Source organism: Brevundimonas phoenicis, assembly GCF_047237745.1.
Classification (GTDB): Bacteria; Pseudomonadota; Alphaproteobacteria; order Caulobacterales; family Caulobacteraceae; genus Brevundimonas.
On sequence record NZ_JBDFLN010000001.1, the window covers coordinates 2355858 to 2408375 of the forward strand.

Annotated in this window: 71 protein-coding genes and 3 tRNA genes (1 of these 74 cut by a window edge); 51 read left to right on the plus strand and 23 right to left on the minus strand. The window is 66.0% G+C overall.

The features are described 5' to 3' along the window. Nucleotides 1–216: 216 nt before the first annotated feature. From ABC419_RS11700 to ABC419_RS11715, 4 genes are read left to right on the plus strand one after another with little or no spacing between them, the layout of a single operon-like run. Complete coding sequence (locus ABC419_RS11700; protein ID WP_412877389.1) at nt 217–1647, plus strand: exopolysaccharide biosynthesis polyprenyl glycosylphosphotransferase; 1431 nt, start codon at nt 217–219, stop codon at nt 1645–1647. Beyond that, the gene (locus ABC419_RS11705; protein ID WP_412877388.1) at nt 1647–3098 is read left to right on the plus strand and encodes a lipopolysaccharide biosynthesis protein; all 1452 of its coding nucleotides are present in this window, start codon (nt 1647–1649) and stop codon (nt 3096–3098) included. Before ABC419_RS11700 ends, ABC419_RS11705 begins: the two co-directional genes overlap by 1 nt. Then, complete coding sequence (locus ABC419_RS11710; RefSeq protein ID WP_412878781.1) at nt 3095–4027, plus strand: glycosyltransferase family 2 protein; 933 nt, start codon at nt 3095–3097, stop codon at nt 4025–4027. The genes ABC419_RS11705 and ABC419_RS11710 overlap by 4 nt, the downstream gene beginning before the upstream one ends. Continuing rightward, nucleotides 4024–4977 carry a glycosyltransferase family 2 protein gene (locus ABC419_RS11715; protein ID WP_412877386.1) on the plus strand — a complete coding sequence of 318 codons (954 nt, stop codon included), beginning with the start codon at nt 4024–4026 and terminating at the stop codon, nt 4975–4977. Before ABC419_RS11710 ends, ABC419_RS11715 begins: the two co-directional genes overlap by 4 nt. Here the strand turns inward: ABC419_RS11715 and ABC419_RS11720 are convergent. Further along, the gene (locus ABC419_RS11720) at nt 4970–5671 is read right to left on the minus strand and encodes a P-loop NTPase family protein (protein ID WP_412877385.1); all 702 of its coding nucleotides are present in this window, start codon (nt 5669–5671) and stop codon (nt 4970–4972) included. The genes ABC419_RS11715 and ABC419_RS11720 overlap by 8 nt on opposite strands. Before the next feature lie 86 nt (nt 5672–5757). Next, the gene (locus tag ABC419_RS11725) at nt 5758–7203 is read right to left on the minus strand and encodes a GumC family protein (protein ID WP_412877384.1); all 1446 of its coding nucleotides are present in this window, start codon (nt 7201–7203) and stop codon (nt 5758–5760) included. 124 nt (nt 7204–7327) lie between these two features. Between ABC419_RS11725 and ABC419_RS11730 the strand changes: the two genes are divergently transcribed. From ABC419_RS11730 to ABC419_RS11740, 3 genes are all read left to right on the plus strand, one after another. After that, nucleotides 7328–8056 carry a polysaccharide biosynthesis/export family protein gene (locus tag ABC419_RS11730; RefSeq protein WP_412877383.1) on the plus strand — a complete coding sequence of 243 codons (729 nt, stop codon included), beginning with the start codon at nt 7328–7330 and terminating at the stop codon, nt 8054–8056. Nucleotides 8057–9047: 991 nt separating this feature from the next. After that, nucleotides 9048–9287: a hypothetical protein gene (locus ABC419_RS11735; protein WP_412877382.1), complete on the plus strand. Its 240-nt coding sequence runs from the start codon at nt 9048–9050 to the stop codon at nt 9285–9287. A gap of 16 nt (nt 9288–9303) precedes the next feature. Further along, a complete protein-coding gene (locus ABC419_RS11740; protein WP_412877381.1) occupies nt 9304–10197 on the plus strand; it encodes a DUF4238 domain-containing protein in 894 nt (297 codons plus the stop codon). A 194-nt stretch (nt 10198–10391) separates the two neighbouring features. On the opposite strand, the gene ABC419_RS11745 is transcribed toward ABC419_RS11740, so the two are convergent. From ABC419_RS11745 to ABC419_RS11755, 3 genes are read right to left on the minus strand one after another with little or no spacing between them, the layout of a single operon-like run. Next, nucleotides 10392–10958, minus strand: coding sequence for an SOS response-associated peptidase (locus ABC419_RS11745; RefSeq protein WP_412877380.1), 567 nt, complete (start codon nt 10956–10958; stop codon nt 10392–10394). 6 nt (nt 10959–10964) lie between these two features. After that, the gene (locus ABC419_RS11750; protein ID WP_412877379.1) at nt 10965–11387 is read right to left on the minus strand and encodes a hypothetical protein; all 423 of its coding nucleotides are present in this window, start codon (nt 11385–11387) and stop codon (nt 10965–10967) included. A gap of 1 nt (nt 11388) precedes the next feature. Continuing rightward, nucleotides 11389–11613 carry a hypothetical protein gene (locus ABC419_RS11755; protein WP_346486816.1) on the minus strand — a complete coding sequence of 75 codons (225 nt, stop codon included), beginning with the start codon at nt 11611–11613 and terminating at the stop codon, nt 11389–11391. Nucleotides 11614–11889: 276 nt separating this feature from the next. Between ABC419_RS11755 and ABC419_RS11760 the strand changes: the two genes are divergently transcribed. Further along, entirely contained in the window at nt 11890–13296 is a 1407-nt protein-coding gene (locus ABC419_RS11760) for a hypothetical protein (protein WP_412877378.1), read from the plus strand. On the opposite strand, the gene ABC419_RS11765 is transcribed toward ABC419_RS11760, so the two are convergent. Together ABC419_RS11765 and ABC419_RS11770 are read right to left on the minus strand one after the other, a co-directional pair. Next, a complete protein-coding gene (locus tag ABC419_RS11765; protein ID WP_412877377.1) occupies nt 13235–14275 on the minus strand; it encodes a phage portal protein in 1041 nt (346 codons plus the stop codon). The two genes, ABC419_RS11760 and ABC419_RS11765, sit on opposite strands and share 62 nt — an antisense overlap. Next, nucleotides 14268–16178 (minus strand): terminase large subunit domain-containing protein, encoded by a 1911-nt coding sequence (locus ABC419_RS11770; protein WP_412877376.1) that lies wholly within the window; start codon nt 16176–16178, stop codon nt 14268–14270. Before ABC419_RS11770 ends, ABC419_RS11765 begins: the two co-directional genes overlap by 8 nt. A gap of 162 nt (nt 16179–16340) precedes the next feature. Between ABC419_RS11770 and ABC419_RS11775 the strand changes: the two genes are divergently transcribed. The 27 genes from ABC419_RS11775 to ABC419_RS11905 all read left to right on the plus strand — a co-directional run bounded on the left by ABC419_RS11775 (nt 16341) and on the right by ABC419_RS11905 (nt 35615). Further along, the gene (locus ABC419_RS11775) at nt 16341–17240 is read left to right on the plus strand and encodes a GPO family capsid scaffolding protein (RefSeq protein WP_412877375.1); all 900 of its coding nucleotides are present in this window, start codon (nt 16341–16343) and stop codon (nt 17238–17240) included. A 58-nt stretch (nt 17241–17298) separates the two neighbouring features. Next, the gene (locus tag ABC419_RS11780; protein WP_412877374.1) at nt 17299–18330 is read left to right on the plus strand and encodes a phage major capsid protein, P2 family; all 1032 of its coding nucleotides are present in this window, start codon (nt 17299–17301) and stop codon (nt 18328–18330) included. A 35-nt stretch (nt 18331–18365) separates the two neighbouring features. Next, nucleotides 18366–19319: a phage terminase small subunit gene (gene gpM, locus ABC419_RS11785; protein ID WP_412877373.1), complete on the plus strand. Its 954-nt coding sequence runs from the start codon at nt 18366–18368 to the stop codon at nt 19317–19319. A gap of 153 nt (nt 19320–19472) precedes the next feature. Then, nucleotides 19473–19961 (plus strand): head completion/stabilization protein, encoded by a 489-nt coding sequence (locus ABC419_RS11790; protein WP_269298046.1) that lies wholly within the window; start codon nt 19473–19475, stop codon nt 19959–19961. After that, nucleotides 19961–20182: a tail protein X gene (locus ABC419_RS11795; RefSeq protein WP_269298044.1), complete on the plus strand. Its 222-nt coding sequence runs from the start codon at nt 19961–19963 to the stop codon at nt 20180–20182. The genes ABC419_RS11790 and ABC419_RS11795 overlap by 1 nt, the downstream gene beginning before the upstream one ends. 4 nt (nt 20183–20186) lie before the next feature. Further along, nucleotides 20187–20426, plus strand: a complete 240-nt coding sequence (locus ABC419_RS11800; protein WP_303702997.1) for a hypothetical protein — start codon at nt 20187–20189, stop codon at nt 20424–20426. After that, the gene (locus ABC419_RS11805; RefSeq protein WP_412877372.1) at nt 20423–20665 is read left to right on the plus strand and encodes a hypothetical protein; all 243 of its coding nucleotides are present in this window, start codon (nt 20423–20425) and stop codon (nt 20663–20665) included. The genes ABC419_RS11800 and ABC419_RS11805 overlap by 4 nt, the downstream gene beginning before the upstream one ends. Further along, a complete protein-coding gene (locus ABC419_RS11810; RefSeq protein WP_412877371.1) occupies nt 20662–21045 on the plus strand; it encodes a M15 family metallopeptidase in 384 nt (127 codons plus the stop codon). The genes ABC419_RS11805 and ABC419_RS11810 overlap by 4 nt, the downstream gene beginning before the upstream one ends. After that, nucleotides 21045–21515, plus strand: coding sequence for a hypothetical protein (locus ABC419_RS11815; RefSeq protein ID WP_412877370.1), 471 nt, complete (start codon nt 21045–21047; stop codon nt 21513–21515). Before ABC419_RS11810 ends, ABC419_RS11815 begins: the two co-directional genes overlap by 1 nt. Further along, a complete protein-coding gene (locus tag ABC419_RS11820; RefSeq protein ID WP_412877369.1) occupies nt 21469–21696 on the plus strand; it encodes a hypothetical protein in 228 nt (75 codons plus the stop codon). Before ABC419_RS11815 ends, ABC419_RS11820 begins: the two co-directional genes overlap by 47 nt. After that, nucleotides 21696–22187, plus strand: coding sequence for a phage tail protein (locus tag ABC419_RS11825; protein ID WP_412877368.1), 492 nt, complete (start codon nt 21696–21698; stop codon nt 22185–22187). Before ABC419_RS11820 ends, ABC419_RS11825 begins: the two co-directional genes overlap by 1 nt. A 1-nt stretch (nt 22188) precedes the next feature. Continuing rightward, entirely contained in the window at nt 22189–22875 is a 687-nt protein-coding gene (locus ABC419_RS11830) for a phage virion morphogenesis protein (RefSeq protein ID WP_412877367.1), read from the plus strand. A 78-nt stretch (nt 22876–22953) separates the two neighbouring features. Continuing rightward, a complete protein-coding gene (locus ABC419_RS11835) occupies nt 22954–23868 on the plus strand; it encodes a baseplate assembly protein (protein ID WP_412877366.1) in 915 nt (304 codons plus the stop codon). Next, a complete protein-coding gene (locus ABC419_RS11840; RefSeq protein WP_412877365.1) occupies nt 23865–24443 on the plus strand; it encodes a phage tail protein I in 579 nt (192 codons plus the stop codon). Before ABC419_RS11835 ends, ABC419_RS11840 begins: the two co-directional genes overlap by 4 nt. A gap of 2 nt (nt 24444–24445) precedes the next feature. After that, a complete protein-coding gene (locus ABC419_RS11845) occupies nt 24446–26839 on the plus strand; it encodes a gp53-like domain-containing protein (RefSeq protein ID WP_412877364.1) in 2394 nt (797 codons plus the stop codon). Between the two features lie 2 nt (nt 26840–26841). Beyond that, nucleotides 26842–27276 carry a phage tail assembly chaperone gene (locus ABC419_RS11850; protein WP_412877363.1) on the plus strand — a complete coding sequence of 145 codons (435 nt, stop codon included), beginning with the start codon at nt 26842–26844 and terminating at the stop codon, nt 27274–27276. An 82-nt stretch (nt 27277–27358) separates the two neighbouring features. After that, on the plus strand, nt 27359–27937 hold the full coding sequence (locus ABC419_RS11855; RefSeq protein WP_412877362.1) for a phage baseplate assembly protein V: 579 nt from the start codon (nt 27359–27361) through the stop codon (nt 27935–27937). Beyond that, a complete protein-coding gene (locus ABC419_RS11860) occupies nt 27934–28305 on the plus strand; it encodes a GPW/gp25 family protein (protein ID WP_412877361.1) in 372 nt (123 codons plus the stop codon). Before ABC419_RS11855 ends, ABC419_RS11860 begins: the two co-directional genes overlap by 4 nt. Nucleotides 28306–28324: 19 nt before the next feature. Beyond that, nucleotides 28325–29509, plus strand: coding sequence for a phage tail sheath subtilisin-like domain-containing protein (locus ABC419_RS11865; protein ID WP_412877360.1), 1185 nt, complete (start codon nt 28325–28327; stop codon nt 29507–29509). Nucleotides 29510–29564: 55 nt separating this feature from the next. Further along, nucleotides 29565–30077 carry a phage major tail tube protein gene (locus ABC419_RS11870; protein WP_412877359.1) on the plus strand — a complete coding sequence of 171 codons (513 nt, stop codon included), beginning with the start codon at nt 29565–29567 and terminating at the stop codon, nt 30075–30077. A 160-nt stretch (nt 30078–30237) separates the two neighbouring features. Next, on the plus strand, nt 30238–30567 hold the full coding sequence (locus ABC419_RS11875) for a phage tail assembly protein (RefSeq protein ID WP_412877358.1): 330 nt from the start codon (nt 30238–30240) through the stop codon (nt 30565–30567). A gap of 17 nt (nt 30568–30584) precedes the next feature. Continuing rightward, complete coding sequence (locus tag ABC419_RS11880; RefSeq protein WP_412878286.1) at nt 30585–30725, plus strand: GpE family phage tail protein; 141 nt, start codon at nt 30585–30587, stop codon at nt 30723–30725. Between the two features lie 15 nt (nt 30726–30740). Further along, on the plus strand, nt 30741–33293 hold the full coding sequence (locus ABC419_RS11885; protein ID WP_412877357.1) for a phage tail tape measure protein: 2553 nt from the start codon (nt 30741–30743) through the stop codon (nt 33291–33293). Continuing rightward, nucleotides 33293–33700, plus strand: a complete 408-nt coding sequence (locus tag ABC419_RS11890) for a phage tail protein (RefSeq protein ID WP_412877356.1) — start codon at nt 33293–33295, stop codon at nt 33698–33700. The genes ABC419_RS11885 and ABC419_RS11890 overlap by 1 nt, the downstream gene beginning before the upstream one ends. Further along, nucleotides 33697–34734 (plus strand): contractile injection system protein, VgrG/Pvc8 family, encoded by a 1038-nt coding sequence (locus ABC419_RS11895; RefSeq protein WP_412877355.1) that lies wholly within the window; start codon nt 33697–33699, stop codon nt 34732–34734. Before ABC419_RS11890 ends, ABC419_RS11895 begins: the two co-directional genes overlap by 4 nt. 93 nt (nt 34735–34827) lie before the next feature. After that, on the plus strand, nt 34828–35184 hold the full coding sequence (locus ABC419_RS11900) for an ogr/Delta-like zinc finger family protein (RefSeq protein WP_412877354.1): 357 nt from the start codon (nt 34828–34830) through the stop codon (nt 35182–35184). Between the two features lie 65 nt (nt 35185–35249). After that, a complete protein-coding gene (locus ABC419_RS11905) occupies nt 35250–35615 on the plus strand; it encodes a DUF7668 domain-containing protein (RefSeq protein ID WP_412877353.1) in 366 nt (121 codons plus the stop codon). Between the two features lie 108 nt (nt 35616–35723). Here ABC419_RS11905 and ABC419_RS11910 read toward each other — a convergent pair whose 3' ends face one another. The 3 genes from ABC419_RS11910 to ABC419_RS11920 all read right to left on the minus strand — a co-directional run bounded on the left by ABC419_RS11910 (nt 35724) and on the right by ABC419_RS11920 (nt 37665). Then, the gene (locus tag ABC419_RS11910) at nt 35724–36110 is read right to left on the minus strand and encodes a hypothetical protein (protein WP_412877352.1); all 387 of its coding nucleotides are present in this window, start codon (nt 36108–36110) and stop codon (nt 35724–35726) included. A gap of 100 nt (nt 36111–36210) precedes the next feature. Beyond that, nucleotides 36211–36843: a hypothetical protein gene (locus ABC419_RS11915; protein ID WP_412877351.1), complete on the minus strand. Its 633-nt coding sequence runs from the start codon at nt 36841–36843 to the stop codon at nt 36211–36213. A 78-nt stretch (nt 36844–36921) separates the two neighbouring features. Beyond that, nucleotides 36922–37665, minus strand: coding sequence for a hypothetical protein (locus tag ABC419_RS11920; protein WP_412877350.1), 744 nt, complete (start codon nt 37663–37665; stop codon nt 36922–36924). A gap of 143 nt (nt 37666–37808) precedes the next feature. On the opposite strand from ABC419_RS11920, the gene ABC419_RS11925 reads away from it, so the two are divergent. Next, entirely contained in the window at nt 37809–38477 is a 669-nt protein-coding gene (locus ABC419_RS11925) for a hypothetical protein (protein ID WP_412877349.1), read from the plus strand. A 169-nt stretch (nt 38478–38646) separates the two neighbouring features. Next, entirely contained in the window at nt 38647–39054 is a 408-nt protein-coding gene (locus tag ABC419_RS11930) for a hypothetical protein (RefSeq protein WP_412877348.1), read from the plus strand. A 40-nt stretch (nt 39055–39094) separates the two neighbouring features. Here the strand turns inward: ABC419_RS11930 and ABC419_RS11935 are convergent, their stop codons facing one another. The 6 genes from ABC419_RS11935 to ABC419_RS11960 all read right to left on the minus strand — a co-directional run bounded on the left by ABC419_RS11935 (nt 39095) and on the right by ABC419_RS11960 (nt 43022). Beyond that, entirely contained in the window at nt 39095–39499 is a 405-nt protein-coding gene (locus tag ABC419_RS11935) for a helix-turn-helix domain-containing protein (RefSeq protein ID WP_412877347.1), read from the minus strand. 1 nt (nt 39500) lies between these two features. Beyond that, nucleotides 39501–39752: a type II toxin-antitoxin system RelE family toxin gene (locus tag ABC419_RS11940; protein ID WP_269300810.1), complete on the minus strand. Its 252-nt coding sequence runs from the start codon at nt 39750–39752 to the stop codon at nt 39501–39503. Nucleotides 39753–39824: 72 nt separating this feature from the next. Next, on the minus strand, nt 39825–40424 hold the full coding sequence (locus ABC419_RS11945; RefSeq protein ID WP_412877346.1) for an Ltp family lipoprotein: 600 nt from the start codon (nt 40422–40424) through the stop codon (nt 39825–39827). A 531-nt stretch (nt 40425–40955) separates the two neighbouring features. After that, nucleotides 40956–41627 carry a hypothetical protein gene (locus tag ABC419_RS11950; RefSeq protein ID WP_412877345.1) on the minus strand — a complete coding sequence of 224 codons (672 nt, stop codon included), beginning with the start codon at nt 41625–41627 and terminating at the stop codon, nt 40956–40958. Further along, complete coding sequence (locus ABC419_RS11955; RefSeq protein ID WP_412877344.1) at nt 41624–42052, minus strand: hypothetical protein; 429 nt, start codon at nt 42050–42052, stop codon at nt 41624–41626. Before ABC419_RS11955 ends, ABC419_RS11950 begins: the two co-directional genes overlap by 4 nt. A 727-nt stretch (nt 42053–42779) precedes the next feature. Then, entirely contained in the window at nt 42780–43022 is a 243-nt protein-coding gene (locus ABC419_RS11960; protein ID WP_412877343.1) for a hypothetical protein, read from the minus strand. 134 nt (nt 43023–43156) lie between these two features. Here ABC419_RS11960 and ABC419_RS11965 point away from each other — a divergent pair, with 134 nt between their 5' ends. Then, on the plus strand, nt 43157–43438 hold the full coding sequence (locus ABC419_RS11965; RefSeq protein ID WP_412878782.1) for a hypothetical protein: 282 nt from the start codon (nt 43157–43159) through the stop codon (nt 43436–43438). On the opposite strand, the gene ABC419_RS11970 is transcribed toward ABC419_RS11965, so the two are convergent. Continuing rightward, entirely contained in the window at nt 43416–43805 is a 390-nt protein-coding gene (locus ABC419_RS11970; protein WP_412877341.1) for a hypothetical protein, read from the minus strand. The two genes, ABC419_RS11965 and ABC419_RS11970, sit on opposite strands and share 23 nt — an antisense overlap. A gap of 112 nt (nt 43806–43917) precedes the next feature. Between ABC419_RS11970 and ABC419_RS11975 the strand changes: the two genes are divergently transcribed. The 13 genes from ABC419_RS11975 (at nt 43918) to ABC419_RS12035 (ending at nt 49616) form a co-directional block, all read left to right on the plus strand. Further along, a complete protein-coding gene (locus ABC419_RS11975) occupies nt 43918–44421 on the plus strand; it encodes a hypothetical protein (protein ID WP_412877340.1) in 504 nt (167 codons plus the stop codon). A 260-nt stretch (nt 44422–44681) separates the two neighbouring features. Next, entirely contained in the window at nt 44682–45104 is a 423-nt protein-coding gene (locus ABC419_RS11980; RefSeq protein ID WP_412877339.1) for a hypothetical protein, read from the plus strand. A 181-nt stretch (nt 45105–45285) separates the two neighbouring features. Then, nucleotides 45286–45546 (plus strand): hypothetical protein, encoded by a 261-nt coding sequence (locus ABC419_RS11985; protein ID WP_412877338.1) that lies wholly within the window; start codon nt 45286–45288, stop codon nt 45544–45546. Then, nucleotides 45543–45836: a nucleoid-associated protein GapR gene (gene gapR, locus ABC419_RS11990; protein ID WP_412877337.1), complete on the plus strand. Its 294-nt coding sequence runs from the start codon at nt 45543–45545 to the stop codon at nt 45834–45836. The genes ABC419_RS11985 and gapR overlap by 4 nt, the downstream gene beginning before the upstream one ends. Further along, nucleotides 45836–46462, plus strand: coding sequence for a hypothetical protein (locus ABC419_RS11995; protein WP_412877336.1), 627 nt, complete (start codon nt 45836–45838; stop codon nt 46460–46462). The genes gapR and ABC419_RS11995 overlap by 1 nt, the downstream gene beginning before the upstream one ends. Next, complete coding sequence (locus ABC419_RS12000; protein WP_412877335.1) at nt 46459–46686, plus strand: hypothetical protein; 228 nt, start codon at nt 46459–46461, stop codon at nt 46684–46686. The genes ABC419_RS11995 and ABC419_RS12000 overlap by 4 nt, the downstream gene beginning before the upstream one ends. A gap of 88 nt (nt 46687–46774) precedes the next feature. Continuing rightward, nucleotides 46775–47161: a helix-turn-helix domain-containing protein gene (locus ABC419_RS12005; protein WP_412877334.1), complete on the plus strand. Its 387-nt coding sequence runs from the start codon at nt 46775–46777 to the stop codon at nt 47159–47161. Nucleotides 47162–47172: 11 nt separating this feature from the next. Next, complete coding sequence (locus ABC419_RS12010; protein WP_412877333.1) at nt 47173–47640, plus strand: TetR family transcriptional regulator; 468 nt, start codon at nt 47173–47175, stop codon at nt 47638–47640. Then, nucleotides 47637–47786 (plus strand): hypothetical protein, encoded by a 150-nt coding sequence (locus ABC419_RS12015; RefSeq protein WP_312203898.1) that lies wholly within the window; start codon nt 47637–47639, stop codon nt 47784–47786. The genes ABC419_RS12010 and ABC419_RS12015 overlap by 4 nt, the downstream gene beginning before the upstream one ends. A gap of 58 nt (nt 47787–47844) precedes the next feature. Next, a complete protein-coding gene (locus ABC419_RS12020) occupies nt 47845–48060 on the plus strand; it encodes a hypothetical protein (protein WP_412877332.1) in 216 nt (71 codons plus the stop codon). Next, nucleotides 48057–48398, plus strand: coding sequence for a hypothetical protein (locus tag ABC419_RS12025; protein ID WP_412877331.1), 342 nt, complete (start codon nt 48057–48059; stop codon nt 48396–48398). Before ABC419_RS12020 ends, ABC419_RS12025 begins: the two co-directional genes overlap by 4 nt. Further along, on the plus strand, nt 48395–48595 hold the full coding sequence (locus ABC419_RS12030) for a hypothetical protein (protein ID WP_312203903.1): 201 nt from the start codon (nt 48395–48397) through the stop codon (nt 48593–48595). Before ABC419_RS12025 ends, ABC419_RS12030 begins: the two co-directional genes overlap by 4 nt. Nucleotides 48596–48689: 94 nt before the next feature. Then, a complete protein-coding gene (locus tag ABC419_RS12035; RefSeq protein ID WP_412877330.1) occupies nt 48690–49616 on the plus strand; it encodes a tyrosine-type recombinase/integrase in 927 nt (308 codons plus the stop codon). Between the two features lie 18 nt (nt 49617–49634). Here the strand turns inward: ABC419_RS12035 and ABC419_RS12040 are convergent. The 6 genes from ABC419_RS12040 to recJ all read right to left on the minus strand — a co-directional run. After that, a tRNA-Pro gene (locus ABC419_RS12040) sits at nt 49635–49711 on the minus strand. 67 nt (nt 49712–49778) lie between these two features. Then, nucleotides 49779–50270 carry a DUF192 domain-containing protein gene (locus tag ABC419_RS12045; RefSeq protein ID WP_412877329.1) on the minus strand — a complete coding sequence of 164 codons (492 nt, stop codon included), beginning with the start codon at nt 50268–50270 and terminating at the stop codon, nt 49779–49781. Between the two features lie 21 nt (nt 50271–50291). Next, nucleotides 50292–50831: a cold-shock protein gene (locus ABC419_RS12050; protein WP_125900941.1), complete on the minus strand. Its 540-nt coding sequence runs from the start codon at nt 50829–50831 to the stop codon at nt 50292–50294. Nucleotides 50832–51014: 183 nt separating this feature from the next. Beyond that, nucleotides 51015–51089, minus strand: a tRNA-Glu gene (locus ABC419_RS12055). Between the two features lie 183 nt (nt 51090–51272). Next, nucleotides 51273–51347 (minus strand) — tRNA-Glu (locus ABC419_RS12060). Between the two features lie 115 nt (nt 51348–51462). Then, nucleotides 51463–52518 carry the 3' portion of a single-stranded-DNA-specific exonuclease RecJ gene (gene recJ, locus ABC419_RS12065; RefSeq protein WP_412877328.1) on the minus strand. It continues 747 nt past the right edge of the window, so the window shows 1056 of its 1803 coding nt (coding positions 748–1803); its start codon lies off the right edge, out of view — the gene reads right to left on this strand; it ends in the stop codon at nt 51463–51465.

The window sequence follows — 52518 nt, forward strand, 5'->3', positions numbered from 1 at the left end:
AACTGACGCGCTTTGTGTTAACCCGGCATAAGAGTGGCATGTGACACGGGGTTTGCACCTCATTTTGCTCGATATCGGGAAAAAGACTTGGCTATCACCCCTGCTGACACTCTGGGCTCCGCGACCGAAGGCGCGCGCGCGAATCGCGCAGCGCGGGTCGAATCGCGCGCGCCGACGGCAGAGACAGGGCGTGCGGGCCGGGCTCGGCGCGGGCCCTTGCGACCGGACGTCTGGCTGAACACCCGGCAGCGGGCGGCGGCGCGGCGGCGCGTCTTCTACTTCCGCGGCGTCGACATCGTCGCATCGAGCTTCCTCTGCCTTGTGGCGATCGGCCGCATGAACGCCGGCGGACTGGCGCAGGTCACCCTGTTCGAAGCCGCGCCCATTCTGATCGGCGCGCTGATGACCCTGGGCCTGATGCGATCGCTGGGCCTGTATCGTTTTGACAATAGCCGGGCGCCCGCGCGCCATCTGGCCGGGGTCGCCGCCGTGGCGGGCCTGGGCGGCGCCTTCGCCTGCCTGCTGGGCCTGGCCCTGCCCAACGGCGAGACGCCGCTGGCCGAGTACGGCTGGTGGGCGATCGCCTCAGCGGTGTTGCTGACGGGACTGCACAGCATCTGGCGCATGCTGGTGGCCCAATGGCGCAGTCGGGGCGATCTGACGCCCAACGTCGTCGTGGTCGGCGCCACGCGTCACGCCGAATCGCTGATCCGCGAGGCGCTGGACCGGCGCGACCTGAACATTCTGGGCGTGTTCGACGACCGCCTGGCCCGCACGCCCGACGCCCTGGCCGGCGTGCCGGTTCTGGGCGGCACCGACGCCCTGCTGGAGCATCGACTGACGCCCTATATCGACCGGGTCATCCTGGCCATCGATCCCAAAGCCGAGGCGCGCGTCCGCGCCCTGACGCACCGGCTGGAAGTCCTGCCCATTCCCCTGACCCTGCTGGTCGACCCCAAGGGTGCGGCCCAGCGGAACGAGGCGCTGGAAAAGCTGGCCTCCTCCTCCCTGCCCCTGCTGGGCGGCGCGGTGGACGGCGAGCGGCGCGCGTTCAACAAGCGCATCCTGGACATCATCCTGTCGACCCTGGCGCTGGTCGTGCTCAGCCCCGTGCTGTTCCTGATCGGCCTGGCCGTGCGGATGGACAGCAAGGGCCCGGCCCTGTTCCGCCAGCGTCGCCACGGCTTCAATCAGGAAGAGATCGTGGTGTGGAAGTTCCGCACCATGCGCCAGGAAGCCTCCGACGCCACCGCCAGCCGTCAGGTGACCGCCGGCGACGACCGGGTGACGCGCCTAGGCAAATTCCTGCGCGCCACCAGCCTGGACGAGTTGCCGCAGCTAGTGAACGTGCTGCGCGGCGAGATGTCGCTGGTCGGGCCGCGCCCGCACGCCATCGGCATGAAGACCGGCGACGCCGAGTCGGCGCGTCTGGTCGCCGAGTACGCCCACCGCCACCGCATCAAGCCCGGCATGACCGGCTGGGCCGCCATCAAGGGCTCGCGCGGGCCGCTGCACACGGCGGATGAAGTGCGCGACCGGGTTCAGCTCGACATCGAATACATCGAGCGCCAGTCCTTCTGGCTGGATCTGTGGATCATCGCCGTGACCATTCCCGTTCTGCTGGGCGACCGGATGGCCGTGCGCTGATGTTCTGGAGGGGGGTGTTCGGCTACCTGCCGGCCAATATCGTGCAGGGCGTGGTCGGGTTTCTGACCATCATCATCTTTACGCGCCTGCTGTCGCCCGAGGATTTCGGCCGCTACGCGTTGGCCTATGCGGTGCTGACGCTGGCCCATGTGGCGACCTTCAGCTGGCTGGAAGCCTCCATGGCCCGCTTCTGGGCGGCCCAGTCCGACGAAACGCAGATGGCCGAGCATTTCGCCAGCCTGTATCGCGCCGCCTTCCTGATCACCGCCGTCTTCGTGCCGGTCGCCGGGTTGCTGGTGTGGCTGTGGCCCATGCCGGACAACTTCCGCCTGCCGCTGGCGGTGGCGCTGGCGGGGATTCCCGTGCGCTGCTTCCTGAAGCTGGCGCAGGAGCGGTTCCGCGCCGCGGGCGAGGTCGGCCCCGCCGCCGCCATCGACATCTGGAGCGCGGTCGCAGGCCTGGCCTTCGGCGTCGGCCTGGCCCTGCTGGGGATGGGGGCCGAGGCGCCGCTGGCCGGGATGCTGCTGGCGCCGCTGGCCGCCCTGCCCTTCGTCCTGCCCGCCGAATTGCGCGAGGCGAAGCGCGGACGGCTGGATCGCCAGCGGCTGAAGGCCTACGCCGTCTACGGCTATCCGATCGCCGTCGGCCTGGGGCTGACGGTAGTGCTGGCTTCGACCGACCGTTTCCTGCTGGCCCTGTTCATGGATGAGGCGGCGGTGGGCGCCTATCACGCGGCCTACAGCATCGCCAACCGCACGCTGGACGTCATGTTCGTGTGGCTGGGGGCGGCCGGGGCGCCGGCGCTGGTCATGGCGCTGGAGCGCGGCGGACGCGAAGACCTTCAGGCGGCTGCGCGCGAGCAGGCCTCGACCCTGGTGCTGATCGGCCTGCCCGCCGCCGTGGGCGTGGCGCTGGTCGCGCGGCCGCTGGCCGAGTTCATGATCGGCGAAGACCTGCGCACGGTCGCCGCCTCGGTCACGCCGTGGGTGGCGCTGGGCGCCTTCCTGTCGGGCATGACCACCTATTACTTCGGACAGGCCTTCACACTGGGCCGCCGCACGGGCTGGCTGTTGCTGGCCATGAGTATCCCGGCGGGGAGCAACGTCATCCTGAACATCCTGCTGATCCCGCGTTTCGGCGTCATGGGGGCGGCCTGGGCGACAGCGATCAGCTTCGCTTTAGGCCTGATGGCCTCCATGGCCATCGGACGGCGCATCCTGCCCCTGCCCGTGCCTTGGAACGCGCTGGCGCGCTGCGGTCTCGCGGCCGTCGTCATGGCGGGCGTGGTGCTTCTGCTGCCCCCGATTGGGGGCTTCCCCGAGTTGCTGCTGGACGCCGGGGTCGGCGCCGTCGTCTATGGGGCCGCCGCCTTCGCCCTGAACGCAGGCGGGGTGCGCGACCTGCTGCGCCGTCTGCACGGCTTCCTGCAGGCGCGGAGGGCTGCGGCATGAAAGTCATGATCCATGACAACGCCGCATGGGACGAGGTCCGTCCCCCCCTGTCGGTGCTGATGCCCTTCCTGCGCGACGATCCGTCAAACCTGTTGCAGATGCTGGACCGCGAGGCGCAAGGCGTCGGCGGCCGCGCCGAGTTGATCGTGCTGGACGACGGCACGGCGGACCCAGCCCTGACAGCGCGCCTAACCGCCCTGATCGACGCCCTGTCCCTGCCCGCCCGGCTGATTACGCTGGGCGCCAACGAAGGACGGTCCAAGGGCCGCAACCGCCTGGCCCAGGAGGCCCGCGGCCGCTTCCTGTTGTTCCTCGACAGCGACATGCGCCCCGACCATGCGCGTTTCCTGACCGACTGGGTCGATCTGGCGGTGAACGACAATCCCGCCGTAGCCTTCGGCGGCTTCTCCCTGCTCCAGGCGCCGACCGACACGCGTTACGCCGTCCACCGCCAGATGGCCGCCCGGTCCGACTGCATTTCCGCCGATCAGCGCACGCTGCAACCTGAGAAATACGTCTTCACCTCCAATCTACTGGTGCGCCGCGACGTCTTCGACACCGAAAGCTTCGACGCCGGGTTCAGCGGTTGGGGCTGGGAAGACGTGGAATGGGCCATGCGCGTCTCGCGCCGATTCCCGGTCGTACACATCGACAATCCAGCCACCCACATGGGCCTGGACACGGTCGAGGCCCTGGCCGCCAAATATGAGCAGTCAGCGCCCAACTTCGCCCGCGTCGCCGCCCGACACCCTGATTTCATCGCCGCCTATCCCAGCTATCGCGTGGCGAAGAAGCTGAAGGCCGTGCCCGGTCTGCGCATGATCCGCCCCCTGTTCAAGCTGGTCGCGCGTCTCGGCCTGCTACCGCCCGCCCTGCGCGGTTTCAGCCTGCGCCTGTACCGCGCCGCCTTGTATGCGGAGGCGATATGAGCGCGCCCGATGTCGCCGTCGTCATTCCTACCCTGCGTCGTCCCGATGAGCTGACCCGCGCCTTGCGCTCCATCTTTGCCCAGCAAGGCGCTGAAGGTCGCCTGCGCGAAATCATTGTCGCCGACAACGACCCTGAAGCCAGCGCCCGCCAGACAGTCGAGGCGCTGACGTCGGAATCGCCAGTCCCCCTGATCTGGACCCATGCGCCGCGTCCGGGCGTGGCCACCGCCCGCAACACGGGCCTGGCCGCGACCCAGGCGCCGCTGATCGCCTTTCTGGACGACGATGAGGCGGCCAGTTCCGGTTGGCTGGCCGCCCTGTTGCGCGGACAGGCCGCGACCGGCGCCGACGCCGTCTTCGGTCCGATCCAGGGCCGCGTTCCTGACGGAACCGGCTGGGCGTCGCCGTATCTCGAGCGGTTCTTCGGCCGCGAAGGGCCTGAGCACGACCAACAGATCGAAGAGCCCTACGGCTGCGGCAACGCCCTTCTGGTGCGCGCGACTGCCTTGCCCGGCGATGCGCCCTTCCACGTCGGATCGGATCAGATCGGCGGCGAGGACGATGTCCTGTTCGCGGCGCTGAAGGCGCGCGGCGGGCGATTCGGCTGGGCGGCGGACGCCTGGGTCGAGGAATTCGCCCCCCCGCACCGTGCGACCCTGCGCTACGCCCTGACCCGCGCCTTCGCCTATGGACAGGGCCCCAGTCAGACGGCGGCCGAAGCGCGCGACGGGCTGAACGTCGGGCGCTGGATGATCATCGGCGTCGCCCAGACGCTGGTGTGGGGCGCAGCAGCCCTGGTCCTGACGCTGCTGGGCCGCGACAGCCGCGCCCAGATGGCCGACCGCGCCGCGCGCGGCCTGGGCAAGGTGCTGTGGATGAAAAATTTCGAGCCGCGCTTCTATGGCCAGAGCGAACTGGATCGCCTGAACCGCCAGCGCGCCTCTAGCTGAAGAACCGCTTCAGCAGCTTGGGCGGACTCCAGGTCGAGCGGTTCATCACCAAGCCGGCGACCCGACCGCCGGCGGCGTCGATCTCTTCACGCAGGGCGGCGGGCGCGGCGGCGCCCGTGCTGTCGGCCGCGACCACCATCACCGTGGAATCGACCAGCGGCGCCAGGGTCAGGGCCATGTCGCTGCGATCCGCCGCCGGTGCGTCGATCACCACCGTATCGGCATGGGCGCGCAGCCGGGTCCAATAGCGAGGGTCGTCCACCGCCTCGACGCGCTGGCCCGCGCGCAGCAGCTCCATATGGAAGCGGGTGACATACAGCCGTCCGCCCAGGCAGGCCTTGGCCGTCAGGATGCGTCCCGGAGCGGCGGGCTTGCCGTCGCGTCCGCGCAAGGGCGGCGACACAGCATAGAAAGCCGATCCGTCCGGCGACGCCTGCACCGACGGTCCCAACCGTCCGAACCGATCCGGTTCAGCAGCGACCTGCTCCATCTGGCCTTGCTGCGGCAAATCCCCGTCGATCAGCCAGACCGGTCGGCGTCCGCGTACGGCGGCCATGCGGGCGAACTCGCGCGCTACCGTCGACACGCCCTCGCCCGAGGTCGCGGCGGCGAAGAGAATGACGCGCCCGCGATGCGCCGGCGCTGGTCCCAGCGCGGCCCACAGACCAGCCATCTCGGTTGTCAGATCGACCATGCGAATCGTTTACGCGCGCGCCATTTGGAACAGCCTAGCACGACACAACCGTCGGTTTCTGCGGCCTGTCGGCGTCATGAGGCGGATCAGCCGCCCTTGACGGGTGCGACGGCCAGAACCGGCGCGTGCAGGGTACGGCTCAGGGTCGACGGCATGGCGAACCCCGGGCGCAGGAAGACCCGCAGCAAACCGACGCACAGAGCGGTGAAACCCGCGAACAGCAGCACGGCGACCATCAGCGGCATCCGCATGCTCTTGCCCTTCGACGGCGGCTGGGCGCGCTCGATAACGGTGACGTTGTCGGCGCCCGCCTTGACCAATTCGTTGTCGGCGCGGCTCTGGGTCTCGCGTTGCTGGAACTCGCGGATCGAGGCGGTCAGAACTTCGCGATTGCCCGCCAGGGTCGAGTTGCGCGATTCCAGCTCCGTCAGGCGGGTCTGGCGCGAGCGCAGATCGGTCAGTTGGCGGTCCAGAACCGTCAGGCGCGCGGCCAGGGCGTCACGATCGGCCTGGGCGTTGATGCGGGTCGTCTCCAGCTCGACCCAGACAGGGTTCGGACCAGTGCGGACTTCCTTGGCGCCGACGGCCGTTCCCGTGCCGACATAGGATTGCAGTTGGGCGATCTTGGAATCGATCTCGCGCACTGGCTGTGCGTCCGGCTGATAGCGGGCCAGCAGGCTTTCACGCTCGGTGCGAAGTTGCAGGATCAGATCCTGCGCCGAAACATTCAGGTCTTGGTACAGCGCCACCTCGGCCGGGGTGCGCGACAGTTGGCCGACCAAGGTCGCCAAACGCTGTGACGCCTGCTGCAGCTGGGCCTGAACGCCCATGCGCTCGGTAAAGACGGATTGATAGCTGTTGGCGATGGTCGACTTGGCCGTGGCGAAATCGCCGATATTGTTCGTACGCAAGAACTCTTCATAGGCGCGGTCGGCGTCGCCCAGCTCATCCTCGAACGTCTGACGCTGCGTGCGGATCGCAGCCGTGGCGCGGTCCTGGAAGACCTCGCGACGATAGGTCAGATACTGGTCGATGACCGTGTTCAGGATGCGCGCCGACTTGGCCGGGTCATCGCTCTTGTAGCTCAGGCCGATGACCGGGCTCAGCGGCGTCACCTCGACGCCCAGTCCGGCGGCGACGGCGCGCACGGCGGCGGCCTCCTGGCGGGTCGGGTCCGCAGGCGCCGGCGCGCCCGGCTCCTGGAAGCTTTCGACGCCCAGGGCGCGCACAACCCGGCGTTTGACCTCTAGGCTGTTCAGTATGGCGGCTTCGGACTGGGCCACCTCGGCAGCCGACGGCGGCATGGCGCGTTCGCCCATGCCGACGCGCGGCTGATATACGTACTCCTGCCCTACCCCGACGAACAGGCTGGCGCCGGCGGTATAGGTCTTCTTCATCGTCATCACGACAGCGGCGCCGATTCCGAAGATCACGGCAAAGATGAGGATCATCAGCAGCAGTTCGCGGAACAGCAGGGCCACGACGTCCATGACGCCGTAACGGGGACGGGTGGCTGTGACGTGCGAACGCATACGGGCTGGATCATCCACCAGTGTCAGACCGGGACACCTTGAAGCGTTGGCGTTAACCGGCCGTTACCCATAAGGCGTCAGCTTGGCTGAACTTCAGTTTTGCAACCGACCGGACCGCCCGCCCATGGACGTTGATCGCCGCCTGCTTCTACTGGCGCTGGCCGCCGGCCTGTCGGGTTGTGCGGCGTCCGCAGGGCGAAGCGCGTCCAGCGGCCTGCCCCGGCCGCAGACCGTCTCGGACCTGCCGGCCGACCTGCCTTTCGCCCCCTGGACCGATGTCGAACCGGAGTATCGGCTTTATACCGGGGACGAAATCGAGGTGGTTCTGCCTACCGCCACTGAGCTGAATCGCCAGTTGAAGATCGGCCCCGATGGGCGCGTCTCCCTGCCTTTGGTCGGCCATGTGACGGCCGCCGACCGCAGCCTGTCGGAGTTGGAAGGCGACATCTCCGCCGGGTACGCGCCTCACCTGCTGCGCCCCGAGGTCGAGGTGACGTTGCGTCAGGCCGGACCGCTGAAGGTCTGGATCGACGGCGAAGTACGCAATCCGGGCGTTTTCGACATGCCGGGCCAGATCGACGCCTATCAGGCCCTGATCCTGGCGGGCGGCGCCCTGCCGACCTCAAACGCCCGCAACTGCGCCCTGATCCGCCGTGGCCCTGGCGATCTACGCATGCTGAAGGTGCTGGATCTGCGCGCGCCGCGCGGCGAGATCCTGCCCCTGCGCCGCGGCGACATCGTGTTCGTGCCGCGCTCGACCCTAGGCGAACTGGCCGCCTTCTTCACCCAGGTGCGTAACGCCCTGCCGATCGGTTTCTCCTACGCGATCAATGGAACCTACGCCTCGACCTGACGCAAGAAATGCGTCCGCGATTCCGATCTTCGCTCAGGCAATAGAACGTCAGCGCTAAACGCCATTAGATGGTCTCGAGAGGCATGCGCGCCCAAGTATCGCTTTCGACCCATTGCGGACATTTACGGATTGAACCTAGGGAGAGATGATGATCATCGCCTCGATGTTGTTCGTTGTTTATCAATCGGCGCCCCCTGCCGCAGCGCGACCTGAACCTACCGTCTGTGAACGATCCGAGCGTGACCTAGCGACAGGATCTCGCCTTTGGTGCCCTGCCGAGCTCCGGAAGCGAGTACCGCAAAGCCTAATGACGACGATGCCCATCGATGGAAGCGGCAAGGGATGGGCGCTGTTGAAATGCGACCTAGGCGAAGGCGGCGTCACGACGGCGTGCAGCCTTGTCGATGAGTCGGAACCGGGTTCTTCGTTCGGCGTATGGGCGACACGCGTTCAGCTCAAAGCGACGGCGCGGAGCACCGATGGCAGTTTTCCCCCGGCTGGCGACAGCTACTACGCCTTTGCTCGATGGGAGGTTCGCTAACGCCTACTGTCCACCCGCGGCGAACATTCTCAAAATCTGCTCTTGGGGGCGAAAGCGCAATGCCAGCACAGCCGATCAAAAGCCAACGCCCAGCTCTCAGACAAATGTAAAACTCATCCAGCCCAAACGGGCTTAAACCGTGGTCGGGGCGAGAGGATTCGAACCTCCGACCCTCTGGTCCCAAACCATGATGAAAGCGCCTGTTTTCAGGTACTTGTCTGTAAAACTTGCCAATTTCGACTTAAGCGCATCAAGGCTTTGCGGCCGGGGCGTAAAACGACGGGCCACCAAATCACTGCGGATAAACGACACTTTTTTGGGGGGCAGGCACTGGCTCCTGGCCACGATGGCGGAGTTCGAAGCTCACCTGGACGCCGGCAATTCACAAGACCTAGCGTAACGCTTATCCAGTTCATATATCACTGAGATCAAGCAGCATAGGTAGACACTGTGAACCTGAACGACTTCAATCCTGAAACCCACCTAAAAACCCAAGAAGAGTTGGTGCGTAAGGTTGCCGACCTTGAAACACAGGTTGCTTCCTTGATCGATGTTGTCGCCATCCTTCTGGCTGATGGCGACAGCCCGCTGATCAATCGATTGGGTTCCTATCCCCACCTGAACGCTGGCGTCGTCAAGCGCGAAACGATCACGCAAAACGCCCAGCTCTATTTGGCCAGTCGCTCTTAAATCAGGACCTCTGCCAGTGACCACCATCAAGCGCCGCCACCACTACGTGTGGCGTTGGTATTTAGGCGCTTGGGCGGAATCTGAACAACTTTGGTGTTTGAGGGATAGCCGAGTATTCCAAGCCAATATCCGTGACCTAGGCGTTCAGAGGGACTTCCACGTGGTTCGTGAATTCCGTCCCATAGATCGCGTATGGGTGGAGGGCATTATATCCAAACTTCCAGCATCGCTTCAGCCACACCAACGTGAGGTAGCAAGGAGGTATGATCTAATAGGCCGGGCATATGCCTCCTTTGTCCGCGACAACGTTGAAGTTCCCCAGACGGTCGCTCTAGCGAAACAGCATTGGGAAGAAGATCTCCACGAACGCATTGAAGCTGGCGCTTTGCCGTTCATCGAAAGTCTTAGAGAGGGCCGGATTTCGATCTTAGATGATGATCATGCACGGAATGTCGTATCTTATTTTTTGGCCACCCAATGGATGAGGACCAAGGGAATTCAAGACAAACTCAATAGGGCATGGCCCGACGAAAGGTATGCTCAATCCGTGGAGCTTACTTGGCCTCTTTGCAGACATTTCTTTGCTGCCAGCTTCGGTCTCAGCCTTGCCCGAAATTCAGAACGTCAGACTTTCCAGATCCTGATTTCCCCGCCTGGCCAACCGTTCCTGACGAGCGACCAGCCGGTACTTAATCTCGCATCATCGCACGACGTTACGCCTCCGGAGGAGTTGGACCTGCTCTACCCGCTGTCTCCTAGTCACGCACTCCTGCTTGCGGATCTTCCTGTTGGATCAGAGCGCGTACGCCAGATCGATGCCGGAGAGGCTGCCGCGATCAATTTGGCGATCATCGCGTCAGCTCACGAGCAAATCTACGCCACCGACAAAGCTGCGCTCTCAGCGCCCTAGCGTGCAAGGAAGCGCAAGAGCAGCGAGCCGCTCGAGTTCCCTATCCCTGCCACGCCTGAGGCCATTTGCAGGCACCTCTGACGTGCAAGGATAGCGGTACATGAAGCCCGCGGGCGAGGCGGGGGGAAAAGCGCGGCGTTTGGGGGCGCGGCGGGCTGGGCCGCCTGGGAGGCCTCGGCCGGGGTGGCGGCGCCCTATTCCGGCCAGACCCGGCGCACGGTCAGGGCGCCGGCCGGGCATGGGGCGAGCATCAGGTCCTGGGCCGCCGACAGGTCCAGCCAGTGGACGCCGGCGTCCGGAGGCAGCAGCACGATCTGCCGGTCATGATAGGGCGCGACGTCGGGGCCGGGCTCGGTCGTCAGCATGGCGAAGGCGCCGTCCTTGACGATGCCCAGGATCCAGAACCACGGCTGGCCGGCCATGGTGAAGAGCCACTTCGTCTTCCTACCCTGGACCTTCGGTTCGGTGAACTCATAGAAGCCGTCGGCCGGGATCAGGCAGCGCGTCGAGCCCGCGAAGGATCGGCCGTCCGATCGGAAGTTGAAGACCGGCCGCCCCGTCGGCGCCTTCCACGCCCAGGGCGTCATCTCCAGCTGCGGCCCGTCTTCGCCCGCCACCACGATCGGCGCTCGATCACCGATGCGGTAGTCGCCCGGCTCGAGGTTCGGCCGGCTCTCGGGCATGGTCAGCGGTCGGCCGAGCGCTGCGAACGGCGCCGCCAGCTGGTTGGCCGGCACGTGGAGGCGATAGTTGTTGCACACCCTGGCCTACTCCCTGCGGGTCGCGGACTCAGCCCGAGCCCCAGCCTTTTGTTCCCGCTCGGACCTGGCCTTGTAGCGCGCTTCGGCCCGCTGGAGCGCCCTGGCCTGATCCTCGCGATGACCATCGTCCCATGCCCGAGGCTTCAACGGCACCATCAGAAGCTTCTGGCCGGTCATGCTGTCGCGGCGCGAGATCTCGATCGCGCTCGGATACACGCCGCATGTGGTGCACCGAAAGCGCAACTCCTGGAGATGATCGTCCGCTAGGCGTGCGCCGATACGCCAGACGTTCATCTCCCGCGACACGCGGCACCCTTCGCAGAAGGCAGACACGACGATATCGCGCCAGACGACCACGTCGCGCGCGGTCACGTTCTCGGCGGTCCATTCTTCCGGCGCGCGCAGATAGTGCGGCAGCTGCGTCGCCATCTCAGCCCCGCGCCGCTAGCCGTTCGAACAGCGCCCTGCCCTTTGCCGCCGCCTCGGGCGAGATCCGCGCCAGTTCGGCCGCGACCCTTGCCTGCATGTTCAGTAGCACCGGATCCGCGCGCGCGGCTTCGCCGTGCTGCCAGATGGCCATCAATGTGCCGAGAGCCCTATCCTCGCGCGTCGGCTTCGTCTTCGGCGGCGCTTGCCGCCCTTCGTTCGTTTGCATGGTGCAGCTCCAGACCAGCTGACCGACCCGACGCCGCTCTAGGGCGCCGGACCGTCACGGCTCAAGCTGTTTGTTCTATATTTGTTCCCAGCATGCTCGTAGGCTGTGGAGAAGCACGGGGGCGTAATCCCCGTTGAGGTTGATCCTGTCTAGCGCTCTACCTGCGACACTCCGCAGCGCTGGCCGACGTCGATTGATCCGATGTTCGACTCAGCCGCTTGATCACATCAAGACAAAGCCTAGGGGGCAGCTATTTACATCAGCGGTGATGCAATTTTGGTCGTCGTGTTCGCGGTGGCACTCGGGTTCTACGTCGTAGCTTTGACCTTGAAGTTTATCTTCAAGCGCGACCTCCGCAGGGAAGCTTGGGCACGACCCGTTACCTCCGTGCTACTCCAGATCTGCGTGGTCGCCCTTGCCCTGATGTTGATGGACCCTTCCCCCTCCGCGGGTCCCGTCTATCGCTACTCCGCTATCGGGTTAGCCATCATCATGTGTCTGGTAGGGCCATTCTATTGGATTGCCAGAATCCTGAGCCCGTCGATGTTCGCTCTCGGCCAGATGGCGCTTGCTATGGGAAGCGTCACTACGATAGGTCTCAACGGGTCTTCAGATCAGCTCTACACGGCAATCCTTTACCTCGTAGCTGCGCATATGTTCAGCATTGGCTTGGCGGAGTTGGATGCCCGCACAAAGGGCAGCATAGCCAATAGGCTCTTCAAGCCCAAGTCCATGGTCAACGACGCGACGCCAGAAACTCAGGCGATCCAAGAAGACCGTCCGCACTCGCCAGCCGAACCACGATCTAAAGCCAAAAAGATGAACTTACTGGCGACCGCATTGCTAGTTGGCGCCACCCTCTGGCTCGCTGCGGCGGTAATCCTTGGTCTCAAGAACTGGGCCTGCCCTCTCCCTTGGTCCCGACAATGCGTTTCTACGTTCTTCGGCCACGCCGAAAACATCATTCTCTTCGCTTGGGTGAAAGATACAGAAACCATAGTTGCAGGCTTCCTCGCAGTCGCCGCCGCAGCTGTGAGCGTCATTTACCTTCGCAAACAGATTAGCCAGGCTGGCAAGCATGAGGCTCGTAGGCTTCGGCGCCAACACCGCGCCGCCAAGGCTGTTATGCCCGACGCCCTAAGTGCGCTTTGCGCCTACGCGACGGAAAGTGCTCTCAGGTATCGCGATTGCCTAGCGGCGTTTCCTGCCGAGGGCCGACCCGATATGGACCGTCTGAGGGTGATGCAGGCACCTGAGCTGCCTCTCGCAACTGTCATGGCCTTTCAAGGCATGATCGCGGCATCTCCGAAGAGAGTTGCTGAACCATTCGTGCGACTGTTAGCGGACTTGCAGGTCCACCAGACGCGATGGCAGGGCTTCGAAAACTCGGTCAGCGGACAATCACGAAGATTGATTACCAGCTACGCGCGGCACAATTTCATGGGCGAAATATGCGAGGCGGCTGAACTTTACGCGAACGCGACCGATCTCTTTCATCTCGTTCGGCCGTTCGACGCTCAAGAACCTGTTCGCCAATCCCGTCAAACTCTGCGCTCGGCTCTTCTGATGATGGGGCTGATTGGTGAGTTTCAAATATTGGCGCTGGCCGAAGAGCGGGAATCTAGGCGGTCGCCTTCGACCGCACCTGGAATCGCACCACTTCCATCCCGATCCAATCATTGATCGCCAGGAAGCGCTGCTGCAGCGGCTGGATCTCGTTTCGGTAGAAGACGTCGTCCGCCTTCTCGACATCGCCGAAGCCGCCGGCGTTGGCCGGAACGACCCCCATCAACTGCGGCGGCACCCGGTGCGCGGCCAGCACGTCGTCGCGCGTCGTGCCCTTCATCCCGACGAACTCGTCCTTGGCGGCGGCCTCGCCGGGATGCAGAATCTGAAGGCTGTCCTTTTTGCCGTGGGGCAAATGGACAAAAACGGACCTGAAATTCCCGACGCCCTTGGTCCCCTTCAGCATCTCACGCAGGGCTCCCGCATCGGTCTCAGTCAGGCCGCCTTCCCCCACATACATGATGAATCCCGCATGTGCGCCGTTGATGTAGTAGCGGCGGCGAAACAGGGTCGCGTCCTTGTTCAGGAAGGCCGAATCCAGGGCGCTCAGATATTCCGGCACGCCATAGATTTCCTGATCCAGCCAGGGTTGCCAGCCGTGGAAGACCGATCCGGGCTTGAACCAGTGTTCCTTCATGAAGCCGGCCAGAAAGACGAACTCGCCCTCGTCCACGCCGCGGCGCGTATAGCGCGCCAGGCTGCGGCGCAGCTTCATCGGCCGGTGCGCCATGTTGTCGATGCGCTCCAGGTAGAAGTTCCCCAGCACCAGCTGGTCCAGGGCGATCCCCTCGAACGTCGTGCGATCCAGCATGGGATGCGGGATGAAGTCGCGCAGCAGCTGGTTCACCTTCACCCGGAAGGCCGAGGAATGGTGCGACGTGGCGTTGCCCGCCTTCGACAGCAGGGCCATCGACAACGGCGGCTGGTAATAGCGGCGGCCGTTCATGCCCGTCACCTCCCAGCAGTCCAGGCATTCCATCATGTCCTGGCGGTTCAGCACGGCCTCCTCCCCGCCCAGCGAGAACGCCATGGCCCCGCTGGCGGCGGGGGCCTTCGTCTCTTCGGCCGGCGCCGCGTCGGACAGGGTCTCAGTCATTGCCGAAGATCTCCACGGTTGAGGATCCGCCGTCGCTTCCGATGGCGGCCTGGATTGGCTCGTTGAACAGGGATTGCAGCAGCGCCCAGGCCAGATCGGCGTGTCCGCTGGTCTTGGTCCGGCCGGCCTCATAGGTGACCTTGCGCCCCGACGCGGTCAGCGTCCGGCGGATCATCGTCATCGCCAGCGCCAAATCCTTGAAGTCCGCGTCGAACTCGAGCCGGTTCTTCATGATGACGTCCAGGGCCTTGTAGACCATCTGCGTCTTCAGGAAGGCGTCGTAATTGTGCCCCGTCACGGTCGGGAAGAAGGTCTGCACCAGCTGGAACACGGCGTCGCCGATGCCGGTCCGGTCGATGTCGATCTTAGTGACGCGATAGCGCTTGGTGTATTTCCGGATGACCTCGGCCTGTTCATCGAACCGGCTACCCTTGAACTGCCTGCGCTCGATGACCCGGAACTTCCCGCCCGGCGTCGCCGGCGGCGCCAGGACGATCAGGGCGGCCGCGTCGCCGTTCTCGCTGTCGCCGTTCGGGTCGTAGGACAGCCAGACTGCGCCGGCGTATGGCCGCCCCATGCCCAGGATGATCCGCGCCTTGTCGACGTCGGGCCAGCTGTCGCGCGGATCCACCATGCACGGCGTCAGCACGGCCATGGGGAACACCGACAGGGTGTCGTCCACGAAGCCGCACATCAGCAGGTTGTCGAACTCGGGGACCGAATACTCGTCGCGCAGCTCGTCCAGGTCGAACAGGTCGCAGCCCAGGCGCTCGGCGTCCTCGATCGTCACCATGTGGCGCCAGATCTTGTCGGCGCCCATCAGGCCGTCTTCGTTCAGCGCCGCCCAGCTGACGTCGAACTCCCGGCGCTTGTCCTTCGTGCGCCGCTTGTTCCATTCCTCGCCGGTCCAGAACTTATAGGCTTCGTGCGTGACTGACGACGGCGTCGAGAAGTAGGTCTTCCGATACCGCTTCTGCATCGCCATGCCGCTGGCGACCTTCTTCAGGGTGTCGAAGCCGTAGACCCAGAAGAATTCGTCGAAGTAGAAGTCGCCGTGATAGCCCTGCGCCGTGCGCGCATTGGTGCCCAGGAAGATGAGCTCGGGCTGCTCCAACGGCTTGCCGTCCTCGTCTTCCCCGCGGTCGATCACGATCGGATCGCCGGTCAGTTCGACGCCGATCTCCTTCATGACGAAGGCGCGGATATAGCCCTTGAAGACGTGCGCCTGGCTCTTCGACGCGGACAGGAAGATCTGGTTCTTGCCGGTCTCCAGGGCGACGATCAGCGCCTCGAGGGCGAAGTAGTAGGTGGCGCCGATCTGGCGCGACTTCAGGATCGCCCGGCTGCGCAGTTCGCGCTTCGACCACCAGACCTCCTGATAGCCGAACAGCTGCTTCAGCAGCGCAGCCTTCAGCACCTCGACCTGGTCGGCCGTGATCCGGTTCTTCTCCGGCTTCTTCTTCGGCCCGGCGTTGCGGTTGGCGACCCTGGGGTTCAGATCGCCTTCATGGCCGTCCGGCTGCTGGTAGCGGCGGATGCGCGCGAACCGCTCCGCCTGCCGCGCCAGCAGGTCGATCTCCTTGAAGTCCAGCCCGGTCTTGGCGGCCTTCATCGTCAGGGCGACGTATCGGGCCTCGGTGACGCCCTCCATCCGCTCCAGCGGCGAGGCCTCGTCCCATTTGTCCCGGCTCTTCCAGCTGGCGATCGTGCCCTCTGGCTGGCTCAGCAGCCGGGCGATGTCGGTCAGCCGCCACTGCGACCAATAGAGGAACTTCGCCGCCCGCCGCTCATCGAGCATCGCCGCGACCGGAAAGCCGAAACCGCCGCAGGACGCCAGCAGCGCGCCCAGGTCGTCAGACCCGCCGGGCTCCGGCCCGTCCTGCTTCTTCGGTTTCAGTCTCATGGGCGCGGACGCTACCCGCGCGACCCCGCCCGATCTGACGGCCTGCTGTGGTCAGGTCCGCCCCGCACCACAGCATCGCCTTGAGAACAGCCGCCGGTCAGCGGTGATCTGCAGCCTCACTCGCTGGCACGGCCAGCCGCCCTGCAGATCGCCCGAGGCTCCATGTCGAAGAAGCGCACCACCAAGTTCACCCGCGTCGCCGTCGCCGGCCTGACGGCCTCGGACGGCCGCACCATCGAGCCGCAGTGGCTGCGCGACATCGCGGCCACCTACAATCCCAAGACCTACACGGCGCGCGTCAACGTCGAGCACTACCGCAACGCCTCGGCCACCGGCCCCTTCCCCGCCCTGGGCGACGTCGCCGCCGTGAAGGTCCAGGAAGACGACATCGAGATCGGCGGCAAGACCGAGAAGCGCGTCGCCCTCTACGCGCAGATCGAGGGCAATGAGACCCTGCAGGGCTACGTCGCCGCCGATCAGAAGAAATTCACCTCGATCGAGGTCGAGCCGAACTTCTCCGGCTCGGGCAAGGCCTACCTGATGGGCCTGGCCGCCACCGACAGCCCGGCCTCCCTGGGCACCGAGGCCCTGCAGTTCTCGGCCCGCACCGACGACGCCTACGCCAAGCAGCTGAAGGCTGACCTGGACGCGCGCAAACAACACGACACCTGCCTGTTCTCCGCCGCCTTCGAAACGCGGATCGAGTTCGCCGATCAGGAAAACCCGGCCGCCGACGCCGAGACCCTGATCGACCGCCTCGTCGCCCGCTTCACCAAGGCCTTGCCGGGCTCGGAACCGACGCCGCCGGCGGCGTCCCAGCCGCCCGCCGGCCAGCCCGACCTGGCCAGCCTCGCGACCGCCTTCACCGACGGCCTGCGGGAACTGGGCCAGAGCTTCAGCCAGGCCCTGGCCCAGGCGTCGCAAGACACCAATGCCCGCTTCGCCAAGCTCGAGAGCGAGCACGCCGCCCTGAAGTCGGACATCGAGGGGACGCCGGAGCGCTCCTACTCGGCCCGGCCGACCCACGCCGGCGGCGACGGCGCCCAGCTGACCGACTGCTGACCCTCAACGTTCGCCACCGCCCCCTTCCCCGACGCCCCGGCCACGGAACCTGACCCCGATGAAGACCAAAACCCGCCTGCTCTACACCACCTGGCTGTCGCGCCAGGCCGAGCTGAACCATGTCGCCGAAGGCACCGTCATCGGCGAGAAGCAGTTCGCCGTGGAACCGTCGGTTCAACAGCGGCTGATCGAAAAGCAGCGCGAAAGCTCTGCCTTCCTCGGCATGATCAACGTCGTTCCGGTTGACGAACAGTCGGGCGAGAAGCTGGGCCTCGGCGTCGCCGGCACCCTGGCCGGCCGCACCGACACCGACGTCAAGGATCGCGACACCCGCGACCCGACCACGCTCGACGCCGATCGGTTCGAGTGCAAGCAGACCAACTTCGACAGTCACGTCACCTACGCCAAGCTCGACCTCTGGGCCAAGTTCAAGGACTTCCAGATCCGCATGCGCAGCCAGGTCGTGCAGCAGCAGGCTCGCGACCGCATCATGATCGGCTGGAATGGCCTGATCGCCGCGAAGCAGACCGATCGGGTCGCCAATCCCCTGCTGCAGGACGTCAACGTCGGCTGGCTGGAGCAGATCCGCCAGAACCGCCCGACGCACGTCTTCGACACGGGCGCAGTCGCGCCGGACAAAATCGTCATCAAGAAGACGGGCGGCGACTACCGGAACCTCGACGCCCTAGTCTACGACGCGATCGCCAAGTTCCTGCCCGAGTGGGTCCAGGGCGACACCGAGCTCGTCTGCATCGTCGGCGCCGGCCTGCTGCACGAGAAGTACTTCCCGATGGTAGACGGCGAGGACAAGCCATCGGAGAAGATCGCGGCCGACATCCTGATGTCGAAGAAGAGCCTCGGCGGCAAACAGGTCGTTCAGGTTCCCTTCTTCCCGGCCGGCACAATCCTGGTCACGCGCCTGGATAACCTGTCGATCTACGAACAGGAGGGCACGCGCCGGAAGACCATCGTCGACAACGCCAAGCGCAACCGCGTCGAGACCTACGAGTCGGTCAACGAGGCCTACGTGGTCGAGAACTACGACTTCGCCCTGCTGATCGAGAACATCGAGATTCAGGACGGCGAGTAATCGCCGTCCACCCTTCCCTCTCGCGGTGTAGAACGATGACCCCTGCTGAAATCGCCAAGGCCCGCGCCGAAGAGGCCGCCAAGGAAAAGGCCGAAGCGGCCGCCCAGGCGCAAGCCGCCGCGCTGAAGAAGACGCGCCCGAAACTCCGGCCGCAGACTCGCGCCATGGCCGACGTGCCCACGCCCCGGCCTGGCCGCGCGTCTCCGGCGGCGCAGCGCCGCGCCTTCCTGATCGCGTCCAGCGCGGGCCGCGTTCTGGCCGCATCAGGCGTCGCGGTTTCGGAAACGGCCGTGAACGACGACATCGAGCTCTCGCCCGACGTCGCCAAGGTCGTGCTGCAGCTTGAAGCCGACATCCGGCGCCTGAAGGAGATCAAGGCGACCGACCGCAAGGTCGAGGCCAAGATCCAGATGATGCCCGCCTATCGGGCCTGGTGCGACGGCGTGCTGGCGGCCGGCAAGGTCGACCCCAGCCCGCTCGATCAGGTCTTCACCACCATCATGGCCTGGACCATCGACATCGGCGACTACATGACCGCCCTGCCGATGCTCGAGCACGCCATGCTCCACAAGCTGGACATGCCGGCGGGCTTCAGCCGCGACCCCATCACCTTCGCGATCGACCAGATCTGCGAGGACGCCATCCGCGTCTATGACGCCGGCGGCGAGCCGGCTTCGACCTTCGAGGCCGGCGTCCTGCCCATGCTTCAGGATCTGGTGCGAGACCACGACGTCGACCTGCACGACGAGGTCGAGGCCAAGCTGCATAAGGCCATCGGCCGGGCCATCATGGCCGGCGCCGATCCCGAGAATGAACCTGACCTGCTCCAGCGCCGGAAGTCGGCCCTGCTCGAATATCAGGCCGCCCTGGCCAAGGACGAGCGCGTCGGGGTGAAGGGCGACATCGCCAAGCTCCATCGCGAACTGAAAAAGGCCGAGCCGGACGCCGGCAAAGCCTCGACCGACACGCCGCCCCAGCAGGGCGGCTGACCCCCTCGCCCCCCGGCGCTCGGGGCGGGGCTGGTCCGACAACAGCGGGTTCGCCCGTCTGCATCATCCGGCCAGCCCCCCACCCCGTAGCCGGACGGGCGTCGATCTGAAGGGCCAGCAGGCGGCCAAAACAGGAATCCCTCGCTCAGCGCCATGTCTGGACCCTTCTCCTCCCCTTCCCTCATCCCCGCCCCCGGCACGGCCGCGCCTGCGGCCTCGATCGACTGCGGCCCCTTCTGGCCCGCGCTCGACCTGACCACGCTGCGCGCCGGCATCCGCGTCGATCAGGTCGTGACCGAGGAGCGACTGCTAGAGGTCGCCCGAAACGCCGTCCTCGACATCATGGTCGAGCTCGAGGCCTGGCGCGCCGAACAGGTCGGAGCCGGCCACGCCACGCTCGCCGATGTGCCCGGCCGTCATCAGGTCGACGGCTTCAGCGACTTCCAGATCCGCTGGCTGCGCGCCGTCCATTCCGTGGTGGCCGGCGATCTGGCCGACCGCCAGCTGGGCCAGTCCGCCCGTTCCGCCGGCATGGAGCGCGTCGAAGAGCTTGCGGCCGACATCGAGGTCCACCGCCGCAACGTCACCTACGCCGTCCGCGACTTCCTCGGCCGCCCCCGCATCATCGCGGAGACGATCTGATGTCGCGCGTCCTGCGTCCCGTCGAGGCCCTCGAGGGAGAAACCGTCGACCAGCTGGTCTGGCGCGAAGTGGGCCGCGGCTCGCCCGTGGTCGAACGGGTGATGGAGGCCAACCCCGGCCTGTCGGATTCCGGCCTGTTCCTGAAGCACGGCCAAGTGGTCCTGATCCCTGCCGACGCCGATCGGGCGGCGCCCGCCGCCATGACCCAACTGTGGACCTGACGCCGTGAGCAAGACCCCCGTCACCTTCACCATCAGCTTGCTGCAGCTATGCTTCGCCGTCGGGGTGCAGATCATGGTCGTCGCCATCGCGATCGGCGGCCTGTTCTCGCGCGTCGAGGCCATGGAGGCGGCTGTCCAGCCGATCCAGCGCGGCGACTTCGCCCGCCTGGACGAGCGGGTCCAGCACATCCAGGGCGACATCGCCTGGATCCGCGCCCAGCTGGAAAAGGAGCGTGATCGATGAGCCGCCCCCTACCCGAGGCGCAGTGGATCTGGCGCCGCCTGTTCACCTGGACCGTGACCGGCTGGGCGCTCTTCACCCTGCACGGCCTGATCCAGCGCATGCCCGAGGGCGATCTCCGCGCGATCGCCACGCGCCTGATCCTGCTGCTGGGCGGCCTGGTCGCCTTCTACCTGATCGGTCCGACCGCCGAACACATCATCGCGCTCGTGCGCGCCTGGCGAGGAGAGGATTCCAAATGAGCTTCAGACTGAGCATCCGCTCGCGCGAACGCATGAAGGGCGTTCATCCCGACCTGGTGCGCATTGTGGAACGCGCCATTCAGCTGACGCCCGTCGACTTCATGGTGACCGAGGGCCTGCGCACCACGAAACGCCAGGCCGAACTTGTCCGCGCCGGCGCCAGCCGCACTAACAATTCCCGCCACCTCACAGGTCACGCCGTGGACATCGCGGCCCTGGTCGACGGCCAGGTGCGCTGGGACTGGCCGCTTTACCCTCGGATCGCCGCCGCCTTCAAACAGGCGGCGCGCGAGTTGAACACGCCCATCACCTGGGGCGGCGACTGGCCCAAACTCCGGGACGGCCCTCATTTCGAACTCGAGCGGAAGGCTTATCCCTGATGGACGCCCTGACCCGCACCTTCAACTTCGCCACGCCCTTCGGCCTGTTCCTCCGCATTCTGCTGGCGATCGGCCTGGCCCTCCTCGTCCTGGGCGCGATCGGCTTCCGCTTCGACCCGTTCGACAGCCTGCAGAAGCGCGCGGACCGGGCGGAGGCCTCGGCCGCCGCCGCCAACACCGACGCCGCCGCGCGCCGCATCGAGTCGGCCGGCGCGGCCGACACCGTCCGGCGCATCGACCGCATCACGGTCCAGATTCGCGCGGCCGACGCCATCGCCCATCAATCCGCCCTCTCCGCCCAGGACGCGCCCGATGCGAAACACCCTGTCGATCCTGCCCGCCTTGCTCGCCTGCGCCATGCTGACCAGCAGCTGTGCGACCTCCGCCCCGGCATCTGCACCGACGCGCCCGCCGCAGCGCGACATGCCGACCCAGGCGACGACGCCATGCACCCTTCCCCGCCTGCCTGACCAGGCCACCGCCGCCGAGCTCGAGAGCGCCTTCACCGCGCGCGGCGTCGCCCTGCTGGCCTGCGACGCCGCGCGTCAGCTGGCTGTCGACGTCCACGCCGCCGAGAAGGCGGATCAGGAGGCCTGGCTGCGCTCCCAGACGCCGGCCGCGTCCTGGCGCCGCCTGTTCGGGGGACGCTGATGCGCAAGCTCAACAGCCTGAAGGCCCACATGACCGAGGCGCTGACCCATCGCGGCATGCGCCAGAACCCGGCCGATCTGCATTTCGCCATCCCCAGCGGCAGCGTCGTCGCCCGCGGTCGGCCGGGCCTCGGCTTCGAATACCGCTACACCCTGGTCATGGCCGTGCTGGACTGCGCCTATGGGCTGGACGAGATCACCGTCCCGCTGATGATGTGGGTCGCCCGCTGGCAGCCGGAACTCCTCTCCCTGACGGCGGCCGACGGCGGAATCGATTGGGAGGTCGAGCTCCTGGACGACGGCAAGTCGGACATCATGGTCCGCATCCCCCTGACCGAGGGGCTGCACCTTCGACCGCGCGAAGACGGAGGCCACGACCTGGTGCGGCCAGAAGAGCCCGTCCCCTTCGCCCTGGAGCAGGCCGCCCCCCTTCACCGCGTCTTCCTGGACGGCGAACTGATCGCCAGCTGCAGCGCCCACCCGGACGCCTGACGTGGCCGATCGCGAAGACCAGATCGCCGTCTACCGCGAAGCCGTATCGACCTACATCGAACGGCTGACGTCCAAGGAACGCTCGCGCCTGTTGCGACGCGCCGCCTTCGAACTGCGCCGGTCCCAGCAGAAGCGGATCCGCGCCCAGGTCGGCCCCGACGGGGCGCCATGGCCGAAACGCAAACCCCGCAAGGAACAGAAGCCCGCCAGCCGCCCGATCCGCTTCCTCTATCGCCGCGGCGGCAACGAGCGCCTGGTGGACATGCGCAGCTGGGTCCGGCGCGGGAACATGCTCACCGGCTTCGATCGGGAGGCGGAGGGCATCCGCACCTTCCGGGCCGACCGGATTTCGCGCCACCTGCCGGCCGAAGGCGGCGCCGACCCCGGCCCCATGACCGGCGTCATCCGCGGCCGCCGCGGCGGGGTGCGGCGCAAGGCGGCGGCCATGTTCGTGAAGCTCAGAACCGCGGCGCACATGCGCGCCGGCGCCACCCCCGACGAAGCCTATGTCGAGTTCACCGGCCGCGCGTCGAAGCTGGCTCGCATCCACCATTTCGGCCTGAAAGACCGGGTCGTTCCCGACGGTCCCGAGACGGACTATCCGCAGCGCGAACTGCTGGGCTTCAGCCAGGCCGACGACGAGGCCATGCTCGCCCTGCTCCTCGATCACATGGAAGGGCGGGTCTAGCGCCCGCCGTGTGGTGCGGGGCGGACCTGACCATAGCCCGCTGTCGCGCTGATCGCGGTCGGGCGGCCCTATCCGCCCATGACGAAGTATTCCGGCCCCGCCGGCGGCACGACCGCCGTTGATCTATCGCGGCTGCCCTTCCCGGCCGTGATCGAAGAACTCAGCTTCGAAACGATCCTCGCCGAAACCAAGGCCGATCTGATCGCGCTGGCTCCGGACGCCGCCGCCGTGCTCGATGACGAGAGCGAACTCCTGGTCAAGCTGATGCAGGTCTTCGCCTACCGCGAACTCAACGTGCGCAAGCGCGTGAACGACGCCGCCAAGGCCATGACCCTGCCCTACGCGATCGGCGCGGATCTCGACGTCGTGGCGGCGCCGTTCGCCCGCCGTCTGGTCATCCGGCCGGCCGATCCCCTGACCGGGGCGCCGGCCGTCATGGAAAGCGACGACTCCCTCCGCGAACGCGCCATGATGGGACCGGAAGGCTATTCGGTCGCCGGGCCGGCCGGCGCCTATGTCAGCTTCGCACGCGCCTCATCCGGCCAGGTGCTGGATGCATCATGCGTCACGCCATCGCCCGGTCGCGTCCTGGTGACGGTTCTGTCGCGCGATAACGGCGGCGTCCCCGATCAACCGCTTCTCGACATCGTCGCCGCGGCCGTGACCGACGAGGACGTCCGCCCCCTGACCGATCATGTGACGGTCCAGGCTGCCGAGATTCTGCCCTTCACCATCGCGGCTGCGATCAAGACCTTCGCCGGCCCTGACAGCGACGTCGTCCTGGCCGAGGCCCGCCGTCGGCTCGATGACTACCTCGCCCGCTCCTACCGCCTCGGCCGCGACATCACCCGCGCGGCCCTGACCGCCGCGCTTTGCCCTGATGGCGTCCAGGACGTTGAACTGACGCAGCCGGCCGCCTCGATCGTGGTCGGCCCCACCCAGGCCGCCCTATGCCAGGGCGTGACCCTGACCTACGGGGGCCTGGCCGAATGATCCCCGCACCGCATCTCGGCGCGGCCGACCCGACCTCGCTGCTGCCGCCGAACGCGACCCGGTTCGAGCGTGATCTCGAGATCCTCAGCCGTCGCCTCGACGTCATCCCGACGCCGCTGCGCGACCTGGTCAATGTCGAGACGATCCCCGAACGGTTCATGCCCTGGCTGGCCTTCACCCGCTCGGTCGACTCCTGGAATCCCGGCTGGTCGCCGCGCGTCAAACGCAACCTGATCGCCTCCTCGATCGACCTGCACCGTCGCAAGGGTTCGGCCGGATCGGTGCGCGCCATCGTTCAGGCCTTCGGCGGCCAGATCGCACTGCGCGAATGGTGGCAGATGGACCCGCCCGGCGAGCCGCACACCTTCGACATGGTGCTGACCTTGACCGGCGACGACGGCGAAGCCGCCTCGCAGCGCTTCATCGAAGAGGTGATCGAAGAAGTCGCCCGCACCAAGCCTGCCCGCTCCTGGTTCACCGTCACCCAGGGCTTCACCGCTAAAGGCGTTCAGGCCATCGCCGCCGCCGCCCGTCCCGCCGTCTACCGCCGCCTGCAGCTGTCCGAGGCCGTCTGATCATGTCCGGTTTCCAGATCACCATCACTGACGCCGGCCGCGCCGCGCTCATCAACGCCCAGAATACCGGCACGGCCGCCTTCGTCCTGTCGCAGATCGGTGTCTCGACCCAGGCGATCGCCGGCGACCTGGCCAGCCTCGCCGTCTTGCCGAACGAACGCAAACGGCTGGCCACCATGGCCGGCGACGTCGTCGCCGACGACACCCTCCATGTAACGATCCGCGACGAAAGCGCGGACGCCTACGCCCTGCGGTCGTTCGGCCTCTACGACTCCACCGGCGTCCTTTTCGCCGTCTACAGTCAGGCCGATCCGATCCTGGAGAAGTCGGCCGCCGCCATGTTGCTGTTGGCTGTCGACGCGCGTTTGGTGGCCCTGGGGACGGCCAATGTCGAATTCGGCCCGGTCGGCTTCACCCTTCCGCCGGCCAGCGAAACCGTCGCCGGCGTTGTCGAGATCGCCACCGACGCCGAGGTGGACGTGGGTCAGGATCCCTGGCGCGTGATCACCGCCCGGACGTTGAAACGCGCGCTTGGCGCCCTGTCCAACTTCGCCCTTAAGGATCACAAGCACGATGCGGGCGACGTCGAGACCGGCACGTTTCATGCGAACCGCATCCCGGAACTGCCGATGTCTCGCATTGGCGGCTTGATCGCTACCCTGGCCGACAAGGCGTCTGCTCTGCACAGCCACACCATGGCGCAGGTGTCGGGCCTGGTCGCTGCGCTGGCTCTGAAGGCCGACCTCGCGAGTCCGGCTTTCTCCGGCACTGCGGCCTTCGCGAACGCTCTGGTGAACGGCGTCCTGTCAATATCTGGCGCGGCGCCCGGCAACCGCCGCATATTTTTTAGGACCGATGCCGCCAACCGCTGGGCCATCAACGTCAACGGGGTGGCCGAAACCGGCGGCAACTCCGGTTCGCATTTCACCGTTGAGCGGTTCGACGATGCCGGAGCCTATGTCGACACTTCGTTTCACATCAACCGGGCGACCGGCCAAGTCACCATGCCCAAGCGGCCCGGTTGGGCGGGCGCCGTCCCCTGGGACAACGCCAACTTTAACCCCGACAGCCGCGTCTCAGTCGCCGCCACCAACCTTGGTGCGACATGGGACGTGCCGCTGACGAAGTTGTCTTCAGCGGCGCAATTCGCCGCCCTGCCTTCGGGCTTCACTTCCATGGTGACGCCTGACTCGGTCGGGACGCCAGGCGGCTATGGCTATCTGTTCAAAATGGCGCGCAGGGACAGCGGTCACGGCTGGACGGGTCTCTGGATCAACCACACCGCCGCGCCGGGAGACGCTCCTGAACTGTACGTCGGCTCCGCAATGGTAGGCTCCGAACTGCCTGTTTGGACCCGCGCCTGGACATGGGCGAACTTCAATCCGGCCACAAAGGCCAACGTCCAATACCCGGACTTCTACGGTCAGATTAATCTCGAAAGCGGCCCCGCCCGTTTTCGCGCCATCGGGGACGGCGACAGCCTGTTCCTTCAGGCAGGAACGGCCACCGGCAACAACGGCAACATGATCCTCAGCGGCTTGTTCGGCCAGAATCTGACTAGCCTTCGCGCTCAGATTGGCGGTGCGCTGCGCGACCTATTTCACACCGGCAATTTCAACCCGGCGTCGAAGGCCGATCTGAACGGCTGGACGAACCCCGACGGCGATGCGACCGTCAACGGCAACAAAACCTTCGCCTGCCCCGTCGACAACACGATTGCGCGGGGCAACCTCGATTTTGGACGCGGCGCGCTGGAAGTCCGCGCGAAGACCGGCGACGGCGCGGCCTACTTGACCTTTCACCGGCCGGGTCAGTTTGCGGCCTTTTTCGGCGTTGATACCGACGGCGAACTCAAGTTCGGCGGCTGGTCGCTCGGGGAGGTCTCCTATCGCATCTGGTCGGAACGCAACCTGCGTCAGGCCAACCCTGCTGAGGCGGCCGCAGGCGTGGCGCATGACCGCTTCATCACGCCATCGGCGCTCTGGTCCTTCGCCAAATCCATCGGACCGAACGGCTATCAGCAAATCCCCGGCACCGATCTGATCATCCAGTGGGGTGTCTCCAACGGCAGCCACCCTGAGGGCGCAGTCCACGCCGCCCTGCCGGTCGCCTTCGGCGGCGGCTGCCTGTTCGCCTGCGCCACGCCTCGCAACGCGGGTCAGGCCTACGGCATGGACTTCGTGATGCAGATCGTCGGCCGCTACCTTGACCGCATCGTCTTCTACGCCAACCGCGCCAACAGCAGCTCCGGCAACATGTCGGGCTACGAATGGATGGCCATCGGCCTTGCGCGCGGCAATCCCGACCCCGTTTACAGCAGCGGCTATCCACCCGGTGGCGGTGGCGGTGGCGGTGGCGGCGGCGGCGAAGACCCGTTTATCCGACCGGAGGTCTGATCATGACCATCGCCTTCAGCGCGACGACGCTCGCCTTCTACGATCTGAACACCTGGCCCCACGATCTGCCTGACGACATCGCCACCCTCAGCAGGGCTGATCATGCGGCGATCCTGAATGAGATCGCATCCGGCCGAGTCCTGACTGCGAATGACGACGGCGCACCGATCACGATCACGCCGCCCGCGCCATCGGCGGAGCAGCTTGCCATCGAAGCACGCCGCCGGCGTGACGCAGAGATCGCCGCCGTTCGTTGGCTGCTCGAGCGCCACCGCGATGAACAGGCCTTGCAGATCCCCACCACCCTGACGCCCGAGGACTATCGCCTCGTCCAGGAACACGTGCAGGCCCTGCGCGACGTACCCGAGCAAGACGGCTTCCCTATCGCGATCGAATGGCCCGTCCTCGCGCCTGAACTGGTGGCCACCGGCGACTAAGAACCGCGCGCTTGTGGTGCGGGGCGGACCTGACCACAGCACGCGCGCGAAAGCGGCCGGACGCTGCGCCATCGTTCGCGCCATGCGTCGCCCCGCCTCGTCTTCATCTGCAGCCTCCACCAACCGCGCCCTGGCGGACCTGGTGCGCGAAGGCGTGGTCCATGCCGTCGACCTCGACGCAGGCAAGGCCGTGGTTCGCCTCGGCGATATCCTGACGCCGCCGATCGACTGGCACATGTCGGTCGGCGACACCACGATCTGGCTCCCGCCGACAGAAGGCCAGCCAGTCACCGTCGTTTCCCCCGAAGGCGACATCGAACGCGCCTACATCGCCGCCAGCCTGCCGTCTTCCTCCATGGCGCCGCTCTTCCTGGGCGTGAGCGTCGGCATCCGTTTCAGGGACGGATCGATCCTGACCTACGATCCCGAGGCCAAACGCCTCAAGTTCGATCTCGCCGGATCCGCCGAGCTCGTCGCGCCCGACGGCCTGTCCATCCGCGGCAACGTCGCCATCGAAGGCGACCTGGACGTTCAGGGCGATGCCCGCGCTTCCGGCGTGGTGACCGGCGACGAGGACGTCGTCTTCGCCGGCAAGAGCGCCAAGGGCCACAAACACCTCGGCGTGACCGCAGGCTCAGCCGTGTCCGGGGGACCGCAATGACCGGCCTCTCCTCCAGCAACGGGCGCGCGATCGCTTCGGACAGCGACGACTATGTGCGCCGTTCGGTGGCCGACGTCCTGACCACCCCGATCGGCTCGCGCGTCATGCGACGCGATTACGGCTCCTACCTGCCCCTCCTGGTCGACCAGCCGATGAATGCGATCACGCGCCTCAAGCTCTACGGCGCCACGGCGCTGGCGCTGATGCGGTTTCACCGTCGCTCCCGTCTCAAGGCCGTCCAGCTGACGACCGACGGCCCCTCGGCCGCCCTGCAGCTGGAGCTGGTCCGCACCGACCTGCCCCGCCCTCGCGCCCTGTCCGTCGCCCTGCCCTTCAGCGCGCTGCGATCGGCCGCTCCACGAACCTGACCAACCAAGGATCCTGACCATGGCTCTCACGCCCCGCCGCCACGGCGTCAAGATTATCGAAGTCGCCGCCGGTCCTTTGCCGCTGGCCGTGGCCGCCACCTCCATCTGGGGCCTGGTCGCCGTCGCCCCGGCGGCGGACGAAGAGGTCTTTCCGCTCGATAAGCCCGTCCTGGTGACCGACATCGAGGCGGCCATTCAGGCCGCCGGCGACGGCGGCACCCTGGCCAAGTCGTTGAAGGCCATAGGCGACCAGGCCCGCGCCGTCGGTGTCGTGGTTCGCGTGGCGGAAGGCTCCGGCGGCAACCCTGAAGACGTGGCCACGGATCAAAACGCCAAACTCATCGGCGGCGGCGTCGCCGGATCTCGAACCGGCCTGCAGGCCCTGATGGACGCCGAAAGCACCACGGGCGTTCGCCCGCGCATCTTGGCCGTGCCCGGCTTCTCCTCGGCCGAAGTGGGCTCCGCCCTGGGCGTCCTGGCGGGCAAGCTGAACGCCATCGCCTATTATGACGCCGGGCCTGTGCGCACCGTCGAGGCGGCGGTCGCCTTCCGCGCCGGTTTCAATCAGCGCGAGCTCTTCCTGCAGTTCGGCGACTTCCTGGCCGCCAACCCCTTCACCGCCGTGGTCGAGCCGTCCTACGCCTCGGCTCGGGCCGTAGGCCTGCGCGCGCGAACCGATCAGGAGATCGGCTTCCACAAGACCATCTCCAACCTGCCCGTCGCCGGCGTCGTCGGCATCACGCCTGCGGTCAGCTGGGATTTGCATAGCGACGACACCGAGGCCGGCATCCTGAACGGCGCCGACATCACCTGCCTGATCCGCCGCGGCGGCGACCGCTTCTGGGGCAACCGCGGCTGTTCGGCCGATCCGCGCTTCGCCTTTGAAAGCGCGGTGCGCACCAACCAGGTGCTGCGCGACACGATCGCCGAGGGCGTCTTCCCCTACATCGACCGGCCGCTGACGCCCGCGCTGGCGCGCGACATCGTGGCCAGCATCAACGCCATGTTCCGCCGCCTGAAGGCGGCCGGCCTGATCATCGGGGCGGAAGCCTACCTGACCGACGCCAATACGCCCGACCAGTTGGCCGCCGGCCGGCTGCGCATCGGCTACCGGTTCACGCCATGCGCGCCGCTGGAAGACCTGTCGATCGAGAGCCTCATCACCGAGGAGTTCTACGCCGACTTCAACCAGATGGCTGCCTGAACTCCAGCCTGAGCAGCCTTCACCAAGTCATTCGATTTTCAAGGAAACCTTTGCGATGAACCTGCCCCGCAAGCTCAAGGACATGGTGGTCCACGGCAACGGCGAAGCCTACATCGGCGAGAGCAAGACCTTCACCCGTCCGCCTCTTGAGATGGAGGGTGAAGACTGGCGCGGCTCGGGCATGATCGCCCCGATCAAGATCTTCACCGGCCTGCAGGCCCTGGAGGTCGAGCACACCTACGGCGGCGAGATCCCCGGCCTGAACAGCACCTTCGCCGAGCACCAGGTCGACGCTTCGCAGCTGCGCTTCACCGGCGCCTATCAGAACGCCGCCACCGGCGAATATGACCACGTCGAAATCGTCGTTCGCGGCCGCACCTACGCCATCGACGCCGGCGGCGACGAGATCGGCGGCGACACCGAGGTCACCTACAAGACCGCCTGCGTCTATTACCTGCAGACCCGCAACGGCCGGACCGAGTTCGAGATCGACGTCCTGAACAAGGTCTTCACCGTCGACGGCGTCGACCGCCTGGCCGAGGAACGCCGCATCCTGGGCTTCGCCTGACGATGCGGCCGCGCCCGCCGTCTGACCGGCCGAACGCGCTCGAGCGACCCGATCGCCCATGCGCGGGCCAGACCCCGGCGGTTCGGCGGGCGCCCCGTCCCCCTTCTCACTTCCTGGGCGTCCGCACGGCGCCGTCCCTTCGCTTCACCGGGTAAAGACGATGAACACTGACGAAGAAGTCACTGAAAACAAAGAACGCGCGACTGTCGTCGTGCCGCTGGACACGCCGTTGAAGCGCGGCGATCAGATCATCAAGGCCGTCACCCTGCGCAAGCCGCTGGGCGGCGCCCTGGCCGGCGCCAAGGTGGTCGACCTTCTGAACCTGGACCTGGTCGCCGCCTCCAAGGTGGTGCGCCGGATCTCCTCGCCCGTCATCACCGCCCAGGAGTTCCTGGCGATGGAAGCCGAGGACTGCACCGCCATCGCGGGCGAGATCGCCGGTTTTTTGCTGCAGAAGCGCCAGAAGGCGGAAGCTGGCCTCGAAGCATAGACGACGCCTTCGCCGACATCGCCGCCGTCTTCCACTACTGGCCGTCCCCGACGCCCATGGAAGAGATGACCTTCACGGAGATCCTGGAGGTTCGCGACCGCGCCGTCGAACGCTGGAACCGCATGCACGCGGCTCCGGACCAGCCCCGCTCCCGATAGCCCTCCCCGAGCTTCATGTCCCGCAACCTGCGCCTTCAGCTGATCATGGACGCCGCCGGCAACGCCACGCGGTTCCTGAAGGGCGTGCGCGGCGAAACGGACTCGACCTCCAAGGCGTTGCGGGCGGCGCGCGAGCGCGTCTCGGAACTACAGCGCGCCTCCAGGGACGTCGCCGCCTACCGGCAGATGACCGACCGGCTCGGCCAGACCCGCGAGTCGCTGAAGGCCGCGCGCGCCGAGGCCGCCCGCCTGGCCCAGGCGCACAAGGCGGCCGCGAACCCGACCAAGGCCCTGACGCGCGCATTTGAACAGGCGCGCGACCGCGTCCGATCGCTGAAGGCCACCGAGGAAGGCCACGCACGCACCCTGCAGTCGATCCGCGGCCGACTCGAGTCTGCGGGCCTCTCGACCCGCAACCTGTCCGAGGCCGAAAAGCGGCTGGCTCTTCGCACCCGCCGCGCCACCGACGCCCTCGAGGAGCAACGCTCCAAGCTGAAGGCGCTCGAGGACCGTCAGAACCGCATGGCGAACGCGCGAACCGCATATGACCGGCGCCAGCAGTTCGCCGGCACGGCCGCCGGCGCGGGCGCCTCCTCAATCGGCGCAGGCATGGCCGCCGCCGCGCCCCTGGTCGCAGCGTCCGGCGCAGCCATCACCTTCCAGGACGCCATGCTCGACGTGAAGAAGGTGGTCGACTTCGACACGCCCGAACAGTTCGAGCAGATGAACCGCGACGTCCTGCAGCTGTCGAAGGATCTCGGCCTGCCGGCGGAAGGCGTCGCCCAGATCATCGCTGCGGCCGGTCAGGCCAAGATCGCGCGCGAAGAGCTCAAGGGCTTCGCCCAGGACGCAGGTCAGATGGGCGTCGCCTTCGGCACGACCGCCGAGGACGCGGGCGAGAAGATGGCCACCTGGCGCACCGCCTTCGGCATGACGCAGGATCAGGTCCGCGCCTTCGCCGATCAGGTCAACCACCTGGGCGACAACGGCAACGCCACGGCGCTGGCCATTTCCAACGTCGTGACCAGAGTCGGCCCGCTGGCCGGCGTCGCTGGCGCGGCTGCATCTGAAGTCGCCGCCCTGGGCTCGACCATCGTCGGCATGGGCGTCGCCGAAGAGATCGCCGCCACCGGGATCAAGAACACCATGCTCGCCCTGACCAAGGGCGAGGCCGCCACGAAGGCCCAGCAGAAGGCCTACGCCGCCCTTGGCCTTGAGGCGGAAGGCGTGGCCAAGGCCATGCAGAGCGACGCCGGCGGGACCATCATCGACGTGCTGGAGCGCGTGAAGAAGCTGTCGCCCGATCGTCAGGCCTCGATCCTGACCCAGCTGTTCGGCTCTGAATCAGTGGCGGCGATCGCACCCATGCTGACCCAGCTGGACGTGCTGAAGACCAACCTGAAGGCCGTGGAAGACGCCGAGACGACGGCCGGGTCCATGGCGACCGAGTTCGGCAACCGGATGTCCGGCGCTAAAGGCGCGATCGACCAGGCGACGCACGGACTGAGGGGCGCCGCGATCGCTGCTGGAACGTCATTCCTTCCTCTGATCCGTGAAGTTGCTCTGCGCGTTGGCGCAACCTCGGAGCGCCTGACCAAATTCGCCCAGGCGCATCCGCGCGTCATCCAGGTCGTGGGCGCCCTGGTCGGCATTGTCGCCGCCGGCCTGCTGATCTTCGGCGGCCTGGCCCTGGCGGTCGCCGCCGTTCTCGGCCCCTTCGCCCTGCTGCAGTTCGCCCTGGCGGGCGCGGGTGCCTTCTTCGCGCCCCTGCTCGCGGGTCTGGGCGGCGCCATAGCGTCTACCTGGGCCTTCACCGCCGCCCTGCTGGCCAACCCCATCACCTGGATCGTGGTCGGCGTCGTCGCCCTCGCGGCGGCCGCCTTCCTGATCTATCGCAACTGGGGCGCCATCAGCACCTGGTGGGCCGGCGTCTGGACCCGCATCAAGGAGATCGGCGGCGCAGCCGTTCGTGGCCTGATCAGCGTCTTCATGACCTTCACGCCGGCCGGCCTGCTGATCCAGGCCTTCCAGCGCGTCTGGCCGGCCCTGCAGTCACTGGGGCCGAAGTTCCGCGAGTTCGGCGGCCAGTTGATCATGGGGCTGATCAACGGCCTGCTCGGCGGCATCCCCAACCTGATCCGCGCCGTCATGGGCGCCGGCGGCAAGCTGATCACCGCCTTCAAGGAACGCCTGGGCATTCGCTCGCCGTCGCGCATCTTCGCCGGGCTTGGCGATGAAACGGTCGCGGGTCTGACGCAGGGACTGACCCGATCCTCCGGGGACGCAGTCAGGGCTGTCGCGCGCGTGGGCGCCGGAATGACGGCCGCCCTCGCCGTCGGAACGCCTGGCGCGCCGTCCCTGGCCTTTGACAACGGCCCGCGCATCGGCGCCGCGCCCGCGCCGGCTGCATCCGCGCCGCCTGCGACGCGCCCCTCGATCGGCAGCGTGACCATCCATGTGAACGCCCAGCCTGGGCAGAGCGCCAGGGACATCGCGCGCGAGGTCGCAGAGATCCTGAACAGCCCCAACCTGGGCGAGCTGGGCGACGAACCCGGAGATTTCGACTGATGGCGATGATGGCGCTGGGGCTGTTCGTCTTCGACCTGCCCACCCTGACCTATCAGCAGCTGCAGCGTCGCACGTCCTGGCGCCACGCCTTCGGCGAGCGCGTCGGCGCGCGCCCGGCCGGCCAATTCCTCGGCGATGGCGATGACGACATCACCCTGACGGGCATGCTCGCGCCCGTCGCCTTCGGTGACGCAGACAGCCTGGATGACCTTCGTGTCATGGGGAAAAGCGGCGAGGCCTGGCCCCTGGTCGACGGCGCGGGCCGCGTCTACGGCGCCTTCGTCATCATCAGCCTGGACGAGACGCAGCGGTCGATCATGGACAACGGCGTCCCCCGGATCTCGGACTTCACCCTGTCCCTGAAGCGGGTCGATGACGACCTGGGCGACGAAGGCGCTGCGTCGTGACGGGCCGAGCCTATCACCCGCGGGCGGTCTGGCGGCTGGTGATTGACGGCGTCGACATCGGCGCCCAGGTGACGCCGCGCCTGAACAGCCTCGAACTCACCGAAAAGCGCGGCGCGGATGCGGACGAACTCTCCATCGTCCTCAACGACCACGACGGCCAGCTGGCCATTCCGCCTTCGGGCGCCATCATCAGCCTGGCGCTCGGCTGGCGCGAGCCTGGATCTGCCGCGGCGCCCGTCCTGATCGACAAGGGCCGTTTCAAGGTCGACCAGCGCGGTCACGCCGGCACGCCTGACATGCTGACGATCCGCGCCCGATCTGCGGACCTGACCCGCGCCTTCAGGCAGCGCCGGGCGCAAAGCTGGTCAGAGACGACCCTCGGCGCCGTGCTGGCCGAGATCGCCGGGCGAAACGGCCTGCAGCTGCGCTGCGCGCCGGACAAGGCCGCCCTGGACGTCGTACATCTGGCCCAGAGCAACGAGAGCGACGCCGCCCTGCTGTCCCGTCTCGGCCGGATGCATGACGCCGTGGCGACGGTGAAGGCCGAGCGCCTGATCTTCATGGCCTGCGGCGCCGGCCAGAGCCCCGGCGGCGCGGATCTCGGCCTGGCCCGGATCACGCGTCGCGACGGCGACCGTCACAATTGGGAAGAAGCCGAGCGGGACGCCTTTTCGGGCGTCATCGCCGAATGGCACGACCGCGCCGGCGGAGAGCGCCGCAAGGTGGTGGTCGGCAGCGAGGACAACGCCAAGAAGCTCAGCCGAACCTACGCCTCGGAAGCCAGCGCCAGGCGCGCGGCCGACACCGAGTTCAAGCGACTGCAGCGCGCCGCGGCCAAGTTTTCCCTCACCCTCGCGCGCGGCCGGCCGGACATCTTTCCCGAGAAAACGGTCAACGTGTCGGGCTTCAAGCCCGAAATCGACGCGGCCGGCTGGCTGGTGGTCGAGACGCGCCACAGCCTGAACGCCGCGGGCGGCCTGGCGACCAGCCTGCAGATGGAGCTCGGCGGCTCAGAAACTAGCGACAGTGTTTGACGCAGGCGCCTGTCACTGAACAACTTTATCGAGCGTAGATAAGCGAGGCGTGCTATGGAAAACGCAGGGGCGAAGTCGGGATCGGAATCCACTATGCACCAGGGGGCGACCGCTGAAGGGCGGTTCAGCACGACCAATCAACCGGCCTGTTTTCAGGGCGGAAAGCGGCCTCGCTACGGCGGCCAGTTCCGGATGAAATGCCCCTACTGCGACGCCCTCGCCAAGGTCCGGGGCAGCGAGCAGATCAGCCCGACCTACCGGTCCCTGCGCTTCCAGTGCGTCAACGTCGAGTCCGACGAACCCTGCGGCGCATCCTTCATCGCGTCCCTGGTGATCGAGCGCGTCCTCGTCCCGACGGCCCGGCCCAACCCGCGCGTCCAGCTGCCCATGGCCGTCCTGCGCCGCCGCATGCCCTCGGGCGCGCCGGCCGCCGCGAACGACGCCGAATAGCGGGCGCTCCGAAAACCCGCTTTCGACCCATTGCGGACATTAGCGCCATGGGCCTAGCTACGCTGATGCTTGCAGAAGACGACAAAGAACATCCCGTACCAGAGCAGCTTCGGCCTCGATTTCAGGAGCTGGTAGCAGCCTTTGTTGCTGGCGATTATCGACTTTCGAGGCACGCACTCGAAGGGATTGCGCCAATAGATGAGGACGCAGCCCAATTCATCGCAGGTCAAATCGCTGCATACGGGGCAACACTGGCTCCGCTAAACGACGAGGTTTGGCAGCGGTCAATCTATCTATGGATGGACGGTTACTGGGAGTTCCTGATCGATCTCAGCACCACCCAGGAGCCCGTCAGCGACCTGGCTCTCCACGCCAAACTGTTTGGCGATCCAAGCGGCCGAATTGAAGTTTCATCTGTTCATGTGCCCTAGGTCTGCTTTCCACCCTTAAGCGAACTTCGCTTCACGACCCATTGCGGACATTGCCCCGAACCCTTTCTAGGTCAGGGAAGTCGGGCCAGAGTCTTACGGCTGAACAGGTCAGACACGTTCACGCTCAAGACGGTCGAGTTCCAGTTTCTGTTTTCGCGTTCGGAACTCGGTCTTCTCAAGGAAGTGTCCGGAGGGCCAAATCACGGAACGTGCAATGGCTTCAGCCTTCAATGCGTTCAAATCTCTAACTCGGCGGTAGGCCCACAGTCGCCAGCGCGTTACCTGGAACGACCACGCAAACCATGGGGCAACGAGCACCAACAAGATCAGAAGAAGGAACCAAGGACCAAGCGCATCGACAAACACTGGCCTCGTGTTGAACAGCAGCGCAAGCAGACCGAAGCCAACAGCATATCCGGCGAGGACCGATCCGTTCACCCAAGCCCATCCAATCCATGCGGCGCGGCGAGCCGAAACTTCTGGTGCAGTGTTCATAAGGCCCCCCGATACAGTCGGTTCTATTACGGACAACAACGTCCGATTTCCACCCTTAAGCGAACTTCGGTTCACGACCCGTTGCGGACGCAAGAATGGGTCAAGATATCCAGGTCGAAAACCTCGCCGCTTCCCGCCACGCGCCTTGCGAATCTTTCCGGTAGAGGATCAAGAAACCGCCCCCCGCCAAGGGGGCAAATTGTTGCCCTAGGTAGACGATGGCCTCTTGGCCGTCGGGGGACACAATCGCTCGGTCAAGCTCCACTTCCGTTCTTGAAAAGGCCGCGTCGGCATCAACCGGGCGGGAGTTCTGATCCGTGTCAGCAAAACGCTCATTGGCCCGTTCCGCCCGAATTTTTACTTCAGAGCAGGAAAGGGCGTTTGCTGGCTGAGTGAGGGCGAAAGCCTTGGCCATTTCAGCGGATGGTCCGCCTGTTCGAAGAGGCATTCCGTCGGGCGAAGACGTGTGCCAGCCAAGATATTCATCGGGATCTTCGCCCGGCAGCGGTGCCTGTAAAACTACTTCTTCATTGGGACGAAGCACTCCCGTGCGCGGAGGGCCTTCGTCCAAAATCCATGGCCGATCATCAGATGTATTCGATGTCAGCGCCAAAACTGTAACCGCGCAGGCCTCAGCAAAATGGGGCGGAAAATTGCTCGTCGTTTTAGGCTGGCTGCACGCCGCGAGGGTCGGGAGCAATGTCAGAATGACGATGGCGGTTTGCAGGGTCATTCACAAACCATAGATCGGCCAATGGCCGCTATCCACCCTTAAGCGAACTTCGCTTCACGACCCTTTGCTGACATTGCATCAGTATGGGTCGATCGATTGGACCGATCCGGCTGCAGTGACGCGACAGACAGATCGATAGGTCCCCGTCGCCATCGTGAGTTCCCACTCTCCGCGACCCAGATCGCGAGTGCTAATCGGCACACTGGAACCGCGCGGACGGCTCATGAACTCATCAGCTCGAAGTGAGCAAGCGTCCTGCGCCGCAACTGGGGCCTGGCGAACCCAGCGCGAGTTCGAGTGGCGTCGATTGCTCGCTTCCGCTTCCCCCGCAAGATAGCCGTCATGATACCCTTCGGTCTCATGGCGGTCGTCGTAGGGCGAACCGTAAAGGCCGGACTGGTAGCCGCGCTCGTATTCAGCGTCATGATCCCGGTCCGTGTCGCCGTGGCGTCTGTTGTGCGCTGCGAGCGCTGCGGCCAGCCCCACGATAGCGACCGCCGCCACCGCCGCCCCTGTGTTGTCGTGTCTTCCCCCACCGCACTCCGTGCGTCCGGCCTGATTGATCGACTGATAGCGTCCGTCGCGAGTCATTATAGCGATGCACTCGTCTCCGCGACGCCAGTAGGTCATGCGGCCATCACCGACGACTTCGCTCCGGTCTGTGACCTCATAGCCGCGCCGCCCTAACTCGCTTTCCGCCTGACCGGCGCGCGCGCCGACGAGGTCGGAGAGGCGCCCGGGTGTTTGGGCGAATGCGGGTGACACGGACGACAGCACCACGGCCGAGGAGACGCTGATGCTGATAAACCGACGGATCGACATGGCGTGCTCTTTCACGAAGGGATCAGAAACCAACTACATCATGAAAGTGCGCGTCCGACCACCTTCCCGGTTGCGCTCGCGTCGTGACCGGGCAAGCTGTACGAAACGGCGCAGCGCGCCAACGCCCGGCAGGGGAGCCGCCGATGAACGTGCTGACGCTTTTGCGCTCCGTGGAAGAACTTCTCTATGAAGTCATGTCTTGGCTTCTGTTCTACCCCATCACTTTCTGGCGCACCCTGAGCCGCCCCCTCGAAACGATGCGCTATTCGGACGCCGAGCAGCGGGATAAGGCGGAGAGGCAGTATCTCGAGACGCTTAGCCCGCCGCTGTTTCTGGTGCTGAGCATTCTGCTCGCCCACGGCCTTGAACTCGCTCTCGGCTTCCAGATCGCACAGGGCAACAATGCTCTTGGTCGGTTGGTCTCTGGCAACGATCAGGCGCTTCTCGGTTTCCGAGCGCTGATCTTCAGCCTGCCCGCCCTGTTGTTCGCGTGCCTTGCGCTGCGGCTCCAGAAAAGGCGGATCGACCGTGACAGCCTTCGCGCCCCTTTCTTCGCTCAATGCTACCTTTCCGGCGCCACCGCGATCATTGTCAGCCTTGGCTTCAGCGGCGCGCGCCTGCCGGGTGAGAACACAACCATCGTTGGCGATGTTTTCGTCGCCTTGGCGACCGTTTGGTATCTCTGGGTCCAGTGGCGCTGGATTAAACAGGAGACGGCGCTCGGCCCAGTGAAGATCTATATCCTGACAGCCGCGACATTCGGCTTCGCTATGATGGTCATCGGTGCAGCAGCGCTGCTAGTCGCGAGCTAACTGGCTTCTAGCAAGGTCCGCGTTCCACCCTTAAGCGAACTTCGGTTCACGACCCGTTGCGGACGTTCAATGCGTCCGCTCATATGTCTAGATGACGTTGTTCAATCTGCTTCCTGCTGAGCTGTTTGTCGCCGCAACGCTAGTCTTGAGCGGGGGCTGCGGCGAGCCCATGAGCGAACAGCAACGGTTTGTCGCTCGCGACGAAAAAGGGCAAGTCATCGCTACGGTGACCATGGAGCAGCCGCTTCCCGCTCACGACACCAGCCTTACCTTCGATGGCCCGCCTGAACCGGGACAGGTTGTTTTAGTCGAACCAATGACTTTCGAGGATACAGGAGCGTTTCAATGCCACTGGTCCAAGCTCATCGCCATTTGCAAAACGGATGAACAAGAGCCCGCCGAGACCCGCCTAGTTGCGGGTGGCTATGTCCGTCGGCTCGATGCTGCGACTGTCATTGTATCCGACGCGCCCGGCGACGTTGCAGGCGATTTCGCTACTTTTCATGGTGGGCGTCTTGTTGCGTTCGGTGTCCTGGACCGAACGGGCGCCACGGCTTGGCGATACGATGCACTTTAGGTCCGCTTTCCACCCTTAGCGGCACTGCCGGCCTGACCTGTTAGCCGTCGTTGCCGACCAGCCAATCCGCCGGCACGTCCAGGGCCTGGGCGATCTTGGCCCACGCCTCGGCCGTCCCCTTCTTCCCTTCTTGGGCTTCCAGCTCCGACAGATAGCTTTGCGCCAGCCCGGTCATCTCGGCCAGCTGCACCTGCGTCACGCCGCGCCACTTGCGCAGGGCGCGCGGCAGGGTCGCGCCCTTCAGAACTAGGCGCGAGACCTCGGCGGGCAGGATGATGTCGCGCTCGGCCTTCAGATCGGCCATGCGTTCGTCAAACAGGGCGGCGTCCGCCTCGTCTTCATCGGCTTCGGCCGCACGCGCGACCAGGTCGTCATAGTCCGCGCGCGTCAGGACGACCATTTCGTCGCCGCCCGGCGCGTGGATGAATTGGGGTTCGCTTCTCATCTCACTGTCTCCTGTAGGTCGTGGTTTCGCGCTTGCCGATGTAGACGGCCAGCACGGTCGTCTGGTCCTCGGCGAACAACACCCGATAGCGGCCGACCCGCATACGGAAGCCGTCACGTCCGGCCAGCGCCTTGACGTCGCCCCGGCCCGTCGTCGCATAGGTGATCAGGGCGCCCTCGACGGCCTCGCGGGCGTCGGTCGGCAGGGCGTCCAGTTCCTTGGCGGCGCGGGCTGTCAGAGCGATCGTCTTCATGAGCGATAATATCGCTCATTATTCCGACAGGATCAAGCGATAATATCGCTTAAAGTATGAGCGAGACCCGACCTAGCAGGCGCCGGCCGCCTGCGCTCCGTATCGGGCTTGGCTCTGGGTGTATTTGTCCCCGGCGTCGGAAGACAGCTGCTGCACGAGGCCGTTGCACGAGAAACCGGTCATGTTGAGATATTGCCTCGCCGATCGGGCGGCGTTCTCATTCCAGTCCACGTCAATGCTGTCGACGGCGGCCGTGGCGTCTGCGACCGCATATCCGTCGCCGTATTCGGAAGAGAGTTGCGCGATCAGCCCGTCGCGCGAGAAGCCGGACAGGCTCAGATACTGTCTGGCCGACCTGACCGCATTCTTTTGCGGGCCTGTCAGTTTCGGCTTAGACGCGGCCGCGGCGGCCGGCGCGTTGGCGGCGGCAACCTCGGCGGCGGCGATCGCGTCGCCCATGTTTGCAGCCTCGGCGGTGATCTCCGTCTTCGGGGCCGACGGCGGCAGCATCATCCCGCCCGCGACGCAGCCCCCCATCGAGCCCAGAACCATGAACGCCCCGACCAGGCGCTTGCGCACCTTCATCCAGGCCTGCGGTCTGATGACGTTCACCACGCCGAGGATAAACGCGGCCAGGCTCGCGAAAATGATGAAACCAGCGATTGCTTCCATGAAAGCCCCCAATCCAAAGTCGTGGCTGGGCCATGCCCTGAATTCGCCATTCGCGCAACGCTGATATTCAACGCCGCGCCCCCACCCGTTCCCGCCCGGCCCCCACGCGCGCCCTCCCCTTTCCCGCCTCGACGCCCAGGGGCGTCCTCTGCGCCGCTCGCGTTGCGCTGAACCGTCAAACCGTTGCGCGATCGGCCGAAACCGTTGCCCTGGCGCCGTATCCGCAGGCGCTGCGGCCGCCCCCACGCGCGCGAAAATCGAAACCCCTCGCCCTTCGCAGAGCCAGCGACGCTGGCCCCATACGACAACGGCCGCCGTCCCTACGGGCGGCAGCCGGGTTAATCCGAGGGCGAGCACTGCTCGCCCGCAGTCTGGTCTGCTGGTTTTCCACCACCCTTGGCGGCTTCGATCTCAGGATTTATGTGGTCGGCCGACCAGGCCGACGCCTTTTTCCCTTCCTCATCATGTTGTCGACCGCCTAGGTCGACGCCTTTTAATGATGGGAGCCGGGATTCTCAGACCTCAGGTGATTCACGTAGGGGTCTGCGGCTTACACCCGCGCCGGACTAGGTCCTGGAAGAGGTTGTCGCCGTATTTGTCGAGGGCGCTCATGAGCCCAGGATTGGCCGTGTAGGCCTTTTCTTCCTTCGATTGGGAGGGGGTGGCCCGAGGCGCGACCCTGGCCTCAGCGGCGGCCTCTGCGGCTGCTGGGATGGTAAGGACATAGGCGTTGGTGGTCTGGCGCACCTGCGGCCCTCGGACGCCCGGCCGACCCGTCTCGACATAGCGACGCTGCCACGTCAGGAAGCCGTGGCGCTTCAGCTGCTCTTTCCAGGCGTGGATGGACTTCGCCGGAACGTTCAGGGCCTCGCCCAGCCATTCGGCCGAGGGCTCGAGCCGCCCTTCGTAGCGCGCGGCTACGGCGACCAGGACCTCCATCAGGCGGATGGCGCCGAAGCTGATCCCGCCCTTGTCGCCCATGACGCCCGGCCGAGGCGCGGCGCCGGTCCTCTGCCCTTTCCGGCGCAGGTGTTCCGCGTGGATCCGCAGCGCCAGCAGTAGCCGCCGCCCCCGCGTCCAGGAGAAGTGCGTCCACCAGCTGCGACGCACCGGCTTGCTGTTTCGGCGTACCTTGTCGCCTGTCCGGCGGTGATGGGGCTCTCGGCGACCGACGCCCTCGATGGCGATCGCGACGGCGCTCACGACGCGGCGTCCATAGCGGCCCGCGCCCCGGCGATGCTGGCCTCGGCGCGCTGCAGGTGAGGCTCGATCTCAGCCTTTTCGTTCTCTGAGTAGTGGTGATCCTCGCCCGCCTTGCGGATCAGCGCCTGGGCCATGGCCATCGCCTCGGACCCTTCGCAAGCCTCGCTGATTGCGCATTCGGCCTCGGTCGGCGCCAGCGTCGCCTGCATCAGCGCCTGGCTGTAAATCTTCTTCTGGCAGTGCTGTTCCAGCAGGAAGATCGCCCCGACGGGCATCGTCTTTCCGCCGTCGCGCTTGCGACAGGCGTACATGACCGTCCGACCGACGCTGTGCGGGGTCTCTTCCAGAATATCGACGCATTTGTCCGCGCCGCCGCAGGCATCCTGCAGGGCGCGCGCGAGGTGCGCGTGTTGCCGCGTGTTCAAGTGGATTCGCTCCTTGCGAATCCGCCTGACGAAGCCGGTCTCAGGACGCAGACATGCGTTCGCTCCGGCGGTTCAGGGCCGGGCGTTGGCAAAAGGCGTCCCGATGACCGTTCGTCAGACGGCCATGGTTGGCTTGAATGAGGGCAAGGGGACCGCGCGCGCCGTCGCTGGCGTCGTCGCTCCGCTCCGCAGAATTCCGTCCCCGGCGTCATGCGGGCGCGGCGCGACCCGGCCGTCTGGCGGGCTCGCGATCGTTGCCGATGTGGTGGGGGCGCATCTCGCGCTAGGGGGCTCGGCCGCGCTCCCGGTCCAGGGCGAGCCGCTTCAGCAGCTGACGCAGCAGGGCGTTCACGCGCGGCGCAAAAGCGCGACGCGGCAAGGCTTCGTTAAGCCTCGGAACGAATCGGAAACCGTCTTGGGAAGGCTCGGCCGTCTGCGCGGCCAGGGGGGCGAAGGACCGCGTCAGCACCGCGACCCTGCGAACTCAGGGGTAAGCCCGTCGGCGCGGCTTGGGAGGGGGGCGTTGAGCGCCGCGCCGACGAGCGCCTCCGCTGCAATACTCGCAGCGGCGACCACGGAGCCGCGTCGGGTCGAGAAGGCGGCGCCTTCTGACTGCGGCCGATGGGAAGTGGAACGTCCGGCGCAACGCGTGGTCTGGCCGGTGGCGCCGGACGTTCCGGCCTCCCCCCTCATGGCGGGCAGGGGGAGGCATGGGGAGGGCGCGCCGCTACTCATGGCGGGGCGCCGGAATGAAGATGGGGTCTCGCGCGTTACCCTCGCGCAGGCAGCGTTCGAGTGCGGCGAGTTCCTCGGGCGGCAGAGGCGGGATGCGGACCGTCACACGCGGGTGCTGGGCAAGATCCAGCACCAGTTCCTGCGGATCGGTCTGCAGATCCTGGGCGCAGACCTCCAGGCACACGCCAGCCTCCAGGCAGACCTGATAGCCGCAGTCGTCGCAGAACCTGGACATTCCCCCCGGCGCCATGGCTATGCCGCCTCTGGGAAGGCGTTGACCGATAGGCGCAACCCGCCGTCGCGCATCATGGACACGACGGCGGGCGCCTCTACCTTGGCTGTTTCCACACACCCCAAGGAGAGATTCGGATGTCGTTTGAACTGGACGCGCGCGTCACGGCGCTTGAGGCGCGCGCCGAGGCCGTCGAAATTCTGCTCGCCGAACTGTTCGGTCAGTTCAGCGCCAGCATCGAACATGATGTCGCTGGCTTCCAAGCCGGTCTCGACGATCTTTGTCGCAAATACCGGATTGATGACGAAGAGGCCGATGCTGGCCGCCGCGACGCCGCCATCGTCCTTCTGCGTATTATCGACGCCTACAAGGGCAAGGTCTGCGACTGGGATCGAGCTACCCAACTGCAGCACTCCTGATGACGGCCGCCAGGCGCCGCATCGGTTGTCGGCGGCGCTTGGCCTCCCATGCTCGAACTTCATCGCGTCGCGGAGCGATAAGGTCTCTAACGCCGCCGCCGAAGGCGTAGCGAGACATCAGCGCGAGATCTTCGACGTCCATTTTAGAGGACTGCTGAGCGAACCGTTCTGCAAGGCTAGGGCCGTCCACCAGACGGTCACGCAGGCCTTGGGACACGACACAGTCGATAGCAGCGTCTGCAAGCTGCTCGGCCTTACGCACGTCGGCACTGAGAGCGCGCCTGCGGATCAGGCTCACCGCATTGCCGGTCAGTACGCCCAAACCCGCACCGGCGCCGACATAGACGAAGAGATCGGCGCCGTTCATGCCCCCGCCTCCGTCTGGATGACGCGGACGTCGTGGAGGTCGAGACACAGCTTGGCCGTACACGGCTCTGCCCCTAGCCTGACAGCCGCAGGACTCATCACGGAAAGCACCTATGGAACTTGGAGATGCGGCTGCCTGGACGGGCTGCGTTGTGGCGCTGTTGTCGTTCGCTTGGCACGTGACGAACGAAGCCCGCGCTCGTGCAGCCGGACGGCAATCTCGGCTCAAGGCGCGCGTGACGATGGCGAGCGACGATCGGGCGTTCATCGAATGGCGCGCTGCCGATATCGGCGAGCACACCACGGCCAAATTGAAAGTGAGGGTTCGCTCGCCAACGGGAGCGGCATTGGTTCAGGCGACTGTCACCGGCCCTATGGACGACCTGCGTTATTACGCCTGGGGCGAGCCTTCGCGTGGTCTGCTGCTCGACCTCCTGCAAGCGGACGACCATCTCTGGTGCCGGACCTACGTGGTGGGGCTGGAGGCCAGCATGACACCGTTCGTGCTGGACGTCGTGATGATGGACGGCAGCACTGGAAAGCCGCTGTTGAAGCGCCGCAAATGGCACATGCGGGCTTCGCGTCCGGCCATCAAACTGGAACCCCGGCGCCATTAATCACGCCCCTTCCGAACGGCCAGCACCAGGCTGGCGACCGAGAAGATGATCGAGGCGATCGCGACGCCGATCTGCATTTCTGGACTCATGCCCCCGCCTCCCGGTGGAGGACGCGTACGTCGTGGAGGTCGGGGCGGAGTGTTGCGACTGGCACCGCACCGGAAGACAACCTGTCCATCGCGATTGCGAGATCAGTGGGCCAAGGGTCCGCACCATTCTCCAATCTGCTGACACGACCCTTTGATCGGAGGCCTAGCTGAATGGCTAAGCGCTCCTGCGACCAACATCTCGATTCTCGCCAGGCTTTGGGTGTCACCCCCTTGAGTTCTGATATTCTAAACCCTGAGTCAAGCGCTCAAGTTTCGAATTTTCGGAACGACGCGCTTGTTTTGATAATCAAAACTCAGGGCGTGACCGAAGCGCTCGAAAAGAACTGGTTCCTGCAGGAATGGATGGCGCATTTCGATAAGCGCCAAGCCGCCCTGACGAATGAACTCGGCTGGAACAAAGGTCGAGCGAACCATATTTGGCACGGCAAGCAGCCTTACAATCGCAGCATCGTGAACGAGGTTGCTACTTGGCTGGGCGTTGAGCCGTATGAACTTCTGATGCCTCCTGGGAAGGCCCTTCAGCTCCGCCGCTTCGAAGATGCCGCGCGCGCAATCGCTGAAGGTTCAGCCTAAGCCTCCCACCATTATGAAAGCTGCAACTGAGCCTCGACGGCCGTAGGCTGCTGCGAACCAGCGCCAGCCCTAGACACTTTATGACGCCGTTATGCGTCGTGAGTTCTGTTTTTTTAAACCCTCTCCTTGACTTGAAGTTTCATTTAACGGAACTCTCTCTGGCGTTGAGCAGGGGGAGCAAATGCCCGCAACCGCAAGATTGCAGATCAACGGGGGACGCCACCGCGCCGCCCGCACCCATTTCGCCGTAAAGCCCAGCCGTTCAGGCTGGACCATCACCAGCCTGAGCGATCTTCGCGATCTGGCGCACTCGTTCCGCGGCGACCTGACCGAAGTCGCCGCCGCCCTCGGCCGCGACAGGTCCGACTGCGACATCGCCCTGAACGCCCTCATCGGCCGCACCCCGGCCCAGGCGCTGCAGGCCCTCGAGGCTCGGGCGTGAGCGATCATCTTCACATTCCGAACGACACCACGTTCGACGCCAGCCCCGACGCCCTGACAGCCACAGCCCAAGGCCGCCTGCGATCCATCATCGAGCGCCTGGAGCGCCTCGAAGAGGACAAGCAGGCCGTCATGGGCGACATGAAGGAGGTCTTCGCCGAGGCCAAGGGCGAGGGCTACGACGTGAAAGTCCTCCGCAAGGTCCTGCGCATCCGCAAGCAGGACAAGGCCAAGCGCCAGGAGGAGGAGGCCATCCTCGACCTCTACCTCTCCGCCTTGGGAGAGGTCTGATGTCCGCCCCGCAGCGCAGCCCGCTCAGCTGGCCCGCCCATCGTCCGAGAACGCCCGCCTATCGCCGCCAGAACGGCAAGTTCAAACAGGGCAGCGTCGCCATCACCGTCGCCGGCGCCATGGACCGCGTCGAAGCCGAGATCCAGCGCCTCGGCGGCATCAACGCCCTGCTGTCGTCCAACCTGGACCTTCGCCTCGACGGTCGGCCGCGCAGCGGCGGCTTGCGCCCGGCCGACCCCGGCGTCTGCCTCTACTTCACCCTGAAGGCCGAGCCCTTCGCCCTCGCCTGCGACACCTATACCGAGGTCGCCCAGAACATCGCCGCCCTGGCGGCGCACCTGGACGCGACGCGCGCCATCACCCGGCACGGCGTCGCCTCGGCCGCCGAGACGCTGCAGGCCTTCAGCGCCCTGCCGCCGCCGTCGGTCACGCGCAGCTGCTGGCAGATCCTCGGCCTGACCCGCGACGCCGTCATGGCCCTGCCCGCCAACGTGCGCGCCGCCGCCATCAGCGAGGCCTGGCGCAGCCTGTCGCGCGAAACCCACCCCGACGCCGGCGGCGACGAAGCGGCCCAGGCCGAACTGAATGCTGCCCGCGCCGAAGCCCTTAAGGAGATCACGCCTTGAGCCAGTCACACAACATCGCCGGCAGCGAGGCCTTCGACGCCCGCCGTCCGGTCCAGATCCGCGAACTGCCCCGTCGCAAGCCGTGCCTGTCGATGGTGGCCGGCTGGTATGTCGGCGCCGTCCTGATCGGGGGCGGCGTCTCGCTGGTCGACGTCGTGATCGGCGCTCCGGTCTGCCTGGGCGCCGTCCTGATCATCTTCGCGGTGCTGTGGCTGCGCGCATGAAGATCGACCGCCCCGTCCTGTTCCGCGCCGCGCTGATAGCGGCCGTCGCCTACCTGCTCGTCTTCCTGCTGCTGAAAGGTCGCTTCTGATGGCCGGCCGCACCCGCTCCGACATCGACATCGAGATTGGCCGTCGTCTGCGCCAGGCGCGGCTCCGCCTGGGCCTCAGCCAGGAAGGAGTGGGCGACGCCATCGGCGTCAGCCACCAACAGATCCAGAAGTACGAACGTGGCGAGACGCGCCTGACACTGTCCGCTCTCGCTCGCCTGCGTAGCGTTCTGCGCATTGAGGCCGACGATCTCCTGCCGCCCCTGCGCAACGACGGCAGCGCCATCCCCGACCCGGTCGCGGCCATGGGCCAGACCATCACCGGCGTCCACCTGGCCGACATCTTCGGCCGCATGGCGCCTGCCCACCAACAGAACCTGTTGAACGTCGCCAAGGCGATCGACACCGCCGCCCAGACGGCGGCCTGAAGGAGTCACCTATGACCGAACGCCTGAACAAGCGTCAGCACGCTAAGGCCGTCACCCGCAAGAAGGTCATCGACGGCGCCAAAGCCTGCTGGGCCAAGCCCGGTTCCTATGTCGAACGGACGCCCGGCGGAGCCGGCATCCGCGAGATCGCCAAGCACATCAAGATGTCGACGGGCGCGGTATTCGCCAACTTCGACAGCAAGGATGACCTGTGGCGCGCGGCCTTCGACTGCGAGCCTCCGATCGACAGCATCATGACCCGCGCCGCCCCCGCCCTGTTCGAAGCCCTGCAGGACTTGGTCGACGCGGTTTCGGTCAAGCTCGAGGACCAACCCCTCTACCCCGCCTTGGCCGCTGCAGACCTGCTGGATCGGCTGAAGGAGCAGCTGCTTGATGAACAGGCGGAGCGCGAGAAGGCCCAGGCGGCGGCCTCCCTTGAGGCCACATCCCATGCAGCCATCGAGCTCGCCGCTGCATGAAAGGGCTCAATCCCACTCCCGGCCACCACGAACGCCTGATCGTATGGGCCACATGGTTCCGCGACGCTGGCTATTCTGCGCGCGCGATCGCCGCCCTGTTCAATGTTGAGCTCGGCGCCCTGATCGAGGCGGGGCTCGAGCCGTGACGGCCTTTCTGATCGCCCTGGCGCTCGCGGTCGTTCTGGTCCGCACGCGGGCGCGCTCATGAAGCGGATCTCTGAAACCTCGCACAAGGTGCGCGCCGGCTGCCGGGACTGCCATGGCGACAAGGCGCACTGGCTCGGCCGGAACGCTCTGCCCATGGCCGCCCAACACCACGACCGGACCGGTCATCAGACCTGGTGCGAGCAGGAGCTTCGCACCGTCTACGGCGCGACCGGACCGGCCCATCCCGACCTGTTCCAGGAGTCGACGTCATGATCATCGACCTGCGTCGCGCCATCATGAACCGCGCTTGCGCCGCTCTGGGCGACCCTCGCGCAGCCGCCCTCGGCCGGGCCTTCTATCTCCAGCCGGGCGCCGCCTGGATCCTCGCCCGCATGGAAGAGGAACCGGCCGCCCTCTCCCGCTCGGCCATCCAGCGCCGCCCGCGCAGCAAGTTCGCCATCCTGCGCCACGTCCAGGCGACCGGCCCGCTGATCGAGGAGATCGCCCAGGCCCTCGGCCGCGACGCCATCCTGACCGAGCTAGATGGCTATCGCCTCACCCCGCTCGGCCGCATCCGCATCCGTAAAGCCCTCAAGGAGCCGGTGTTGTGAAGCGCACGCCATCCAACCGCCGCAGCCTGACGGCCATAGTCCAGCGCGCCATCGAGAGCGGTCATCATCGGGTCGACATCTCTCCCGACGGGAAGGTCACGATCTTGCCTCTCGCAGTCTCTCCTGCGCAGGCTGAAGAGGCCGCGCTGGACGCGGAGATTCGCGACCTTCTGAACGATGGCCATGCTCCCCATTAAGGGTGTCCATGTGGTGCGCTCCAAGGGCCGCACCTACGCCTACGCTTGGCGCGGCGGACCTCGCATCCGTGCTGAGCCCGGAAGCCCTGAGTTCGTGGCGGAACTGGCTAGCCTAACCAGCGGGCGACAGTCCCTCGATGCCTCCAGGATGGCTTCGCTTTGCGCAGCCTGGCGCGGCAGCGATCACTGGCAAAAGGAGATCTCGGCGAAGACCCGGCAGAACTGGTCGCCCTGGCTTGATCGCATCCAGGAGCACTTCGGCAAGACAAGCATCTCTGCGTTCGATCGTCCTCTGATTCGCGTGGCTATCAGGAAATGGCGCGATCAATACAAGGCGACGCCGCGTGCGGCCGACGTGGGCCTTGAAACCCTTTCGCGCCTCCTCTCCTTCGGCATGGCCGAAGGGCGCCTGATGACAAATGCGGTCATCGGCATGCCACGCCTCTACAAGAGCGACAGGTCCATGATCATCTGGACGACCGAAGACATGGCTGCGCTCGAGGCCGTGTCCTCTCCTCAAATGATCGCCGCCTTCAAGCTCGCCGCACTTACGGGCCTGCGCACCAGCGACCTCCTTCGCTTGTCCTGGAGCCACATTGGGCCGCTGGCGATTGAGATGTCGACAGGCAAGAGCAGGCACCGAAAGACAACGCTCATCCCCCTCTACGGCGAACTGCGCGAACATTTGGCGACGATCCCCAAACGATCGACAACCGTGCTGACCAACCAGGACGGGCACAGCTGGAGGACGGGCTTCGCCTCATCCTTCCAGAAGACCAAAGCTCGCGCCGGCATCGACAAACACTTCCACGACTTCCGCGGCACGGCGGCGACCCGCATGTACATGGGCGGCCTGGACGAGCGCGAAATCGCCGAGATTTTCACCTGGTCGGAAGAGCACGTGGCCGACATGATGCGGCGCTACGTGAAGAAGGACGAGCTCCTCCTGGACCGCATCCGGCGGCTGGATAAGCTCAAACCCAGAACGTCTGCTGTAAAACCGGGTGTAAAACCGGGCTAGCCAGCAGGCCTCAAACCGTGGTCGGGGCGAGAGGATTCGAACCTCCGACCCTCTGGTCCCAAACCAGATGCGCTACCAGGCTGCGCTACACCCCGGACCGACGGAGCGCCCTCATGGCACGTCGGGTGAGTCTCCGCAACGGCCTAAGACGCAAGTCGCGCCTCAGGGACGAAAGAAGGGGTGCTTGATCGTATCGCCTGGCTTGGCGCCGATCTCGCCAGCCCGACCCGCACGCAATTCCAGCACGCCGTTGGCGGCGCCGTTCGAGGGAATCGGCGCCTCTGAATTCGGCGTGGCGTGGCTGGCGATGGAGACGATGCGACCACGCGGATCAATGTAGATGATGTCCAGCGAGTTGGGCGTGTTCTTCATCCAGAAGCTCTGCTCGGACGCCGTCTGGAATTGGAACAGTATTCCGCGGTCGTCTTCCAGCGGCGGTCGAAACATCAAGCCCCGCGCGCGCTCGGCGTCATCGTCCGCGATCTCGACCATGAACTTGTGCTCGCCGGACGCCGTGACCACGGACAGCGCTTCCAACGGCTGACCGGACGCATCCATCGGCCCCGTGCGCGTACAGGCCGAAGCCATAAGAACTCCGGACAGAACAACAGCGGACAGCGTTATTCTAACCACGACACGGCGACGGATCATCATATTCGTCCTCTTCGGACGAACTCAACCGCCCTGTCTGATATCGGCGACCACAAGACCCTTCGGCCCCTCGGCGAAACGTACGTTCACCGGATCGCCCGGCAGCAGGTCATCCAGACCGCAACGCCGCAACGTTTCGACGTGGACAAAGATATCCCCGTCCTGGCCGTCGCGCACTACAAATCCATAGCCCTTGGTGCGATTGAACCATTTGACCACGGCGGCTTCCAGAGGCGCGTCCGAAGAGACGCCGACATGACCGATCGACGATGAGCGAACGCTCTCTCGGCGCGTCGGCTGTACGGCAGCGGCTTCCAGCTCGGCAATCGTGACCACCTGCCAACCCTTGGGTCGCTTGGCGCACTCGCAAGTGATCGTCGCCCCCTCGCCCGCCAGTTCGTGCCCCGCCTCGCGCAGGCTGGTGACATGAAGCAGAACGTCGCGCATTTCCGTCAGAAGCGGGTCGTCCGGGACGATGAAGCCGTAGCCCTTCCCAGCGTCAAACCATTTGACCTTGCCCACGACCTTGACGGTCTCGAGCGTATCGCTCTCTTCGAAACTCATCACCTACATCCCCGCCCGAACACACCGGGACAGTCAGAATAACACAGTTACATCAAGATTGGCAATCTCGCGGCCCACTTTACGCCACATTGTCGTCAAAAAGACAAGGCGAACGTGTAACATCCCCCGCTCTTGAAGCGAGAGAAGACAGCCTGGCGATCGAGGGAGGAGCATTGCTCCGCGTGGCAGTCCCTAGGGGAGTCGAACCCCTCTTTTCAGGTTGAAAACCTGACGTCCTAACCGATAGACGAAGGGACCGCTGCGCGGAGGAGCGGCCTGATAGCCGTCCCTTTTCGGCGATGCAAGAGGGCGTCGCACGCTTTTGCAAAAAAACGACCGACGCGCCGTTTCGATGCCGGATGCGGACGCCGCAGACATCCAGGCGAACAAAACCGCCGTGGGAAAACGCATCTAAATGTCGAGGGGGGATAAAACTCCGCGTGGCAGTCCCTAGGGGAATCGAACCCCTCTTTTCAGGTTGAAAACCTGACGTCCTAACCGATAGACGAAGGGACCGCTGCGCGGAGGACCGTGTAGATAGCCGCCGATTCCGCTTATGGCAAGCACGGCGAAGCGGATTTGTGCGACTTTTTCAAAGACCTGCGTCGTTTCACGGCCAAGGCTGACGGTTTCAGGCCATGCGCGGGTCGGCGACGTCCTCAATCTCGAACTGCACGCCGCGACGGCCGTTCCAGTCGTCGGCTTTCAGGCGGCCGACCAGGTTCAGACCGCCCTGCCCCGCCAGCAGCGCCTTGCCCGTCGGCAGGTCAGCGCAGCGCCAGGCGATGGCCCGCACCGAGGCGCCGTCCGGCCCGACCAGACGGCACCGCACATGGCCGCCGTTCAGGGCGACCGGCTCGCGCGCCTGGACGCCTTCCAGCGCGAACAGAGGCTCCGGGTTGGCCGGACCATAGGGGGCCAGTTGCTCGAACGCCTCGAACAGGTCGCGGGTGGCGGCGCGCGGGTCGATCAGGGCGTCGACCTCGACCCAGTCCTGAGCCACGGCCTCGACGCGCTCGGCCGACAGGCGCTCGTTGAGGAAGGCGCGCAGTTCGTCGATGCGGTCCGCCGCCACCGTCAGGCCCGCCGCCATGGCGTGCCCGCCGCCCGCGATCAGCAGGCCCTCGTTCCACGCCGCCTGCACCGCCCGACCCAGGTTCATGCCCGACTGCGACCGGCCCGAGCCCTTGCCCACGCCGTTGACGGCGTCGACGCCGATGACGATGACGGGTTTTCTCCAGCGCTCGCGCAGGCGGCCGGCGACGATGCCGACGACGCCGGGGTGCCAGTCCTCGCCGCTGACGACCACGGCGGCGCTGTCGTCGGCGTGGGCGCCCGTCGCCTCGACGCGGCGGACGGCCTGTTCAGTGACTTCAGCCTCGACCTCGCGCCGGGCGAGGTTCAGGGCGTCCAGTTCCTGAGCCAGCATTCGCGCCTCGTCGGGATCGTCTGTCGATAGCAGGCGCGCGCCCAGATCCGACTTGCCGATGCGGCCGCCCGCATTGATGCGCGGGCCCAGGATGAAGCCCGCGTGATTGGTCTTGGCCGGTCCCGGCTCGGCCCCCGCCGCCGCCAGCAGGGCGCGCAGGCCCGGATTGCGCCAGTGCGACATAACCCCCAGCCCAAGACTGGTCAGGGCGCGGTTGAAGCCTGTCAGGCCCGTCACGTCACAGATGGCGCCCATGGC

Bases quoted from the DNA above. Each gene is read 5' to 3' on its own strand.
- ABC419_RS11705 (WP_412877388.1), top strand. From the start codon at position 1,647: ATGTTCTGGAGGGGGGTGTTCGGCTACCTGCCGGCCAATATCGTGCAG.
- ABC419_RS11710 (WP_412878781.1), top strand. From the start codon at position 3,095: ATGAAAGTCATGATCCATGACAACGCCGCATGGGACGAGGTCCGTCCC.
- ABC419_RS11715 (WP_412877386.1), top strand. From the start codon at position 4,024: ATGAGCGCGCCCGATGTCGCCGTCGTCATTCCTACCCTGCGTCGTCCC.
- ABC419_RS11720 (WP_412877385.1), bottom strand. From the start codon at position 5,671: ATGGTCGATCTGACAACCGAGATGGCTGGTCTGTGGGCCGCGCTGGGA.
- ABC419_RS11725 (WP_412877384.1), bottom strand. From the start codon at position 7,203: ATGCGTTCGCACGTCACAGCCACCCGTCCCCGTTACGGCGTCATGGAC.
- ABC419_RS11730 (WP_412877383.1), top strand. From the start codon at position 7,328: ATGGACGTTGATCGCCGCCTGCTTCTACTGGCGCTGGCCGCCGGCCTG.
- ABC419_RS11750 (WP_412877379.1), bottom strand. From the start codon at position 11,387: ATGGCGACGCAGCTGCCGCACTATCTGCGCGCGCCGGAAGAATGGACC.
- ABC419_RS11755 (WP_346486816.1), bottom strand. From the start codon at position 11,613: ATGCAAACGAACGAAGGGCGGCAAGCGCCGCCGAAGACGAAGCCGACG.
- ABC419_RS11765 (WP_412877377.1), bottom strand. From the start codon at position 14,275: ATGACTGAGACCCTGTCCGACGCGGCGCCGGCCGAAGAGACGAAGGCC.
- ABC419_RS11770 (WP_412877376.1), bottom strand. From the start codon at position 16,178: ATGAGACTGAAACCGAAGAAGCAGGACGGGCCGGAGCCCGGCGGGTCT.
- ABC419_RS11775 (WP_412877375.1), top strand. From the start codon at position 16,341: ATGTCGAAGAAGCGCACCACCAAGTTCACCCGCGTCGCCGTCGCCGGC.
- ABC419_RS11780 (WP_412877374.1), top strand. From the start codon at position 17,299: ATGAAGACCAAAACCCGCCTGCTCTACACCACCTGGCTGTCGCGCCAG.
- gpM (WP_412877373.1), top strand. From the start codon at position 18,366: ATGACCCCTGCTGAAATCGCCAAGGCCCGCGCCGAAGAGGCCGCCAAG.
- ABC419_RS11790 (WP_269298046.1), top strand. From the start codon at position 19,473: ATGTCTGGACCCTTCTCCTCCCCTTCCCTCATCCCCGCCCCCGGCACG.
- ABC419_RS11795 (WP_269298044.1), top strand. From the start codon at position 19,961: ATGTCGCGCGTCCTGCGTCCCGTCGAGGCCCTCGAGGGAGAAACCGTC.
- ABC419_RS11805 (WP_412877372.1), top strand. From the start codon at position 20,423: ATGAGCCGCCCCCTACCCGAGGCGCAGTGGATCTGGCGCCGCCTGTTC.
- ABC419_RS11810 (WP_412877371.1), top strand. From the start codon at position 20,662: ATGAGCTTCAGACTGAGCATCCGCTCGCGCGAACGCATGAAGGGCGTT.
- ABC419_RS11815 (WP_412877370.1), top strand. From the start codon at position 21,045: ATGGACGCCCTGACCCGCACCTTCAACTTCGCCACGCCCTTCGGCCTG.
- ABC419_RS11820 (WP_412877369.1), top strand. From the start codon at position 21,469: ATGCCGACCCAGGCGACGACGCCATGCACCCTTCCCCGCCTGCCTGAC.
- ABC419_RS11825 (WP_412877368.1), top strand. From the start codon at position 21,696: ATGCGCAAGCTCAACAGCCTGAAGGCCCACATGACCGAGGCGCTGACC.
- ABC419_RS11835 (WP_412877366.1), top strand. From the start codon at position 22,954: ATGACGAAGTATTCCGGCCCCGCCGGCGGCACGACCGCCGTTGATCTA.
- ABC419_RS11840 (WP_412877365.1), top strand. From the start codon at position 23,865: ATGATCCCCGCACCGCATCTCGGCGCGGCCGACCCGACCTCGCTGCTG.
- ABC419_RS11845 (WP_412877364.1), top strand. From the start codon at position 24,446: ATGTCCGGTTTCCAGATCACCATCACTGACGCCGGCCGCGCCGCGCTC.
- ABC419_RS11850 (WP_412877363.1), top strand. From the start codon at position 26,842: ATGACCATCGCCTTCAGCGCGACGACGCTCGCCTTCTACGATCTGAAC.
- ABC419_RS11855 (WP_412877362.1), top strand. From the start codon at position 27,359: ATGCGTCGCCCCGCCTCGTCTTCATCTGCAGCCTCCACCAACCGCGCC.
- ABC419_RS11860 (WP_412877361.1), top strand. From the start codon at position 27,934: ATGACCGGCCTCTCCTCCAGCAACGGGCGCGCGATCGCTTCGGACAGC.
- ABC419_RS11865 (WP_412877360.1), top strand. From the start codon at position 28,325: ATGGCTCTCACGCCCCGCCGCCACGGCGTCAAGATTATCGAAGTCGCC.
- ABC419_RS11870 (WP_412877359.1), top strand. From the start codon at position 29,565: ATGAACCTGCCCCGCAAGCTCAAGGACATGGTGGTCCACGGCAACGGC.
- ABC419_RS11875 (WP_412877358.1), top strand. From the start codon at position 30,238: ATGAACACTGACGAAGAAGTCACTGAAAACAAAGAACGCGCGACTGTC.
- ABC419_RS11885 (WP_412877357.1), top strand. From the start codon at position 30,741: ATGTCCCGCAACCTGCGCCTTCAGCTGATCATGGACGCCGCCGGCAAC.
- ABC419_RS11890 (WP_412877356.1), top strand. From the start codon at position 33,293: ATGGCGATGATGGCGCTGGGGCTGTTCGTCTTCGACCTGCCCACCCTG.
- ABC419_RS11900 (WP_412877354.1), top strand. From the start codon at position 34,828: ATGCACCAGGGGGCGACCGCTGAAGGGCGGTTCAGCACGACCAATCAA.
- ABC419_RS11905 (WP_412877353.1), top strand. From the start codon at position 35,250: ATGCTTGCAGAAGACGACAAAGAACATCCCGTACCAGAGCAGCTTCGG.
- ABC419_RS11910 (WP_412877352.1), bottom strand. From the start codon at position 36,110: ATGAACACTGCACCAGAAGTTTCGGCTCGCCGCGCCGCATGGATTGGA.
- ABC419_RS11915 (WP_412877351.1), bottom strand. From the start codon at position 36,843: ATGACCCTGCAAACCGCCATCGTCATTCTGACATTGCTCCCGACCCTC.
- ABC419_RS11920 (WP_412877350.1), bottom strand. From the start codon at position 37,665: ATGTCGATCCGTCGGTTTATCAGCATCAGCGTCTCCTCGGCCGTGGTG.
- ABC419_RS11925 (WP_412877349.1), top strand. From the start codon at position 37,809: ATGAACGTGCTGACGCTTTTGCGCTCCGTGGAAGAACTTCTCTATGAA.
- ABC419_RS11930 (WP_412877348.1), top strand. From the start codon at position 38,647: ATGAGCGAACAGCAACGGTTTGTCGCTCGCGACGAAAAAGGGCAAGTC.
- ABC419_RS11935 (WP_412877347.1), bottom strand. From the start codon at position 39,499: ATGAGAAGCGAACCCCAATTCATCCACGCGCCGGGCGGCGACGAAATG.
- ABC419_RS11940 (WP_269300810.1), bottom strand. From the start codon at position 39,752: ATGAAGACGATCGCTCTGACAGCCCGCGCCGCCAAGGAACTGGACGCC.
- ABC419_RS11945 (WP_412877346.1), bottom strand. From the start codon at position 40,424: ATGGAAGCAATCGCTGGTTTCATCATTTTCGCGAGCCTGGCCGCGTTT.
- ABC419_RS11960 (WP_412877343.1), bottom strand. From the start codon at position 43,022: ATGTCCAGGTTCTGCGACGACTGCGGCTATCAGGTCTGCCTGGAGGCT.
- ABC419_RS11965 (WP_412878782.1), top strand. From the start codon at position 43,157: ATGTCGTTTGAACTGGACGCGCGCGTCACGGCGCTTGAGGCGCGCGCC.
- ABC419_RS11970 (WP_412877341.1), bottom strand. From the start codon at position 43,805: ATGAACGGCGCCGATCTCTTCGTCTATGTCGGCGCCGGTGCGGGTTTG.
- ABC419_RS11975 (WP_412877340.1), top strand. From the start codon at position 43,918: ATGGAACTTGGAGATGCGGCTGCCTGGACGGGCTGCGTTGTGGCGCTG.
- ABC419_RS11980 (WP_412877339.1), top strand. From the start codon at position 44,682: ATGGCTAAGCGCTCCTGCGACCAACATCTCGATTCTCGCCAGGCTTTG.
- ABC419_RS11985 (WP_412877338.1), top strand. From the start codon at position 45,286: ATGCCCGCAACCGCAAGATTGCAGATCAACGGGGGACGCCACCGCGCC.
- ABC419_RS11995 (WP_412877336.1), top strand. From the start codon at position 45,836: ATGTCCGCCCCGCAGCGCAGCCCGCTCAGCTGGCCCGCCCATCGTCCG.
- ABC419_RS12005 (WP_412877334.1), top strand. From the start codon at position 46,775: ATGGCCGGCCGCACCCGCTCCGACATCGACATCGAGATTGGCCGTCGT.
- ABC419_RS12010 (WP_412877333.1), top strand. From the start codon at position 47,173: ATGACCGAACGCCTGAACAAGCGTCAGCACGCTAAGGCCGTCACCCGC.
- ABC419_RS12015 (WP_312203898.1), top strand. From the start codon at position 47,637: ATGAAAGGGCTCAATCCCACTCCCGGCCACCACGAACGCCTGATCGTA.
- ABC419_RS12020 (WP_412877332.1), top strand. From the start codon at position 47,845: ATGAAGCGGATCTCTGAAACCTCGCACAAGGTGCGCGCCGGCTGCCGG.
- ABC419_RS12025 (WP_412877331.1), top strand. From the start codon at position 48,057: ATGATCATCGACCTGCGTCGCGCCATCATGAACCGCGCTTGCGCCGCT.
- ABC419_RS12045 (WP_412877329.1), bottom strand. From the start codon at position 50,270: ATGATGATCCGTCGCCGTGTCGTGGTTAGAATAACGCTGTCCGCTGTT.
- ABC419_RS12050 (WP_125900941.1), bottom strand. From the start codon at position 50,831: ATGAGTTTCGAAGAGAGCGATACGCTCGAGACCGTCAAGGTCGTGGGC.